Here is a 57022-nt window from a genome sequence, read left to right as displayed (position 1 = left end):
ATAACTGCTTTAAAAATGGCATGTTGCCTGTGATCTTGTCTGAACAGATTGTGGATCAGTTATTTAAGGAATGTGCTGAAACCGAAGGGTATCAGTTAACCATTGATCTGGATGCACAGGAAGTTCGTACACCATCAGGTCAGGCATTTAAATTTGAAGTTGATCCATTCCGTAAACATTGTTTATTGAATGGTCTGGATGATATCGGCTTAACCTTACAGGTTGCAGATGATATTCGTGCCTATGAAGCGAAAGCCAAACAGGCGCGTCCTTGGGTGTTTCAGGACATTCAGGCTTAAGTTGAGTGGACGAAATTACACTTCGTCTTGGACATTTTTAACATAGCCATAGCGCAGACATTGAACTCTTGTTAACATGCTAGCGACTAATTTTTTGCTTCCATGTTAACAAGGCATGAGGACTGGGCTTGAATAATGAGAAGAAGACTCGCTCGCAGTATTTTACTGTGTCTATGTGTTGGTACGACCTTAACCGCGTGTCAAAATGCACCGAACGTGGTCGATCAGGTTCGTATTGCACAGAACATGCTGGAAAGTAAGGCGGACAACACAACTTTATATTGTTCGGGCGTTGAGAATTGTGAGTTTGAACGAATCGGAGATATTGCCGTGATCGATGCAAAGACTCACCGGATCAGCCAGCAGGCGATGGGACGGGGGATTGTACGATTGCATGGTTCGGTATTCAGCCGAAAACAGCAGGTGTATTTAAGTGTACCTGCCAAGCAATATGAAGTGGTTATTCGTTTCTATCCTATTTCTCCAGATCGCGCAGAAACTTTCCATGTCATTCATGCGTTCAAACCGCATGTGCGCTATACCTTTAAAATGTATCGAGACAGAACACATCGCTCATCGGGCAGTTTACTCAACGTTTCTGTACCTGATCCGCTATGTGTAGATTTACAGCAAGAGCAACATACCATTCGCCGTTTCTGTCGACCTTTTGATGTCAGTACAGGTCTGGGCGAGTTTGTTGAGAAAAAGGTTTAATCGGCTCGCAGTGGCAACACTGCTTATATGAAAACTGGAAAAGTAGATGTCTAAACATATTTTAATTTTAGCGGGTGATGGCATTGGTCCTGAAATCGTAGCTGCAGCAGAACAGGTTTTAACCAAGGTCAATGATAAATTTAATCTAGGTTTGACATGGGAACATGGTTTACTGGGTGGCTCAGCCATTGATGCACATGGCGAGCCGTATCCGGCTGTGACCAGTGAACAGGCAAAACAAGCCGATGCCATTCTACTGGGAGCGGTGGGTGGACCTAAATGGGATACTATCGAGCGCTCAATCCGTCCTGAACGCGGTTTATTGAAAATCCGTAGTGAATTAAATTTATTCGCCAACCTGCGTCCAGCAATTTTGTATCCGCAATTGGCCGATGCTTCGAGTTTGAAGCCAGAAATTGTTGCAGGTCTGGATATTCTCATCGTTCGTGAATTAACTGGCGGGATTTATTTTGGTCAGCCGCGTGGTATTCGTGAACTGAAAAATGGTGAGAAACAGGGTTATAACACTGACGTTTACTCAGAAAGCGAAATCAAGCGTATTGCTAAGGTTGCTTTTGAACTGGCGGGATTACGCGGCGGCAAAGTATGTTCGGTCGATAAAGCCAACGTACTTGAAGTGACTGAGTTGTGGAAGCAAACGGTGACTGATTTACAGCAAGCCCACTATTCAAATATCCAGTTATCGCACATGTATGTGGATAATGCTGCGATGCAACTGGTGCGTGCACCAAAGCAATTTGATGTCATCGTCACCGGTAATTTGTTCGGCGATATTTTGTCTGACGAAGCAGCAATGCTGACGGGATCAATCGGCATGTTGCCTTCGGCTTCTCTAGATGAAAATGGCAAAGGCATGTATGAGCCGTGCCATGGCTCTGCACCTGATATCGCAGGACAGAACATTGCCAATCCATTGGCGACGGTACTGTCCGTTGCGATGATGTTGCGTTATACCTTCCGTGAAGAAGCTGCTGCTAAGGCAATTGAAGATGCCGTTGGTCAGGTGCTGGATCAAGGTTTACGTACTGCTGACATTATGTCTGAAGGCATGACCAAAGTGGGTACGGATGCGATGGGTGCAGCGGTTGTTTCAGCGCTGAACTAAGCGGTATTGAAAGTAAAAACGCAGCAATGGCTGCGTTTTTTTATTGTGGAAATTAGCAGGCCTTACCTTCATAACGGATAGCACGGGCGATTTGCTGCTGATCCAGCTCGAAAATAATATGACAATAGAAATTTACGTCATAAGATTGCTGACTGGTTGAGATCGATCCTAATCGTACCGAGCCACTGGTCGGTGAACTCGGATCTCCATAAGCCTGTGCAACGGGGACAGGGATATTGATGGGGCGCAGCACAGTAAACACTAGGCTCTCTTTGCTTCGCTGGGGTTGTTTTAAGGTCTGGAAGCCTAAACTTCGCAAGTTCAGGTTCTGCTGGATCTGGTCGGCGGATTGGCCCACATAGGGCTGTAAATAGTCTTGCAGTTGCACGGATCGCCATCCTGGGGTTGCACATCCTGATAAGCCCAGCATGAAAGCAGTCAGATAGAGTTTATAATTTGCCATGTTATTTTCCTGAATGATTCGGCATCCTTTCTGTTCTCATCATAGCGTGGATAAAGACAAAAATGTACAAACTTGTCTACTTTTGGGTAATATTAAACAGCGTCAAAATATGCTTAGATGGGCCCGAAAGTTAAAAGATGTGGAAAGTTTCATGCACAGGTTGATATTCGGATTGATAGGTAGTGTGATGGCGACACTAAGTTATGCGGATAATTGTGATAAAACACGTGATGGTTATGATGATGTTTTCTGTACCAATAAAGTCTATCTGAGTGCAGATACGGACTTAAATAAAAACTATCAGCTATTACGCAAATACCTGAATGAAACCCAACAAAAAATTTTGAAGAAATCCCAACTGGCATGGATCCGTTATCGCGATGTCGAGTGTAGTGAGGACCTGAAGAGCGTGGCGAATATTCAATGTCGTTTAAGCATGACCCAAGAGCGCAACAACTGGCTACAAGAGCGCCTGCGTGAATGTGAAGCAGGCGCATGTAAGACCACGCGTCTGAGTGAGTAAAAAAATCCCCGGATATAAAAAAAGCCACATCAAATGTGGCTTTTTTGCATTCACTAATCTGACTTAGCGTGCACGATAAGTGATACGACCCTTGGTTAAATCATAAGGTGTCATTTCAACTTTTACACTGTCACCTGTCAAAATACGAATATAGTGTTTACGCATTTTACCAGAAATGTGAGCAATAACTTCGTGACCGTTTTCTAAACGTACACGGAACATCGTATTAGGAAGCGTTTCGGTGACAACGCCTTCGAACTCAATGAGTTCCTCTTTATTGGCCATAGCCTACCTGATGATCAAATTGGGAAGGCGCAAATTATAGTCAATTTATTTAAAATTTACAAGATCAAGTCGCGGTAAGGCTGTCACATATTAACCGAAAGAAACTGTCGGACAATTTAGGATTTTTTTTAACAAAATAAGCAGAATATTGTTGTCAGTTTGGTCAATCAACGTTAATCTAAAATTGTTGTTCATTGTCATAATAACGTATCTACAGGGAAGGGCACTGCGTGGGTCAGCTAACAGATGCATCAGTTGTATTGCGCTTTGGTTATCAGGCAATTCGTAAAGCAGGATTACCAACCGAAGAGATTTTAACAAAAGCCGGCGTGGCGCTAAATCAGGTTGATACCAATGCGAGAACGCCCCTGAGTGCACAAAATGCCTTCTGGATTGCGGCACAGGACGTGAGTAAGGATCCGGATATCGGATTGCACCTAGGCGAGCATTTGCCTTTGTACCGTGGGCAGGTGATTGAACACCTTTTTATCAGTAGTGAAACTTTTGGTGAAGGATTAAAGCGTGCTTTGGCGTACCAGCGTCTGATTAGTGATGCCTTTGATGCCAAGCTGATTATTGAAGATGGCCGCTGCTATTTGACCAATGGCGAACAGTTCTGGCCAGATAATTTGGTCAATCGCCATTTTTCTGAATGTGCCATGTCTGGTATTTTACGTTTCTTTAAATTTATTACCGAAGGGCAGTTTGAGCCAATCTACATTGATTTTAATTTCAGTGAAGGTGCTGCTGATGATGAATATTTCAGGGTCTATGGTTGCCCGGTCAGCTTAGGACAAAAAGAAACACGTCTTTATTTTGATGCTGCCGTGCTGGACTATCCATTGTGGCAAGCTGAGCCAGAATTATTGCAATTGCATGAGCAACTGGCGATTGAAAAATTACAGGAACTGGCGCGATACGATCTGGTCGGTGAAGTGCGCCGTGCCATTGGCTCGACCTTGGAAAGTGGTGAAACGACACTGGAAACGGTTGCTGCACAATTGAATATCACGCCGCGTCGCTTAAGAACGCAATTGAGTGAAGCCAATACCAGCTTCCAGCAAATTCTTTCAGACTATCGCTGTCGTCTGGCGAAAAAACTTTTGGCGAATACCAGTGAAAGTGTGGAACGTATTGTGTATTTAACCGGTTTTTCTGAGCCAAGTACGTTCTATCGTGCGTTTAAGCGCTGGACCAATGAAACCCCTGTTGAATATCGTAAGCGTAAACAGCGTTAATTTCTTTAAAATGAAAAAAGCCTGATCAAATCGATCAGGCTTTTTTATTTATTCATGGATTTTGAATTAATCCGGTAAATTGAGCCACTGCGGGCCTAAAGGCATCTTCGGTAATTCAAACTCATCTGGATAATAGGCCTGAATAAAATAAAGACCATCGGAAGGGGCGGTAATTCCGGCAGCAGTACGGTCTTCTGCAGCAAACATGGTATCGATATGGTCGATGTCATACATGCCTTGACCGATTTCAAGCAGGCAGCCCATGATGTTGCGCACCATATGATGTAAAAAACCATCTGCCTGAATGTCGAGTACCAGATAGCGGCCATGCTCAAACAGGCGGCAATGCTTGACGTGACGTACCGGTTGATTCGACTGACAGGCTGCCGCACGGAAAGTTTCGAAATTATGCGTGCCTTCAAACTTGGATGCAGCCTTAATCATTTTCTGGACATCAAGCGTTTGATAGAGATGTGTGACTTGCTTGTACAGCAACGCCGGGCGAGTCGGGGCGTTATACACCACATAACGATAACGACGCGCCACCGCCTTAAAACGTGCATGGAAATTTTCATCCATGCATTTAATCCACTGAATCGAAATATCTTTGGGTAGTTGACTGTTGGCCCCACGAATCCAGCCTTGTTCCGGACGGATCGCGTCGGTATCAAAATGCGCCACCATATTGGTTGCATGCACACCGGCATCGGTACGGCCCGCGCCATGCAACACGATCGGTTGATTGGCAATACGACTCAGCACTTTTTCAATGGTTTCCTGTACAGTGACAACGCCAGCCTGTTGGGTTTGCCAACCACGGTATTGAGTACCGCAAAATTCAATACCTATTGCATAACGTTGCATGTTCTCACCTCAATATTAGTGTTGCTGCCAATGTTCGAACCATTGTTCGTGGGTCGGGTATTTTAAATACATTTGCAGGGCTTTTGCATATAAATCGGCATGGCTATGGCAATCATTGACCAAAACTTTGGCAGATTGAATCCATGAACTGACGGCATAACGCTGATCCAGCTGCCCGAAGGTAACCTGTGTACTAATAATCGGCAGACATTGCTGCTGATAAAGTGTTTCGAATAACCCAAGGATTTCATCATTGACGGCAATATTGCCTGTTCCGAAACCTTGTAAAACCAGAAAATTGGGTGGCGCAAGCGCAAGATTTTTTAACTGCGTGACCAGTTGTTCTTTGGCAATCGGCTGTAACATCAGATTGAGTATGTTCAGTTGCGCTGCTTTTTCGATATGGTCATTGTGGATCACAAAAGCATCGGCGGTGGTCTGACAATTTTGCTCTGCCTTGATCCCGACAAAAGCATCCAGCTCGGTGGTATGGGCTTTTAGCGTGGTTTGGGCATGGAAGATTTGTTGATGAAAGGCCAGATAAACACCGCTTGGTAGGCTCAGTACTTGCTCTAGAGCCAGGTATAAATTACCGATTGCATCGGTAAATTCACGGGTATCGTTGCCTTCAATATTCAGTAATGGATATTGACTGCCGGTAATAATGGCATGGCAAGAATGGCCTAAGAAGCGTGCCAGTGTGGCTGCCGCATAACTGAGCGTATCGGTTCCGTGAATAATCACGAAATGCTGGAAGCCGTTCAGTTGGAGTTGCTGGATTTGTTGGACCAGTTGCAGCCAGTCAGATGCTGTGCAGGCGCTGCTATCTTTAATACTGGGTGCAGCGAAGCATTCGACCTGTAAATGTGGTGGGATTACCTTGCCGAGTAGCGGTAAAAAGTCCTGTTCCGGCATTGGCATTAACGGTTCGCCAATACAGCCAAAAGTCCCACCCATATAGATTAAAGCGATTTTTTTCATCATAAAAAAAGCAGTCTTAGAGACTGCTTATATTAGACTGATCAAATTCAGGAAGCTATTTTATTCAGTAAAATTTCTGAACGTTGTTGTTGCTCTGCATTCAATGTTGACGTGTTTTTTAACAGTTCACGGGCAGATTGGTAGGCGCCCAGTTCAATATACTGTTCAGCCAGTTCCAGATTTAACTGTGCTTCATCCAGTTGTTGCAAATCCGGGAAGGATTGCATCAATGGATCATGACTTGCTGAAGCTTGAGCCGGTGCTGGCGTAAATTCAACTTTAGGCTCGACAACAGCTGCGGGTGCTACAGTGTCAAATGAAAATTCAGTCTTTTCAATCGGGGCTTTTTCTTCAACTTGCTCCTGCGACAGTTCAAAACTGAAATCAAGGCTTGGTGCTGTTTCTGTACTTTGCGGTTTAGCTTCGGACTGATTTGGAACAACTTCTAAATCCGCAAAGTTAAAGTCTAATTCAGGTTTAGTGTCTTCAACTTTGGCTTGTTCAGTCTGCGCTGGGGTGGAATCCAGATCAAAAGAAAACTCAAGCGGCTGCTGCTGTTTTGCTTCAGGTGTTTCAACAGGTGCAGGGGCGGGCTCAACCGTTTGCTTTTGTTCAAACGAAAAGTTGAAATCTAAGGGCTGTACTTCAGGCGCTGGTTCTACAGCTTTGGCTTCTTCTGCAGGCGCGTTATATTCAGATTGTAAATCATCAAAAGACTGGGCAGCTGGTGTTTGCACCAAAGCATCAAAATCAGCGCTATTGTTTTGAGCGACGGGTTCAACTGCTGTCGGTGTCTGATGAAAACTGGTCGCGTTAAATTCGATTGAATCGGGCTGTTTATTTTGTAGATATTCGCGATGTTTGATTTCAGCGGCTTGCACAATATCTTCAAGTTTCAGTGCATGCAGATGTTTGATCAGTTGATCAATTGCAAAATCATCTTTCTGTTTGAGATGAATCTCCAGTAAAAACAGATACAGCTCATGTTGAGAGTTATCTTGTTTTAAAGACTGATTGATTTGTGCCTCAGCAGCTTGAAAATTACCAATTTGAATATTTCTTTCAAGCTGTTGGCGCAGGCTTTCAGAAATTGCGGTGCTAACTTGAGGGGCAAGTTCCTGTTCTTCCCGAACGAGTGTTGTACGTGAAGCGGTTTTGGCGGCAGTTTTTTTCGGTGTTTTGGCTGTACCTTTCTTTGGTGCAGCATTGGCCTGATTACTTTCACGTTTTTTTAAAAAGATCGCGACCACCAGCACAATGACCAGTAGCACGATAATGATATTTGACATGATCTTTACCCCTTAAAGATAGCGCCGCTTTTATGCAAATTTATGAGAATCTTCTCGTTACCTAGCGTGTTGGCTTTTTAGTTTCCTGCTGCGCTTTCAACTGATCCTGTAATTCGGCAAGCCGGGCATTTAACAGCTGAATACGTTGTTCCTTTTGATGCAGTGCCAGTTCTAACTGGGTAACGTTTCTTTGTAATGTAACGGTTTTTTCTCGTGCTGTCATAACTTTTAATGACAAGTCTGCACTGGTTTTTTGTTGTAATGTGTCTTTTTTGGCACTTCCCGTACTTGAATCTTGATGACTTTCAGCAACTAAGGACATTTCTGCCTGCTGTAAGCGATATTTGGCTTTAGCCGCGGCAGGGCGCTGCGTTTGGGCTGCAATCTGATTGATATTTTTAGGCTGCTGAGTGGCAGTGGCGCTGACATTAAAATTCAAATGTGAGCCTTGTCTAAGCCGGTTTGCATTGCCGCCAATAAAGGCATGTTCATTCTGCGCCTTGATTTGATGCATCACCTGAGCAACAGGTTGTTGGGTCTGCCCCGCAATACGTTGTGCAATACTCCATAGCGATTCATTGCGTTGTACCACATGTTGTTGTGCAGTCTCCGTAGAGGGCATTGGCGTATTCTGCACAGGTGCTTTTTGCTTAACCGGTGTGGAACCTTCTTTGGCCTGATAGTGGGCCTTGGTTTTCTCTGCATCTTCAACCGACTTTAATGCCGTATTTTTGAACTCATTTTCCGGCTGAATAGTTGATGTTGCGACTGGAGAGCTTGGGGCTGTTTGAACATTGTCCTGTTTAAGAGCAGTCACTTCGGCTGCTTTCTCTAATTTCTCTGCTTTGGGCTCTATATTTGATGCTGTTTGCTGAAGTGGTGCTGCTACAGAGGGATCTGCATTGACAGGCGTGGCAACTGATATTACGGCTGCATTGTCCAGTTCAGAAGAAGATTGTTTTTTTAATGCAGGCGGTAAGGCAAAGGGTGCATTTAACAGGGTTTCCTGTTTAGCCCCGGGTTGTGCCGTACTGTCTGCAACATTGAAACGGGTACTTTCAGGCAGGTTTAAGGCTATATCTTTTTCGCTGACGATAAATTTGGGTGTCAGTGATTTTTCATTATTACTTTTTGCGCTGAGCGGTGGTGCTTTGACTGCCTGACGCATGGACTGGCGTATATGTTTTAAATGAGAAGCGCCGCCTTCCCGTATTTTGATAATAATGTTCAGTTCAGCATCGGTCATTGGGCGGGAAGAGGTGATGACAATGACACCTTCGCCCTGATTATTGCGGCGTGTAAAAAAGTTCAGATTTGAAGGCGGCTGATGTGCAGCGCCAATCATCAATAAGTCCTCTGGTGTCGCCAGACTGACATCAAATTTCGAGTTGAGATCGGCCTGATGAAAACTCATTTCCGCATACAGTAATTCACCTGGCGCAGACTGGATTTGCAATGGATCAAGTGTAATGGCATAAAGATGTTGCGAAGAAATTATGGTTAAAATGGCAATTTTTAATTTGTTATAAACAGTCATCTCGATCCATGAAAAAGTGATGTGATGGTCAGAAAAAAGTATACATTACCGTGATGTAAATGAATTGTAAATTCTTCATTTTTCATCAGCATAAAAAAGCCGATCAAATGTGATCGGCTTTTGATTTTCCGGGATTTTTGCTTAAGCGTTCTTGTATTCAACCAGGATACGAAGCATACGACGCAATGGCTCTGCAGCGCCCCAGAGTAACTGGTCACCAACCGTGAATGCACCGAGATATTCTTTACCCATATTCAGCTTGCGTAAACGGCCGACTGGCACAGTTAAAGTCCCTGTGACTGCAACTGGGGTAAGATCAGTCATGGACGCTTCACGAGTATTCGGAACCACTTTTGCCCATTGGCTCGAGTTGCGAATCATGTCTTCGATCTCGTCCAGTGCCACATCTTTTTTCAGTTTCAAGGTAATCGCTTGAGAGTGACAGCGCATCGCACCGATACGGACACAGTGCCCATCGATTGGAACAATTTGCTGGTTACCGAGGATCTTGTTGGTTTCAACCTGACCTTTCCATTCTTCTTTTGATTGACCACTTTCGAGCTGTTTGTCGATATATGGAATCAATGAACCTGCCAATGGCACGCCGAAGTTTGCTTTCGGAAAACCTTCGCCACGTTGCAAGTCAGCAATTTGACGATCAATATCCAGAATCGCAGATTTAGGATCATCCAGTAAGTCTTTGGTATTGTTATACAGATAGCCCATACCGGTGATCAGTTCACGCATGTTTTGCGCGCCTGCGCCCGATGCTGCCTGATAGGTCATTGAGGTTGCCCACTCCACCAGATTGTTCTGGAACAATGAACCCAAGCCCATTAACATCAGTGAAACCGTACAGTTACCGCCAACGAAAGTTTTAGTGCCGTTGACTAAACCATCTTTGATCACGTTCAAGTTCACTGGATCAAGAACGATGATTGCATCATCCGCCATACGTAAAGTAGAGGCTGCATCAATCCAGTAGCCATCCCAACCTTCAGCTTTGAGTTTCGGGAAAACTTCAGATGTGTAATCACCACCTTGACAGGTCAAAATGACATCCATTTGCTTCAGACTGTTAATGTCCGTTGCATCCATAAGTGCTGGGGCAGTCTTACCACCAAATGCAGGTGCTTCACCACCTGCATTACTGGTAGAGAAATAGAATGGCTCAATATGAGCAAAATCATTCTCTTCAACCATACGTTGCATCAGGACAGAACCAACCATCCCACGCCAACCGACCAGACCTACTTTCATGTCATTGTGCCTCGGTATGTAAAAAATTTTAAAGGGGTTTGAGTGTATCAAAAGCGTCCACAACTGCAAGCTTTAGCGAACTAAAACAGTCAGTTTATTGAGTGGAATATCTTGTTTATATTAGAGAGAAAATTGATAAAGCGACAGCTTTATTGTAAATCTATGCTATCCCTAAGAGAAAAATGAACATGATGTGGATTCAGATTTGCGCAGCAGTGGTGATATGGCTTTCCTTTTGGTCATTAATCCCGAGAGATGAATGGTGGATTCGGGGCGCGGATTTTCCCAGATTACAGATCTTGGCATTGGGGATCGTGACTGCCGGGGCAATGTTATTTGGTCTGTCGGACTGGACCTTGAGCACCGAGCTGTTTTTTCTTGGCTTAATGGCTGCGATTGCCTATCAGCTCAAAATGGTGCTGCCTTATACGCCGTTATGGAAAAAGCAGGTACAACAAGTCAAACAGGCGGACTTAAAGCCAGAACAACAAATTTCATTACTGGTCGCCAACGTACTGACTCCCAATCATCAATATCATCTTCTGCTGGAGCATATTGAGACATTAAAGCCTGATGTGGTGTTGACGCTTGAATCCAATGCTGCCTGGCAACAGGCACTTAGCCAGATTGAGCCAGACTATCCGTTTCGGGTCCCTGTACCGTTGGAAAATCTGTATGGCATGCATCTGTACAGTCGCTTGCCGTTAAAAGATACCGAAGTGAAGTTTATCTTAAGTGATGAAATTCCTTCGATTCATACCTGCCTGACCTTGAAGTCGGGGGTGCAGGTCAAATTATATTGTTTACATCCGAAGCCGCCGAGTCCTACTGAGGCCAAAGATTCGACTTTAAGGGATGCCGAGTTATTGCTTGTTGGTGATCAGATCAAAGATCTGGACCAGAGCTGTATTGTGATGGGTGATCTGAATGATGTGGCCTGGTCGCGAACAACGCGTTTGTTCCAGCGTATTAGCGGCTTGCTCGATCCACGGGTCGGACGCTATTTTATGAATACTTTCCATGCCAACTATCCTTTACTACGTTGGTCACTGGATCATATCTTTCATAGTACCGATTTTGGTTTAGTTAAAATGAAACGTTTATCGTATATCGGTTCAGATCATTTTCCAATTTATGTGGTGTTGCAAACAGGTCTTCGCTTTGAACAGCAACAACAATCACTGCAACAGACCGCCGAAGATGAACAGGAAGCCCAAGAGGCCATACAGGAAGGCATAGAGAAGGCCGAAGAAGAGGAAAAAGTCGTGATTGATCCATTGGCTCAACCGCATAAATAGCAATGCGATTGTGTTGAAACGATGCAATTACTTTTAATTTCAGCGCGTTGCTAAAACCTATGATTTTAAACTTTAGCTAATCAATGTACGTTATTTCGTACATGGATTTAAGTTTGTAACGAATAGCCCTACAGGTACAAAAGATTTATTCTAAATACATCAGCACAAGGACGCAGGAATGGATTTCCGATTAAGGATAAGCAGCGCTGAGATGGAACAGTCATCATGGATATGATGCATGCGATGGACGCAACCCAATAAAAATAACGTGAAAGCACAACCTCATTTGCCCGAGTTTTGCAGGATGCAAGGCTCGGGTTTTAATTTTCTAGGATGGATTATTTTGCTATTTCATCTATCTGTTTGAGTTGAGTGTTTCAATGAGGATGCTCATTCGTCACCCCAAATAAAGTGCTAATTTTATTTAAAATATGATAGGTGCTTAAAAAGAGCCGATTCATGTATATGGATCGGCTCCTTGTTGCTTAGTAGATTTTTTCGTAGCCTTCGGCTCTGGTTTTAAAACGGCGGTGGAACCACATCCATTGCGTCGGTGCGATACGTAATTGAGCTTCAATAATCTGATTGACCCGAATCGCATCACCCACTTCATCTTCGCTTGGCATATTGTCCACCATCGGTTCAATCAGTACTTTGTATTGTGGATTACGGACATCACCGTAGCGATAAAAATACAGCGGAATTGCCACCGCTTTTGAAATTTTGAGTAAACGGCGATGTGCCGTGACCGTTGCTGCGGGGACACCAAAGAAAGGGGCCATGACACCTTGTTTCAAACCGAAATCCTGATCCGGGCTATACCAGATGGCGCCACCGTCTTTAAGGCGACGGATCAAGCCGCGCATATCATCATGATCGATCTGGTGCTGATAAATGGTGGCACGGCAACGATAAATCAGCATATCCAGCATGGGATTGTTTTGCGGTCGATACACCACATCCGGCTCAAAATACTGGGCACAGATATAACCGCCGGCATCAAGCAAAGTACTGTGCGTCCCCAGTAACAGGATGCCTTTGCCTTGAGCCTTTGCTTCAGTGATATGTTCTAAACCTTCAATGCTATGACGACCCTTAAACCATTGCGGGCAGTACCAGGCATTTAGGGTTTCAAACACCCCCAGCATCATATCAACAAAAACCTGCTTGGCCTGAGCTTCGACTTCCGCAGGCGACCATTCTGGAAAACACAGTTCCAGATTTCGAAGGGTGGTTTTACGGCGCGACTTGAGTAGATGCCAGAATAAGCCTGCTAAGCCATGGGCCAAGCGCCACTGGATTGCCCACGGGAGAATGGCCAATAACATAAGGAAAAAAATGGCGATCCAGATTTTCCAATATTTGGGTAATAGAAATTCCCATTGAAATTCGCCAGGAATATAAGACTGCTTTTGACTCATAAACTTAGTAGAGTAAATAATGTTGAATTTTGGAGCAGTGTAACATGAAGTGCGCCTGAGAATATGCCCGCACGCTTTGGTTCGGCTGCTACTCGACGGAAAATGAATGAGAGTTTTTTGCTTGTTGTACTGCTGTAATACAATGAGCTCATACCTGACTTAATTAAGATTAAGCCCCATACAACAAAAAAAGGTGAAGGATGATGAATATTCAGGAAATATCACAAGGAAAGAAAGTCGATCCTCAGCAAATGATCGAGTTTTATGATCAGCTAGAGGAAATAGACTGTGCATTTATGTATGGTCGCTGGAAAGGATATGAGGTCATCACTGGGCATCCAATGAATGGTCTGTTAGCGCAGGCAAACTGGTATGGAAAATTATTGATAGATCAGGAAACGGTCTATCCCCTAGTGTTGCTGAATACCAAAAAAACAGCGTTATTTTTCATTGATCCCAAGTGGCTGCCTTTAAATCTGGATTTTAAATTTTTGAAAAAAAATGCCAAGTCTCTGGCCGGTGGCTTGAAACTTCTAAAAACCAAAGACAGTAAGGCCCGTTTAAGAATGACTGAGTTTCGAGGGAAAATATCGGCCACGATGATTTATGATGAAAAGCCGATACACGATGTGTTCCGAAAAATAGATGAAAATACCGTATTGGGCTGGATGGATCTGAAACAGCAGCCCCAGCCTTATTTCTTTATTCTGCAACGCGATGAGAACAGCTCGCTTGGTTTTGAGTGAGTTCATGTTCTATCAGAATTTACCTGTTGCGAATTGAAGCTTAGATCAAATTGTACCTACACTTTTAAATCTAAAAGATAAAGCACATGCTTTTATCGATAGGCCAATCATTATGTCGATCAGGAGATCAGGGTGAAAACGATAAACATTATCCAGGGAGATATTACTCAGATTGCCGTAGATGCGATTGTAAATGCAGCGAATACTTCATTGCTTGGCGGTGGTGGCGTGGATGGCGCAATTCACCGAAAAGGCGGCGCCGAAATTTTAGCGCAATGTCAAAAAATACGGGCAAAACAGGGTGGTTGTGCGGTTGGTGAAGCGGTTATGACCACTGCTGGAAATTTGCCTGCAAAATATGTCATTCATACCGTTGGACCCACTTGGGTCGATGGACAGCACGATGAAGTTTTATTATTGGAAAATGCGTATCGCAACAGCTTTAAGCTGGCTGAAAATTTGAAACTACAAAGTGTGGCATTTCCGAATATTTCTACAGGAATTTATCGTTTTCCTAAACAGCTGGCTGCTCAAATTGCGTTAAAAACAATTGCTGAGCAATTAAAACAGAGTCAGTTTATAACAGATGTCATTTTTGTCTGCTTTGATGATGAGAATTTTAATATTTATCAGTCATTAAAAGAGAATTTTAAGATATAACCTCCGATTTGATTTTAAATAGAGCATCTATCCCGAACAGATAGATGCTCACTGGTTATTTAATTGCCTTTGCTGAGATTTTCCAGCTCATCCCAACGTTCCAGCTTTTCTAGCAATAACTCGTCAATTTCTGCGAGACGCTGGCTGGCTTGAGTCGCTGCATTGGCATCACTGACAAACCATGAACCATCAGCCAGTTTCTCTGATAAGGTGGCTTGTTCAGTCTCCAATGCTTCAATTTCAGCAGGCAACTGTTCAAGCGCACGCTGATCTTTATAGCTGAGTTTTACTTTCTTCGGTGCAGTAGCGTTTGCAGCTGCAGCAGCCGCTTCAGCTTTGGCTTGTGCCTTTTTTACATCACTTTTCTGATCAACGACTTTCTGGTCTGGACGTTGTTCTAGATAGTCCTGATAGCCACCGATATATTCATCAATATTACCTTTGCCATCAAATACCCAGGTTGAGGTCACAACGTTATCCATAAAGGCACGGTCATGCGAGATCAGCAGCAAGGTGCCTTTGTATTCCGATAACATTTCTTCCAGCAGCTCAAGCGTCACCATATCCAGGTCATTGGTTGGCTCATCCATCACGATCAGGTTGGATGGCTTGAGTAACAATTTTGCGAGAAGAATACGGTTGCGTTCACCACCAGAAAGGGCTTTAACAGGGGTGCGGGCACGTTCTGGAGAGAACAGGAAGTCTTGTAAATAGCTATAGATATGACGGCGGTTACCATTGACATCGACAAAGTCTGAGCCTTCTGAAACGTTGGCCATCACGGTCTTTTCCAGATCGAGCGCATTACGTAACTGGTCGAAATAGGCAATTTCAAGCTGAGTACCGGTCTTGACTGAACCGCCATGCTCGATTTCACCCAGAATGGCTTTGATCAAGGTGGTTTTACCGACACCGTTGTCACCGACCAGACCGATGCGGTCGCCACGCAACACGATGGCAGAGAAATCTTTAATCAGGGCTTTGCTGTCGTAACTCACACTCAGGTTTTCAATTTCAAACACCAGTTTACCCGAGCGATTGGCTTCCTGGGTTGCCATGCTGACCTTGCCTTGTTGTGAACGACGTGCCTTAGACTGTTCACGTAAGTCTTTCAAGGCACGGACACGCCCTTCGTTACGGGTACGACGTGCTTTAATACCTTGACGAATCCAGGCCTCTTCTTCAGCTAACTTTTTATCAAATAAAGCATTCTGCTTTTCTTCTGCTTCCATTTGCTGCGCTTTAAGGTCGAGATAACGTGAGTAGTTCCCTTCGTAGCTCCGCAAAATACCACGATCCAGCTCGACAATACGGGTTGCAATACTGTCAACAAATGAACGGTCATGTGAGATAAATAGTAGGGTCAGATTATTCTGATCCAGTAAGAATTTTTCGAGCCATTCGATACTTTCGACATCGAGATGGTTAGTGGGTTCGTCCAGTAACAGAACATCGGGTTGAGTCAGTAAAGCGCGCGCCAACAGTACGCGACGTTTACGTCCGCCAGATAAATCTGCCAAGTCAGCATTCGGATCAAGTCCCATTTTACTGAGAATCGAGTTGACCTTGTTTTCTAAGGCCCAGCCATCGAGCTGATCGAGTTTGTGCTGCAGCATGCCCATACGGTCACAGGCTTCCATATCGCCCAGCACGCAGGCATCGCTGGCTTCATGATATTCTTTTAAGACATTGGCAGCTTCGCCAGCACCCTCGGCAACGATATCTGCAACTTTACCTGAGTCCATCGGGACGTCTTGGGCTAACATTGAAACAGTTAAACCGTTTTGAATGGAAACTTCGCCGTTATCCGGTAACAGGCTTCCCTCAATCAGTTTTAATAAAGTAGACTTACCTTCGCCATTACGACCAATTAAACAGACTCGTTCGCCACGTTCCAGGTTAAAGTTCGCGCCGTCGAGTAAGGCAGGTCCGCCAAATGCGAGATGGACATCCCTTAAAGTAATATAGGCCATAATGTTTCCTAAAAGTTCAGATGAGGTCTGAAATGACTAAACCACAAAATTTTGATGATCACGCGTCATTTTCCGCACCCATTGAAGATTTGCAAGTCCGAATTGCATTTTTAGATGATTTAGTTGAACAATTGAATCAACAACTGGCACTTCAGACCCAAGAAATAGCCGATCTAAAAAAACAGATGCAACTGTTATATCGTCGGGTTGAATCGTCGGATTTATCGGACGGGATTGCGCCTTTTGATCCGATGAGTGATAAACCGCCGCATTATTAAGCGATTTGCCATCATAAAATACCTGTTGAATAGAGATTCAAAACTCAGAGATGTATTTATTGTGTATTTCTGGCATTCATCATATTTTAAACTTTAGAAAAATAAGGTTAGATAACTGCGATCTCTTCAAGTTTGAATGATAAATCAAAGCCTTGAAAGTCGACTGTAAGGAAAGCTTGCCTTTTGGATTCAACTTATGTAACGCTAATAAAAGGACATTTTGGGCAACTTTATGAGTAATATTGGAATTTGGATCACAGTTGCGATTGTACTGTTTGTACTTGGCTCGATTTTTGGCTTACGTGTCAGTCCCCGAGAAAAAGCATTGGGCATGATGCGCGATCAGGCACGAAAAATGGGCTTGCATCCACGTTTAATCGCCGCACCAGAATGGACGAAAATTCCAATGGCATCAGAAAAGCGTGCCAGCATGGTGGCTTATTATAGTGTCCTGATTCCAGATGCCCGCCTGCCGCTTATGCGCGCAAGAGTGGTGGATGGCAAGCTTCAGGTCGTGCAAGGTGATCAGAAATTTAATGATTTAACCATTGCATTAACAGGAGTTTATGCTATTGATATGCAGGCAAACTGTGTTGGGCTATATTGGGATGAAGAAACTGACTTAAAAGCCACACAGCTTGAACAGATAAAAACTTATTTACATGAATTGGCTCAACGCTAATTTATTGATTGAACATAGGAAAAACGATTTATTATGGCGAAAACTCCACGCTCTGCTTCAGAAAGCACAGCAGCTTCCGCGTCTGCTGCAAAGAAACGTGCCTTAGTGATTGTGGAGTCGCCTGCAAAAGCGAAAACAATTAATAAATATTTAGGCTCACAGTTTGTGGTGAAGTCATCGGTCGGTCATGTCCGTGATTTACCGACAGGCGGCGGAGCGAAGTCTACTGAAAAGAAGCCGGCAACGCGTGTCAAGCTGACTGAACAGCAAAAAGCGGAAAAAGCCCAATCTGCACTGATTAACCGTATGGGTGTTGATCCGGAACATGACTGGATTGCACATTATGAAGTGCTGCCGGGCAAAGAACATGTGGTTGCCGAACTGAAAAAACTTGCCAAAGATGCCGATGCTATCTATCTCGCAACGGATTTGGATAGAGAAGGGGAAGCGATTGCCTGGCATTTAAGAGAAGTGATTGGTGGGGATGACAGTCGTTACCATCGTGTGGTCTTCAACGAGATTACCAAAAATGCCATTCAGGAAGCGTTTAAACAGCCAACACGCCTCGATTTAAACCGTGTTAATGCACAGCAGGCACGTCGTTTCCTTGACCGTGTGGTGGGCTTTATGGTGTCGCCATTACTGTGGGAAAAGATTGCCCGTGGCTTATCGGCAGGCCGTGTACAATCGGTTGCAGTCAAACTGGTGGTCGAGCGTGAACGTGAAATCCGTGCCTTTATCCCAGAAGAATACTGGCAGGTGTTTGCAGATACCTTGTCGAAGAAAGATGACATTCGTCTGGAAGCGGTGAAACAAGCAGGTAAGACGCTTAAACTCAAGAATAAAGCCGAAACCGATGCGTTATTGAGCGTATTAAAAGATGCCGAATATAAGGTGGCATTACGCGAAGATAAACCGACCAAGGTCAATCCAAGTGCACCGTATATCACTTCAACCTTACAACAGGCTGCGAGCACACGCTTGGGTTTCTCTGTAAAGAAAACCATGATGCTGGCGCAGCGTTTGTATGAAGGTGGTTTTATTACCTATATGCGTACTGACTCAACCTTCTTGAGTGATGACGCGGTGAATATGGTTCGTAATCATATTCAGCAAAATTTTGGTGAAAAATATGTGCCGGCCAAGCCAAACCGTTATGGCAATAAAGCTGGTGCGCAAGAAGCGCATGAAGCGATTCGTCCATCCGATGTCGGATTGACAGGTGACAAACTTGCAGGCGTTGAGCGTGATGCACAGCGTTTATATGATTTGATCTGGCGTCAATTTGTCGCTTGTCAAATGACTCCGGCAGAATATTTATCTTCGACTCTGACGGTTGAAGCGGCAAATGTTGAGTTAAAGGCCAAAGGCCGTACTTTAGTCTTTGATGGTTTTACCCGTGTGCGTGGTGCCAACAAATCAGACGATGATGTATTACTGCCAGCCGTAAAAGTAGGTGAAGTGCTCAAGTTAGAAAAGCTTGATCCAAGCCAGCACTTTACCAAACCACCTGCACGTTTTACCGAAGCATCTTTAGTTAAAGAACTTGAGAAAAAAGGCATTGGCCGTCCATCGACCTATGCTGCCATTATCTCAACTATTCAAGAACGTGGTTATGTGAAACTGGAAAACCGTCGTCTCTTTGCCGAGAAGATGGGTGAGATCGTAACGGATCGTCTGGATGAAAGTTTTAATAACCTGATGAACTACGCTTTCACCGCAGATTTAGAAGGTCAGCTTGACCGTGTAGCGACAGGTGAGCGTAACTGGAAAGAGCTATTAGACACCTTCTACGGTGACTTTAAAAAGCGTTTGACCAATGCACAGGGCGAAAGCGGCATGCGCCGTAACCAGCCGGTTGAAGTGCCAGATGTACCATGTCCTGAATGTGCGCGCCCAATGCAGGTACGTACCGGAACAACAGGCGTATTTCTGGGATGTTCAGGTTATAACCTGCCACCAAAAGAGCGTTGTAAGGGTACACTGAACCTAACACCAGTTGAGTCTTTAGCTGCATTATCGGATGATGATGGTGCTGAAACAGCCGATTTGATGTCGAAACATCGTTGTCCTAAATGCGGTACTGCAATGGACAGCTATGTGGTTGATGGGGGCCGTAAACTACATGTCTGTGGTAATAACCCGGATTGTGATGGTTACGAAGTTGAAGAGGGTGAATTTAAGATCAAGGGTTATGATGGCCCAACCATTCCATGTGATAAATGTGATGGTGAAATGCAGTTGAAAACTGGCCGTTTTGGTCCGTATTTTGCCTGCTCAAGCTGTGACAATACCCGTAAGGTCTTGAAGAGTGGTCAGCCAGCACCTCCACGTGTTGATCCGATCAAAATGGAACACTTGCGCTCAACTAAGCATGATGATTTCTTTGTATTGCGTGATGGCGCGGCTGGTTTATTCCTGGCTGCAAGTAAATTCCCGAAAATTCGTGAAACACGTGCCCCGAAAGTGGCGGAATTGCGAAGTGTTGCGGAACAGCTTGATCCGAAGTATCAATTCCTGCTGCAAGCGCCAGATGTTGATCCTGAAGGCAATCCAACCGTGGTGAAATTTAGTCGTAAGAACCAGTCACAATACGTAGGTTCTGAAACGGCAGAAGGCAAACAAACCAAGTGGAGTCTGGTGTTCCAAGACGGAAAATGGGTAGAAGGCTAAATATTCAGATTTAAAAAAATGCTAGCACTTGCTAGCATTTTTTATCGCATCAAGAAAAACAAGAAATATATTTTTATTGGGGAAATGATATGTGGAAAAATATTCGGATCGCGATTTTGCTGGTCGTGTTGCTGGTGGTCGCCGTGAATGCCTATCGTGATCAGAATCAGGACTGGAATCAACCGATTTATATTTTATTGCATCCGATTAATGCTGATGGTTTAGCGACCACACAACAGTATATTCAACAATTACAGCAAGATGACTTTGCTGAGGTGAAACAGTATTTAGAGAAAAATAGCCAGCAGTATCGCGGGCAAAGCAGCTATTTCATGATTCAGATTGGGCGGGAACTGCAACAAACACCACCAAAAATGGCTGAACAGCCGAGTATCTTGAACAATATCTTGTGGAGCCTGAAATTCAGATTCTATGCATGGAAACAGCATCAGTCTGTGGATGGCTCTCCGAGTTTGACCTTATATCTGAATTTCTACGATCCGAAGCAGAGCAGGGAATTGAAGCATTCAACTGCACTGGAGCGTGGACGAATCGGCTCGGTCAATTTATTTGCTTCACCCAAACAGGCTGCACAGAACAATGTGGTGTTGGTACATGAGTTACTGCATGGCTTCGGCGCGACAGATAAATATAATTTGAATAATGGCGAACCGATTTTCCCGATTGGCTATGCCCAAGCCGATCAGCAGCCTTTATATCCACAAACTGAAGCTGAAATTATGGGAGGAAGAATTCCCTTGTCCGAACATAAAAGTAAAATGCCCAATGACCTGAATGAAACAGTCATCAGTATTTTAACGGCCAGGGAAGTGGGTTGGGTCAAGTAAATTGTGGATAAGTCTAGACTTATCCATAACTTAAAATACAAGCATTAAAAACATCATATAAAACACAAGTTTTCTGACATTCCGTCATTAATTTTCAACATGCCTTATACAGAATCTGGCATCAAATAGGCTCAATATAGCCATATAACATTGATCATAAAAGAGTAAATAATGATGAAAACAGTGGGTAACGACCTGATTCGCAATCAGCTCCATGCTGATCGTAAATGGTATCTGCTATTAGGCGTGTTATTGGTTGTTTTTGGCTTGGTTCTTTTAGCAGCGCTACCATTCGCCACCTTGTCTGCCGTACTTTTATTTGGCGTCTTGATGATGCTGGGCGGTATATTACATTTTATTGCTGCATTTACCGCCTTTAAAGGTGGCACGCGCTGGTTGTGGGCCTTATTCGGTGTGCTGTACTTGATAGCGGGTTATTTTGCTTTTACCACACCGGTGATTACTGCCGTGGTGCTCACCAGTTTTCTGGCAATTGCCCTGATTATTGCAGGGATTATTCGCACGGTGAATGCATTTATCCTGAGGCCCGTTGCTGGTTGGGGCTGGGTGCTGTTTTCAGGCATATTAACTTTACTCACCGGGATTCTGATTCTCTCATCTCCTGATTCTCCATTCTGGGTGTTAGGGATGTTCCTTGCGATTGATATTTTATTCCAAGGCATTAACTATCTGACTTTTGCAGGAGCGATTAAACAGTTACCACATAGCTCAACCACCGTTTAATTCATTTTCTAAAGTTTTTGGGCATGCCTATCGCATGCTCTTTTTGTTTTGTAGCAAGAAACATTTGCATGGCTTTAGTCTGTTAAAATATCGGTTCGTTTTTAATTGACCGATTGTATGACGCTTGCCAAGCTAATTGATGAACTAAATCCGCAACAGAAACAGGCTGCCACTACGACTGCACAAAATTGTCTGGTTCTGGCAGGAGCGGGATGTGGTAAAACCAAAACAATTGTGGCGAGATCGGCATATTTAATTGATCAGGGCTTGCCTGCACAGCAGATCCAGATTCTGACCTTTACCCGTCGGGCTGCAAGTGAAATTGTCACCCGTGTCGAGCAGCATATGGGTGTACAGGCCAAAGGTTTGCGTGCATCCACCTTCCATACCTTTTGCATGTATTTGTTACGTCGTAATCCGCGCGCTTTTGGACTGACCCAGTTCAGCATTATTGATCGTGATGATCAGTTGCTGATGTTCCGTTTACTGCGCGGCAAGGATAAGGGCAATGTATTGCCAAAAGCGGCTGAATTATGTGATCTGTATTCATATGCCCGTAATACCAAGACCAAACTCTCTGACGCCTTATTAGAGCAGTTACCGCAAGCAGTGGAGTACAAGGCACAAATTGCAGAACTGATGCAAGCCTATGAGCAACGTAAGCAAGAACGCAACTTTCTTGATTATGATGACATCTTGTCGATTGTGGCGGTGCATTTGCAAAACTCAGCTGAATTGGTGCAATGGGTTACCGGCTTCTGTTCAGCACTACTGGTCGATGAAATGCAGGACACCAATCCGTTGCAATGGGCGTTATTGCAACCCTTAGTCGGCAAGGTCAAACTGTTTTGTGTCGGTGATGATGCACAATCGATTTATGGCTTTCGTGGGGCGGATTTTGAAAATATCCATCATTTTAAGGAACGTGTCCCTGATGCCCAAGTGCTGACGCTGGAAATGAATTATCGTTCCACGCAGGGGATACTGGATTTATCCAACTGGTTGCTGGCGCAAAGTCCGATTGAGTATGGCAAGCAGCTGCAAGCCTATCGCGGTAAAGGTTTAAAGCCTCAGTTGCATATCCTCAGTAATGAGTTTGAAGAAGCCAACTGGATTATTCAGGATTTAAATCGTCGGCATATGCAGGGCGCTGCATGGACAGAGCATATGGTGCTGTTGCGTTCGGGTTTTAGTGGGCGTTATCTGGAAGGGGCCTTGATTGCCGCCAATATTCCCTACCGTTTTATTGGTGGGGTGAAATTGCTGGAATCGGCGCATGTTAAAGATGTGCTGAGTCTACTCCGTGTTAGTGTCAATCCGCAGGATGATCTGGCATGGATGCGTTTCCTGACGCTCTGGGATGGTGTCGGTGATGTCGGTGCCAGTAAGCTGGCTCAGGAACTGATCCAGCTACCTGATATTGAGGCGCGTTGCCAGCGTTTAGAGCGCCATGGCAAAGTACCGCAACAGGCCATTCTGATCCTGATGCAGCTGGATGTGTTGCAGCAACATGTCGAAGCCTGCATTGGGCTGGCGCTGGATGCCTTGAATGAACAACTGGAAAATAACTATAAAACCAAAGACTGGACCCGCCGTGTCAAAGATTTTGATCTGGTCAAGCAACTGGCGCGTAAGCACAGTTCGCTTGGAGAGTTTCTGGAGGAATATGTACTCGATCCAATTTCGGTCTCGGAAATTGATAAAACCCCAGATCAGGACTTGGTGACGTTGATTACCATCCATTCGGCTAAAGGTGCCGAGCAAAAAGTCTGTTATGTACCGCATGTCTCTCCAACGCAGTATCCGCATGCGCGGGCACAGGGCGATTTTGACGATGTGGAAGAAGAGCGTCGGGTGTTGTATGTGGCCTTAACGCGTGCCGAAAATGAACTCATTTTGACGAAACAGAATTTAAATTTGTGGGCACATGATCAATATGATGAGCTCGGTCGCAAAATAGAAAGTTATTTTCTCAATGATTTACCTCAACATTTAGTCGATATCCAGATTCACCGAGATATTCCGCGTGCTTATGGGCAAGCCAGTCGCTCGCGTTCGACTGCAATCAATTTAGGTTTTGGGATCGATTTGGATTAAACTACCCAGATTCAATTTATTTTTGATTCACCGATTTGAGGGTGAATCATGTTTTAGGTTTTAGCATGAAAATTTTAGTTCGTAATTTAGATCGTAGCGTGACCGATGCAGAAGTGCTCGACTTGTTTAAAGCCTATGGCAAAGTCGAGTCTTGTGTGGTGGTTAAAGATGCTGAAACAGGAAAATCCAAAGGCTTTGGTTTTGTTGAAATGCCGAATCCACGTGAAGCGGTCAAAGCAGTGAAAGGTTTAAATACCTTGAAAGTAAAAAATTATGGCATCCGTGTGAAAATTGCGGAAGATCAAGCTTAATTCTGTATGTTAAAGCAATATACCGCTTTATCGGTTGTTGCTCCAAATGCCGGGCGAATTGTGCAAAGTCAGAAAACCTTGGGAGTTCGCTCATGGCATCCTGAGGCATTGCCTTTAAAAGATGTAGTAATTGTCGAGAATCAAAACTTTCTGTTGCAGGATGGTGATGAAGAAGCTGGATTGGCCGTTGCCTTAGTCGATATAGTAGCCGTCCATGCTTGGCGAGTGGATGAAGTTGAAGCTGCTTGCGCATCATATTGGGCTGAAGGCTATTTCGCTTGGACGATTGCAAATGTCCGTCCATTCGAACAACCCATTCAAGTCATGGCTAAGCGAAAACTTTATCTGCTCGAGCTGGGCATCGAGTCACTTGTCTTCTCCTTATTTACCCCATGTTTGTCCCCAACCCTGACAAGGGTTGATAAAATAGCCATAGATATTGGTGATTTCTTGTTGGTCGATTAAGCCATTATGATCCTGATCGAGTGCTTTAAAAATCTTTATGCGTTTACGGTCGAGCGGGAAAAATTGTTTTTGCCAGGAAACAGGTTGATCTTTTAGTTCAATCAGTTTTGTCCATTCATTGAGATCAATCATTTGGTCGTGATTGATATCATAATCTGCATACAGTTTTTCCCAATCCAGGCCCGCTGGTTCACAGCTATAACTCATTGAAATCGCCATACAGCATATTAAGCTCAGGATGGCTTGTTGAATATGACGCATGGTCAGGCTCAAAAGATATTGATTTTATCATTAAAGCATTTAATCTAAAGCTATCCAAGAGAAAGGGTTTTTAAGGAAAAATATTATGTCCCGTGTTGCTCGTTATCATGCAGATCGTACCAATCAGAAACTGTATTTCGCCCGTCTCGCATGTCAACAAGCTGAGCAAACAGAACATATTCAACAAGTACAAGCCTATCGCGAAGCAGCAGTTTTTCATTTGCATGGAGCAATATTGGCGTTTTTGCAGGAACTGGTTCGTTATTATCGCCTGAATGATTTACAGCCGACCTTTAAGTCAATTGAAGAACATATGGCAGATAAAGGGCAGGTCTCTCCAGAGATTCAGGTATTACAACAACTGGCTAAAGACGGTTTTGTGGCTGAATTGAAACGTGCCTATCGGATGTGTCAGTATGCACCCGAGCCCTCTGCACCAGAACCTGAAAATGAAACCTCTTCTAATTTGATTATCAAGGTGACGCAAAGCCCACAGGCATGGTTGCCCGATGCCAAAATCTTACGTGAATGGCATCGTGAATTAAGTCACTTAATTGATGGTTTTCGTAATGAAATGGTGGAGTTCTAAGTCGAAACTTTAAGACGACTTGAAATCTATTCCCTCAGCACTTATATAAATAAGACGTGAGAGCGCAAAGTGCCAAATACTTTGCCACCATGTTGAAACATGGAGAAAATTTATGTCAATGCAACAGTTAAAAGAATTATTTGGTAATCAGGAAGCAATTCTTGAATTGGTTCAACTCGAAGGTGGTGAGCTTGCTTTGCGCAATGCGGGTTCTGAAAATGAGCCTTTGGTCAAAATCCAGTTTAGCGATGAGGTGAAAGCCATCCTCGGAGACCAGACGCCAGCCGTCGCGCAACACATGATTCAGGCAGCCTTGTTCGGATTGCTGGAAAAGCAGATGAATCAGTGGCAGGCTGAAGTGCTGGACGAGCAACCTAGCCATTTCAGCTAATCCTGAAAAATAAAAAAGCGTACTCAAGGTACGCTTTTCGTTTAAAGCAGTTTGTTAATGTGCTTCGGTCTGATGCGCGAGTTCAATCTGATTGAGGATATGATGGCTCATATTCTTGGCCATTTCCTCTTTGGCATAGAATACTTCACCAATATTTTCCTCACGGATAATCACCGCTTCTTCTTTGCTTTCTGCACAGATCAGGACCTGAATTTCAGGATTAAGCTGTTTGGAAATATCCACGATACGATGAATATCCAGAATATCCATCGGTGAGATCACTAACAGGCGCGCATGCTGAATGTGTGCCTGAATCAAGACATTCGGTTCGGTGGCTTCACCGCTGACCGCTGCTCTGCCTTGGGCACGTAGTTTTTCAACAATTTCCCGATTTTCTTCAGCAATCACCACTTTGATATTTTGCTGCATCAGATTTTCACTAATACGACGACCCACCCCGCCATAGCCGATAATCACCACCTGATCGCGCAGGTAAGCCTGATCTACCTCATCCGGAAGCATCGCCAGTGGGTCACCACTACGTTCCAGTAAGCGTGCCAAATGCGAGCGCTCACGAATCCAGCGCTGTACGGGTTCGATCGCAGAGAACACAAATGAGTTCAGCGTAATTGAGAATAATGCGCCTGCAAGAATCAGATTTTGTGCATCCGGTGTCAGTAAACCGAGTGATAAGCCTAGTGTTGCCAGAATGAAAGAGAATTCTCCAATCTGGGCCAGACTTGCACCTACCGTTAAAGCAGTATTAATCGGGTAGCGGAAGAACAGTACCAGAGCCATTGCAGCCAAGGTCTTACCCACCATAATGATGGCCACCACCGCTAAAATCTTTAATGGGGCTTCGACCAAGATACTTGGATCGAATAACATACCCACGGAAACGAAAAATAGAATCGAGAAGATTTCACGGAGGGGCAGGGTTTCTTCTTCGGCACGATGGCTAAAGTCCGATTCTTTAACCACCATCCCGGCAAAGAATGCGCCCAATGCCATGGATACGCCAAATACCGCATATGAACCATAAGCAATCGATACTGCAGCCGCAACCACGGTGAGAGTAAATAGTTCACGGGAACCCAGACGTGCCACAAATTGCATGATCATCGGGACAAGACGTTTACCAATAATCAGCATGAAGGCAATAAAGCCCGTCACTTTAAGCAGGGTGATCCCGATTGTGACCCAGATGCTTTGTGAAGTATCGGTACCTGGAAGGGCTTGTCCGCCCAGCAATACCGCCGTTGCAGGCAGAAGTACCAGTGCTAACACCATCACTAGGTCTTCGACCAAAAGCCAGCCGACGGCAATTTTTCCATTCACCGAATCGAGCAGGCCACGATCTCCTAGCGCCTTGAGTAAAACCACGGTACTGGCACAGGACAAGCTTAAACCGAAGATCAATGCTGAACCGAAGCTCCAGCCCCAATACATGGACACCGCAACGCCGAGTAAGGTTGCCACGGCGATTTGTAAAATCGCACCCGGTAAGGCAATGCGGCGAACCTGTAATAAATCTTTGAGGGAGAAATGCATCCCCACACCGAACATCAGGAACATGACCCCGAGTTCGGCCAGCTGATTGGCCAGCTGGATATCACCCACAACACCGGGCGTATTTGGACTAATAATAATACCGGCAACAAGATAGCCGATTAAAGGGGGGAGACGTAGACGTGCTGCGATATAGCCAAAAATGAGGGCCATACCAAAACCGACAGCAAGTAATATAATTAAATCAACATCATGTGGCATCGGAGCTCCTTAATCGTTGCGGTTAAGGTAGAAATAAATGAGCATAAAACATGCCAAGAAAACAGCGAATAAATTGTAACAACTAAAATCGAATTTGTTGATGATAATTTTTTTAATTATCAAAAAAAATTATGTAAGAGATTTATTCATTTGTTTTTTTAGTTATACCGCGTTTTTCAGGCAAAAAAAACGACTTCAAAAGAAGCCGTTTTTTTAAAGAACTAAAATTATTTAATTTTAGCTTCTTTGAAGATGACGTGTTGACGGATTTTTGGATCAAATTTTTTGATTTCCATTTTTTCCGGCATAGTACGTTTGTTCTTAGTAGTGGTATAGAAATAACCTGTACCAGCTGTAGAAACGAGGCGAATCTTATCACGCATTGTTCAGACTCCTTAGATCTTTTGACCTTGAGCACGGAGATCAGCAACAACTTTCTCGATACCCAATTTATCAATAATACGCATACCTTTAGTGGTTAAACGAAGACGTACAAAACGCTTTTCGCTTTCTAACCAAAAACGGTGGTGGTGCAGGTTCGGCTCGAACCGGCGTTTGGTTTTGTTGTTTGCGTGCGACACGTTGTTACCAACGATAGGACGCTTGCCGGTAACTTGGCAAACCTTAGACATGGTGAACTCCATTGCTAGTTTATACAGCACAATTTCGTGCAACTAGCCATTCAAGTAAACGGATGAAATCATTCAAGGGGCGTTTTATACCAAAAATACGATTAAAAGACAAGCGAATTTGGTAAAAACAAGACATGATCTGGTGTGATAGATCATGCCTTAACCAGCTTAACGAAATAGTGTTTTTAAAAGCAGTTTGTGTGTCGCTTTATTATACGGTGGCAGAATGAATTTTAAACTGTAAAGTTTAGGGCTGACCGGATTCGACATCATTGAGCGTTCATGTGAGAAGCTAAAGAAACCTTCCTTGCCATGATATTTGCCCATGCCCGATGCGCCAATGCCGCCAAATGGCAAGTCATCTTGAGCCACGTGGGTCAGGGTCTGGTTGATTCCGAAGTGTCCTGAATGCGTGCGACCTGCGACATAATCGGCACGGGCACTATCTGTATCAAAATAATAGAAAGCCAGTGGGCGAGGGCGACTATTAATAAACTGTAGGGCTTCGTCAATATGCTCGTATTCCAGAATAGGAAGAATTGGACCAAAGATCTCGTTCTTCATAATCTCCATTTCTGTGGTCACACCGGTTAATAGGGTCGGTGCAATTTTACGAACCTCGGTCAGAGACTCATTCTTGGCATTGAGCTCAACAATATTGGCGCCTTGTTCACGGGCATCTTCCAGATAACCTTGCAGGCGGTTGTACTGCTTGTCATTGATAATAGAAGTATAGTCGTTATTATCACGCAAGCTTGGATACATGGTGGTGACAAAATCATTGTAATGCTTGGTGAACTCAGCCGTTTTGCCCTTAGGCAGGAACATATAATCAGGGGCAACACAGGTTTGGCCAGCATTCCAGAGTTTACCGACCGCAATCCGCTGTGCCACATCACGAATGTTCATGGCGGAATGCACCAGCGCAGGGGATTTGCCACCTAATTCTAAAATCACAGGTACCAGATTCTCCGCCGCCGCAGCCATGACAGTTTTCCCTACAGCGGTTGAACCGGTGAAAATCATTTTGTCAAAAGCCAGATGACTGAAAGCATCTGAAATAACCCCGCCACCATTTACCACAGCCACCAGTTCCTGCGGAAATGCTTCTGAAAGGGCATTTTCCAGTACATAACCAAAGTGTGAGGATGCACTCGAGATTTTGATCATGGCATGGTTACCCGCTGCCAAGGCGCAGATCAGTGGACCCAGTGAAAGGAGCAGAGGATAGTTCCATGGTGCAATAATGCCGATGACACCTAAAGGTTGATATTCTACCCAGCCTTTCGCTGGTTGGTGTAACATGCTGATATGGCGTTTGGACGGTTTCATCCATTCGGTTAGGTTCTTGCTGTAATATTTGATATGTTCCAGACAAGTCAGAACTTCGCCAATCTTGGTTTCCATCACGGCACGGTTGCCGTAATCCTGATTAATTGCGTTAGCAAATTGATCTTGATATTTTACCAAGATATTTTTAAGTCGGGCTAAGCGATCAAGACGTTCTTTGGCGCTTGGCACAGGATGGCGTTGGTAAGCTGCTTTTTGCTGCTCAAGCAAATCATGTAGCCGTTGTACATCAACATGAGGTGTCATAGCGGTTGTTTTTGTTTGACTGTTCATAGGAGTGGACCAAAAGAAAGCTTATTATTTTTTAATTTTTAGAGTAAATACTCTAAAGTGTCAAGTCGCTTTATAGGTTTGTTTTATAACCTATTGATAATGTTATAGATGGTTAAAATCAATGTCGCACGCTAAACCGAACAAAACAAAAGATCGAATTTTGCAAATCAGTTTGCAGTTGTTTAATGAGCGTGGAGAGCGTTCGGTCACCACCAATCACATTGCGGCTGAACTGGGGATTAGCCCCGGTAACCTGTATTATCATTTCCGTAACAAACAGGAAATTATCAAGGAACTGGCGCAGCAGTATCAGGCTGAAACCTTGGAAATGCTGGCTTTGCCGACTGATCGCCCATTGAATGCCAATGACAAGATCAGCTACTTTCAGGTGCTGAGTAATCAGTTGTGGGCCTATCGTTTTATTCACCGCGATGTGTATCATCTGGTGGAAAATAATGAAGACTTTAGAAAAATCTATCCGCGTTTTGCGGGGCAGGTGATGCAGCAGGGCCAAAAAATCTATCGTGCTTTCGTGGATGCCGGCCTGATGAAGATGACCGATTCGGAAATCGAAGCCTTGATTATTAACCTGTGGATTGTGCTGACCAACTGGACTAACTTCTTATATATGTCTGGTCATATCAGTGATAACAATCGCCTTGAAGAAAAATGGGTATGGCAGGCTTTGCGTCAGATGGTGTTTCTGGAAGGTCCGTATTTGATGGGGGAAAGCCGCCAGACTTATGAACAATTATTGAAATCATTGGGTCCATCCGACCTATTTGCCAGCTTATCTAATCTTAAAAATGACGACGAGTGAGCCTTAGCTATTTAGTCAGGGGCAAAAAAGGGTTAGAATGCCCGGCTTGATTTTAATTTGATTCGAATAAGTGATATTAACCAAATGAACACGACTACAGCCCACACAGCGCGATTACTGATTACTTGTGAAGACAAGCCGGGGATCGTGCAAGCCGTATCGAGCTTTTTGTATCATCAGGGAGCAAACATTACCGCACTTGATCAGTACGCAACAGAAGCTCAGGGCGGGCGTTACTTCATGCGTGTTGAATTTGAACTTGATAATTTGCCATCTCGTAAAGAAGCGCTTATGCAGACTTTTGCTGTAAATGTGGCTGAACGTTATGAAATGCAATGGAAAATGAATTTCGTTGGCGAGTTGAAAAAAGTCGGTATTCTGGTGTCGAAAGTTGACCATGCTTTACTAGAACTGTTATGGCGTCATGCGCGTGGTTCATTACCATGTGAAATTACCCAAGTGATTTCAAACCATCCAGATTTGCGTGAAGCGGTTGAAAACTTCGGTATTCCTTTCCATGTTGTCCCAGTAAATAAAGACAATAAAGCTGAAGCGTATGCTCAGATTGATGAAATGATGCAAGGTAACGATTTATTGGTGTTGGCGCGTTACATGCAGATTCTCAGCGAAGACTTTGTTGCGAAATGGGAAATGAAGATTATCAATATTCACCATTCATTCCTGCCTGCTTTCGTGGGTGCAAATCCATATAAGCAAGCCTATGAGAAAGGCGTGAAACTGATTGGTGCAACAGCACACTATGTGACGGCTGATCTCGATCAAGGCCCGATCATTGAGCAGGACGTTGAACGTGTGAGCCATGACTATAACGTTGAACAGCTGCGTGAGTTAGGTGAAGACGTTGAACGTAATGTCTTGGCACGTGCGGTGAAATGGCATTTAGAAGACCGTATTATTGTAGATGGCAATAAAACCGTAGTGTTCTAAGAAACGCTATCCTGCCGTTGTATAAAAAGAACATGCCGTCAGGCATGTTTTTTTATGCCTATTTTTCAAAGCTTAGCAAATATACAAGAAAAAATGGTTGCAAATGAAAACACTTCTCATTTATTATTACGGCACTTTCATTGTTCTATCCGATGAGTGAAATCGCTTTTTTGAAAGCCTCACCATCTATATAGGTACTTAGATTCTTATGAGTCAATCTCCTGCTACATTCAACACGCCACACCCGATGAAAAAGAAAATCATCACTGCCTTAGTTGCGGTTGTGATTGGACATGTAGGAGTTCTGTGGGCGGTTAGCCACATGAAAACGATGGAGCTTAAGCCCGTCGAGAAAGAGCCGTTAAAAGTACGTTTTTTAACAATTAAAGAAGATGTACCACCACCGCCACCTCCTCCTGCAAAAGTAGAGCCGATCAAGCCTAAAGTAGAGCCTAAACCTGTAGAGAAGAAGGTAGAGCCAAAACCTGTTGAAAAGCCAAAAGTTATTGCCCAGAAAGTACAGAAGGTAGAACCAAAGGTGATTCAACAAGATGATACGCAAGAGAAATTAAAGAAACAGCAAGAGTTGGAAAAGCAGAGATTAGAGCAGCTCCAGCGGGAACAAACGTTAAAAGAGCAACAGGCTCGTGAACAGGCGTTGAAAGAACAGCAAGCCCGTGAACAAGCGCTTAGAAATCAAAGAGCAGAAGAGGAGGCCCGAAAGAGTCAGCCTGCTGCGCCTGGTGAAGTGTCTTGGTCTAGAAAACCTGCGCCTGCTTATAAAGATTCGGATTTAGAGGGTAGTGAGCGGACAATTATTGTACATATTGAAGCTGAACCCTCAGGCAAAATTTTGAATGTAACGGTAAAAAAATCAACAGGATTACCGAAATTAGATGACATCGTACTCAAAGCAGTACGAAGAGCGAAATTTAAACCAACTAAAGATGGGCGAGCTATTAATGGGGATCTCCCATTAGAGCTGGTGAAGAGTTCCTCTTAGCCTTTTGTAGCAGATTAAATCAGGAGTTCGTATATGAACTTTTCAGTTTATTGGCAACATGCAGATGCAGTAAGTAAGACACTGTATTTCATCCTATTAGCAATGTCGATTGCAACGTGGACTATTTTCATTCTGCGCATTTTAGGAACACGCCAGTTAAAACAACAGGCTTATAATCAACTGGTGCAAGCTTTGGCTGCGCTAAAATCAAAGTTACAGCCTTTATCGTTTGAACAACGTAAAGCTGTCGCTGAACAAGCATTACTTCGCCAGATCTCTGCTGAGAAATCTCAAGCAGAAAAAGGAGTATCAGTGCTTGGAACAATCGCTTCATTGGCACCGTTTGTGGGTTTGTTCGGTACAGTATGGGGAATTTTCCATGCGCTTGTTGCGGTAGGTAAAAGCGGACAGGCTGGTTTGGCTCAGGTAGCAACACCGGTCGGTGAAGCCTTGATTATGACCGGTCTAGGCCTAGCCGTCGCGATTCCTGCAGTGATGGCGTATAACATCTGTGTACGTTTCAATCGTGGCCTGGCACATGATTTACAAGATCAGGCACATAGCCTGTTAATCGATACCATGTTGCAGCAAGAAACAGCGGCAAAAACAGAAACTAAAGCGACTCAACAAAGTTTAGTTGGAGGTCAAGCTTAAAATGGGCTTTCAATTGGGTGAAGACCACGACAGTGGCATGAATGAGATGAATCTCATTCCTCTGATCGACATTATGTTGGTATTGATGATTATCTTTTTAGTCACAGCAACGGTTGCTAACCCATCAATTCCATTAAGTTTACCAAAAACAACGGCTGAAATTGTTGATCCGCCACCAAAAGCAATCACTATTAGTATTAATGACAAAGGTGAAGTGGCTTGGGATGCACAAATCATTAGCCTGGATGAGCTAGAGAAGCGTTTCCAAGAAGCGGGTCAGGCACAGACAAAACCGACGGTGCAGTTACGTGCAGATAAAGAATCAAAATATGATACGGTTGCACAAGTCATGTCGCGTGCCAGTGAAGCCGGCTTAAGTGATATTGCGTTTGTAAGTGAAAACTAAAGTGTGATCGTAATAAAAAAGCAACTCGGTGAGTTGCTTTTTTTATGTCTATTCATCTTTAAGCAGGTCAAGATACTTAGCGCGGAGTTTAGACAGCTTAGGAGGAATACTGAAGTTGCAGTAACCTTGAGACGGGTTACGGGCAAAGAAGTTCTGGTGATATTCCTCAGCCGGGTAAAACGTCGGTACCGGACTGAGCTCAGTCACAATATTCAGCCCTTCATCTTCCAGACTTTGAATGACCTGTTCAGCTTGCTGCTTTTGCTCATTATCGAAGTAATAAATCACAGAGCGATATTGGGTGCCAATATCATTACCCTGACGGTTTAATGTGGTTGGATCATGAGTGGTAAAGAATACATTCAACAATTGGGTATAGCTGATCTGCTGTTCATCAAAATCAATCAGGATGACTTCGGCATGTTGTGTATTGCCCTGACAGACTTGCTCATAGCTTGGGTTTTGGGTAATCCCGCCGGCATAGCCACTTACCACTTTTTCCACACCTTTCAGTTGTAGAAATACGGCTTCTACACACCAAAAGCATCCACCACCTAACATTGCCTGTTGCATATAACTCCCCGATTTTTAATTTTAAGCATGCCACTAACTTAAACGAACTACCCAAAAAGTAAAAGCCCGTGTTTGAAACGAGCTTTTACTTTTTATAGTAATCGCGTTAAGGAAGCGGCTGGATGACTGTTACGAAGCTGACCAGTACTTTGCCTGATGCATCCATGAATTTAAGCTCATGGCCTTTCAGTTCATAGTTGGTGGTACTGGCCAAAGCATTTGCATATTGGCGAGAAAGGGCACTGTTGTCCTTGCCGATACATGCCATCATGGTTGAAGCAATTGGGCCTAGGCGTAAGATTGAACCTTGGCTTTCAAATGTCCCCTGAATCTGGTTACAGCCATCTGCACCAAAGAAACGCTTGCCTTGAGCATCGAACTGAATGGCTGGATGTTTGCCAGAAAGATCATTGCTTTTAATCTCCACACCATTGATATGGGTGGCGATCCAGTTACGGTTATAAAGACCGATGCTTTCTTTCTGAGAAGCGTTTGGTGAAGTCTGGAGAGATTCTGTGGCTGCACAACCCGTCATTGCTACGGCAATTGCCAAAGTACATGTTGTTAAAAAAGGCTTTAACATAAGATTTTAAATCCGAATCATTGTGTTTCTATAAGTGTTTATTAAAAGAAAACAACATGGAGTAGCGCAGGATATTCAGTATCCTTTTGTAAATGTTCAGATACTTTTAATGAAATTAGTGGAAAAATCACTCAACTTTCGGCAAGCCTGCGCGAATTACATCCGAAAAATACTCGCTACTTTTATTGGACTGCTGATCGTACTGTTCAGCACGTGGGTTGATATGTGCCAGACGATACCATTCATTGATGCTGTAATTCTGGTTAAGTGCTTTCAGGTCGTAAAGATAGTTGGGCAAATATCCTGAAGCCAGTAAGCGATAATCTTTCGGTAATTTTTGTGGGTTAATGGCCTGAACCATATCAAATACCAGCGTAGTGCAGTTACTGGTTAGGGTGTTGTACCATTTTGCTTCACCGCGGAGCTCATCAGCCTGCTTCAGATATTCAATAAACAGCGCTTTGCGCTCGGCTGCAGGCATTTTGACCGGAAATAAATACACCTGTTCATGACGAATATTACTGCGTGTATATACAATATCTTTTTCATCTGAAGCGACTAGGCTGAGTTCATATTTACGAAAAAAACCGCCAATCGCAGAAAAATCTTCGCCTTTCTCTTTGCGGATCTCAATCGAAAATACCAAAGGCTTTTGATCGGAAAAATCAAAGCTGACCAGCGTATGTGCTATCTGTGGCCCCATCCAGTAAGAAGTGATGACATTGATCCCGGTAATTTTGTTCAGATCAATGTTTCGGTCTTCCCAGCGAATGTCATACGTCCCGTCCGCATGCCAGTCAAAGTTACGGACCTTGTGCAAGCTAACCAGATCGCCTTGTTTGCTATAGCTGAGCTGTTCGGCAACTTCTGGATTCCAGTCACGGTCTTGTCTGGCTTCGATAGAGAAATACCAAAACAGTGAGCAGGCAAAGGCAACGCAATAAATAATGATATCGGTACGGCGGCTGATGAGATGACCACTGAAATAGACACCCAGCAGGCTCAGTGCAAACAGGCTCCAGAGTACAATTGTCACCCGGCTAAAGAAGGTACCGAGCGGTTGTTGAATCCAGAGCGCAAGACAAAGCCAGACACTGGAAAGAACCACGCATAAGGTGAACAGACCGTGTAAAAGCCCGATCCCTAAGGCAATAAAAAACTCACGTGATCCTATGTTATGCATGGCAACTGCGATCCATTATTATTTTTGGTAGGTCGCAAACTCGAAAGCCACACCAGATTTTTCATCTGTATGGTGTTCTGAGTTTACTTTGTGAAAATCCTCAGAGAGTTCTGGATAATGTGCATCGCCTTGAACATCAAGTTCCACATGGGTTAACTCTAGGCGATCAGCAATACTAAGGGTTTGAGTAAAAATCTCTCCACCCCCAATAATAAATAAAGAGGCTTTTTCAGCGTGTTGTGCATCTGTAAGTGCGCCGTTTAATGCCTCTTCGATGCTGTGTGCAACTTTAACCCCTTCAAACTGCCAAGACGGATCACGGGTAATCACCCAGTTGACACGATTGGGAAGAGCACGGCCCATAGATTCAAGGGTTTTGCGACCCATGATCACCACACCACCTTGTGTGATGGCCTTGAAGTGCTTGAGATCAGCCGAGATATGCCACGGCAAAGCATTGCCTTTGCCGATACAGCGATTTTTATCCATCGCAACTACGTGAACAACTTCAGTGCCTTGCCATGCCATTTTATATTCTCTCTAATCTTTTAAACTGCAACGGGTGCTTTAATTGCTGGATGTGACTCATAGCCAACAATTTCAATATCTTCAAATTTAAAATCAAAAATATCGGTAATTTCCGGATTTAACTTTAATTCACAGAGTGGCAATGGTTCGCGAGAAAGCTGTAATTGGGCCTGCTCAAAATGGTTGGCATATAAATGTGTGTCACCACCTGTCCAGACAAAATCACCCACCCCTAAACCGCACACTTGCGCAATCATATGGGTCAGTAAGGCATAGCTGGCAATATTAAAGGGTACGCCTAAGAATACATCGGCACTGCGTTGGTACAGCTGGCAGGATAATTTGTTATCTTGGACAAAAAACTGGAACAGGGTATGACAAGGCGGCAAAGCAACTTTACCTGCTTCATTCGGGTTCCAGCCAGACACGATCAAACGACGTGAGTTTGGATTGGTCTTGATTTCATTCACCAACCATTTGATCTGGTCAAAACCATCTTGCTGATAGTTGCCATCTGCATTTTGGGTTGCGCCAAAGTTACGCCATTGGTGACCATAAACAGGGCCAAGTTCGCCTTCTGGACGGCCAAAGCGCGCCGTTTGCTCAGCCGTTGCCCATTCATCCCAGATCGTGACTTTGTTGTCTTTTAGGTATTGAACATTGGTATCGCCTTTGAGGAACCAGAGCAGCTCGATCACAATGGAACGGAAATGTACTTTTTTAGTGGTCAGTAATGGAAAACCTTGAGAAAGATCAAAGCGCATCTGATGACCGAATACTGAACGTGTTCCTGTTCCTGTACGGTCACCTTTGTCGCCGCCATTATCGAGGATATGTTGTAAAAGGTCTAAATATGTACGCATCGTCATTCCTATCGCAGATTTTGCTCGGGCTCATCTTAGCAGAATTTAGGTAATAAATAAGGGGGCAGTTAAGCGTCATTAACTGTCGTGGTACAGACTTTGTTCTCTATTTTAATTTAGCTGCTTGTTTTATATTAAGTTCTATAAATAACGACAGAGACAATCAACAAAATGAATCTTCAAGCTGAGCATTTACCGCATACTTTACATCCATACCTAGAAAAAATTTCAGCCACTATTCTGCCAACAGTTACGATGCAACTCACAACTTGTGATGACTTAAGCTTATGGCAAAGTAAGATTGGGGGAGAGCCATATTTACCTTTGGATACCGCGTATCCAGTCGATTCTAATGGCAATCCGTTGGCCTTGTTGGCGCAGTTTAATTTTGCTGAAATTCCAAGTTTACCCAATTTTCCAGACCAGGGAATTTTGCAGTTTTATATTGCAGCCGATGATTTGTATGGAATGAATTTCGATGATCAACAGCAGCAATCGGGCTTTAAGGTCTTATATTTTGATCAGGTGATTGCAGATCCATCGCAATTAAAACAGGATTTTTCCGAGCTTGAGTTCAATGAAGACACTTATTTACCATTTACGGGACAATATTCGATTGAATTTAACCTCACTTCTCAGCCCATTAGCCTCGGCGATTTTGCCTTTGCACCGAAGATCTTAGGGGTTGAAGAGCTTTACGATTTTGAAGATCGATTCGAAGGTGGCGATTTCGAAGATGATTTTATCGAACCTTATGATGAAGTTGCTTCCGCAAGTGGACATCGTTTAGGTGGTTATCCTTATTTTACCCAAACTGATCCACGTCATTATAACGACAAGGTGCAAGATTATATTTTACTTTTCCAGCTGGATACCGATGATGCCGAAAACGAAATTATGTGGGGCGATTCAGGTGTGGGGAATTTCTTTATCCATCCGGAAGATTTAAAGAATAAAGACTTTTCTAAAGTGCTATACAATTGGGATTGTTGTTAAATAAAAAAAGCGGATGAATTGTCATCCGCTTTTTTCTCGTTTTGGAATCTTATTCAGTCACAAAAGTCACTTTGCCGTCTGCTAAAGATTTAACACGAGCTAAGGACTCAACGCGGTAGCCTTTTTCAAGCAATACGTCGCGACCCGGCTGGAATGATTTTTCAATCACAATACCAACGCCAACCACTTCAGCATTTGCTTGGTGGATCAAGTCGATGAGACCTAAAGCAGCCTGACCATTGGCAAGGAAGTCATCAATCACTAGCGCTTTGTCGCTTGAGCTGATGTGCTTGTTCGAAATCGCAATGGTGCTTTCAGTTTGTTTGGTAAACGAGAACACTTTAGAACGGTAAAGGTCGTCTTTGAGTGTTAATGACTGGTATTTACGGGCGAAAATAACAGGAACGCCAAGTTCTAAACCTGCCATGATTGCAGGTGCAATACCTGAAGCTTCGATGGTAATAATTTTAGTAATACCTGCATCTTTAAAGCGAGCGGCAAACTCTTTACCAATCAGCTGCATTAACACAGGATCGATTTGGTGGTTTAAGAAAGCATCAACTTTCAACACCTGATCAGATAGAACGATACCTTCATTTAAGATTTTCTGTTCTAAAGCGTACACGGGAGAATCCTCTAAACGGATGCTTGTTCAAGCAAAGGCATATTTTAAAAAGCATCAAAAAAAATGCAAGCCAAAATTGACCAGTTGCTTAGTTTGTTTTACCCGAATAACCGGTTAATAACAGTCCGTAAGACGATTTTCCATCATTATGTGCCATTTTTACTGGCAGATAGTCAAGTTTTGGTGCTAACCAGAACACGGTATTACGTTCAGGTTTATCATGCTGCATGACCACTTTAATGGCATCGAATGTTCCATAAGGGGTCTTGATACTTTCAGTACCCTGTTTGACAAAACGACGTTCATCCAAAGCTTTGGCATCTGCAATCAAGTATTTGCTTTTCAGAGCATTATTTTTCAAATCTTCACGGATTTGCAATTCGGCATTGAGCTCATCCAGCGCGCCCGCCTGCCATGCAAATGAACGGCTCTGGTCATCCTTTTTGGTATTCACCACTTTACTGCTTGGGTTGAAATTAATATTCATTGTATTGTTGTGAATCAGGATCTTACTGCTACGGCTGAAATTTTGTGAGGTAATTTTGTTATTGGCAAAATTAAACTGGCTGGTTTCAGAGGCAGACGCAATCGCACCAGCTTTGGCATTGAACTTATAGGTCCAGTTATTGCCTTGTTGGGAAAGGGTACGTGTTGCAGAACCCAGATTTTTATTGTTGTAGCTAAACTGATAGCTAGCCTGGAAAGGTGCCATCGCCAATGCATGACTAGATAAGCTTGCACTTAAAATGGCCGCAGAGGTAATACCCGCTACTTTCAAAAATTTCTTTGTCATAACATTCTATCCTCTGAGTGATCTGGATAAGTTAATCACTCATTTCAAACTACGATTGAACACTATTATGCTGCTAGATTGTGAAGAAAAGATCAGGCTTTTTACTAAGCGCTTGTTAATTTTTCGTATAAATCATGAAGTTGTGTATAGGCGTGGTATGGGTTATGGTGCAACATACCACCGAATAATCAATTTGTTACTGCTTAGGGTCTTTTTGCTGAATCGGGGTGACTTCAGTATCTTCCAGCCCATCTTCATCAAAGTCGTCATCGTTTGATGGCGACAGAATTGCAGCCAGATTAACATTGCCCCAGACGATTAACTCTGCTGGACGAACCCGGGCTCGGTTTACATGCACTTTGCTCAGCGTTTCGATAATACTGGCTTTCTTGCCAAGCCAGCGATTCAGGTCCAGATAAAGCAATTCATCCTTGACTTTGACGATATCAAAATGTTCCAGGATTTTACCTAGAGGATCTTCTTCACGAAATTTCTGGTAATACCAGATGGCAATATAAAAGCCCCATTTCTGAAAAATATTCTTGAATTTTGCTTCAATGACCTGAGTATTGCTGATCTGTTCAAACACCATCAGTTGTACGTTTTGATTCATTTCCATCTGAATCAATTTCAAGTCGACCGAGAGCGTGGTATGCAAGCCTTTTACATCTAGCGTGGTATATAAGCGTAACCAGCCATCATATAAATCGGCATGTAGGTCTTGCATCATGTCGACATTTTCTGTGACATAACGCTCCATGGTGGCATTCACAAAAACTTGTGAAAGCGAAAATTCTCTTTCTTCTTCGATGAATTCTTCTGCTTTTTGGTAAACTTTACGTAGACGTTTAAAAACGGACGAGATTAGCGTTTGCATAAAAGTTGTTCCAGAAAGTGAATTGATAGGTCATGCAATACCACGATCTTTGTATTAACTAAAAATAAAAATAAATTTCTAACTTGCAGTGTAGCAAAATTAATTGCTACATTTTCATAAAATGATGTTATGGAAACACTGTAACTATAAGTGGATCACATTTTTGTAAACTTTTGAATATTGTTTGGGTTTTTATACGGTTATCACCGTTGGGGATGAGGCATTTTTTGCCGCTTGAATCGCATGTGGAATAAAATAAATTTTCGTTCAGCGCTGTCTGGTTATTGGTGGCAAGATCCGCTTTTTGTAGGGGCGGTTGCTTTGGCGATGCTGCTGCATGGTACTGTGCTGGCTATTCATTTTACCATGCCATCGCCTGCAGATACCTCAACCAAAGAAATTGCAGTCACTGTGCGTCCCAGTGCGGATAAAGTCAAAGAGGCGGATTTTCTGGCCCAGGCGGATCAACAGGGTTCGGGTGATTTCCGTCAAGCGCATCGTATGGCCAGTGATATGCCAGCGCCCATGCAGGCTGATGCGACAACAGGCGAGTCTACACTAGAAAGTCTGGAAAAAGTTCAGCAGAAACGTGAGCTCAAGTTTGAAGAAAAAGTATTAATGACAGTTTTAAGCTGGCAAAAACAGGCAGAACAAAGCGAACGTAAAAAGACTTTGGATGAGTTACAAAGCCAGTTTCAGGCCAAGGCCGCGATGGTAGCGAGCTTGGAAGCACAATATTTACAACGGCAGCAAAATTTTAGCCGCAAACAACGCATTAAAACGGTTGATGGCATTCAAGCCAAACAAGATGCATCCGCTGCCTATCTGGATAAGTTCCGTCAAAAAGTCGAATTGTATGGCAACCGTTATTATCCGGATGAGGCAAAGCAGCAACGTTTAGCCGGAGAAGTGCGTTTAATGGTGATTCTGAATGCGGAGGGCGGGATTCGGGCGATTCGTTTAATCGAAAGTTCGGGGCATTCCATTTTGGATGAAGCTGCTAAAGCGTCAGTGCGCCGTGGTGCACCATTTGGAGCATTTGATGCAGCGATGAAAAAGGATATTTCGGAGTTGCGAATTATACGGACTTGGCGTTTTGACCCCGTCGATGCAGAGTTTGAAGTGCATTGAAGTCAGGTATATTTTCTGATTGGAATTTATGATGATTAAAAACCAAATTAAATATATATAAAAATCAAATGATTATATTTTTTAGTGAATTTTTTATAATTTAAATTAATTAAAAACAATAGTTTAAATTTATTTATCAATTATTGAATTGATAATAAAAACAATTATCATTTGCAGTGTCTTTTTGTTAAATCTCCTTTTTGAAAATGAATGCATCCTTCTTTAAATTTTCGGGGGGAAGGATATGCATGTTTTCAAATGCACTTCCCTTTATAAGGACATATTTCATGCACCAAGATCCGACTTTGAGCCTGTTTAAAGCGCACCCGCTTGTATTGGCGATGGCAACAATTATTTTTCCATCATTGGCTTTTGCAGAAAGTAAACCATCTAATGACACTGCACAGTTGCCAACGATTACAGTCAAAGCTGAACAAAGTGATCGGGCAAAGACCGAAGGAACTGGAAGTTACACAGCTAAAAGTACCAATACTGCGACTAAATTTGATTTGTCTTTGAGAGATACTCCTCAAGCTGTGAAAGTTTATACACGTGAATATTTGGATGACCGAAATATTGATTCTTTTCAAGATTTCATGAGTAATGTCACGGGAGTAACTGTTTCTCGTACAGATGAGCGTCAAAGTTATTTTGCCCGTGGCTTTCAGGTGGATTATCACCTGATCGATGGCATGCCAAGTACATCATCACTTGCAGAAGGTGATTTGGATTTGGGAATCTATGATCGCGTTGAAGTCGTCAAAGGAGCCAATGGCTTAAACTCGGGCGCAGGTAACCCTTCGATGGGAATAAATATGGTACGTAAACGTGCCAATGCCAAAGAATTCACAGGTAATGTGAATGCATCTGTTGGGTCATGGAATCGCTATACTAGTTCTGCGGATCTTTCGAATGCATTAAATGCAGATGGTTCTTTACGTGGGCGAGTTTATATAAAGCACTCAGATGAAGACTCCTTTATGGATTTCTTCTCAAGAGAACGTAATATTGTTTATGGTGCAATTGACTATGATGTTACGGATAAAACAAATTTATCCTTTGCAGCGACCTACCAAGAATTAAATCGTGATGGAATACGTTGGGGAGGCTTACCTGCTTTTTATAATGATGGGACGCGGACCAAATTTGATCGCTCTCTAACAGTGAGTTCAGACTGGACGTACTGGAATGTTAATACAACAGCAGTTTTTGCTGGCTTAAAACAGAATCTTTTTAATGATGTAAATTTAAATATTGCCTATTCCTTTCAGCGAAATGATAAAGAAACCGCCTTACTTTATATTGATGGCAAGGTCGATAAGGCAACTAATAAAAGTCTAGGTTCTGTTTCAGTGTATTCGTCAGATGCTCGTAATGATGAAAATAACATTGATATGTATATATCAGCACCTTTCACCATTGCAGATCGTAAGCAAGAAATTATATTGGGTGGTTCATGGAATAAAAGTGAATTGGTCAATAGTCGTTATGGAACCATTCAAGGAAAGGACAAAGGAACAAATGATCTGGATATTGATAAATGGAAACAACTCGATTTTTCCGATATGAATACCAAGTTGCTTACTCCTATTACCAATCCACAGAAATTGCCAGGTAATACAACGACTCAAACAGGTGTTTATATTGCAGGTAAATTCCAAGTGCTTGATCCATTAAAAGTGGTGGCAGGAGCAAGACTGTCGAACTGGGAATATGAGTCTGAAGATGGTAAGGGGAATCGTGAATTCAAAGATCAAGTCACGCCTTATGTAGGGCTTGTCTATGATTTTGCTCAAGATCATTCTTTCTATGCAAGTTATACCGATATTTTTAAACCGCAAAATCGTCGTGATGTAAATGCGAATTACATTGATCCGATTATTGGTCGAAATTATGACACAGGTATAAAAAGTGAATGGTTTGGTGGCCGCCTAAATACTGCGCTTTCTATATTCAGAATTGAACAAAGTAATTTTGCTGAGGAGCTCTCAGGCGTAACCGTTATTGGTGTTAAACCTGATGAAAAAGCATATAGAGCTGTTGATGGGGTTGTTAGTAAAGGGGTTGAGCTTGAAATTGATGGTGAAATAAACCAGAACTGGGGCGTGAATTTTGGTATCGCAAACTTTGAAGCCAAAGATGCTAAAGATCAGAAAGTAGCAGTCAATAGTGCTCGTACCACATCAAATTTATTTGTTAAATATAAAGCGGAACAATGGAATGCAGGCTTTGGTGTAAATTATAGAGGAAAAACTTATACGGGAACTGGTGCCAGTTTGATTGAGCAAGATGAGGTTTTCTTGCTGAGTGCAATGTTGGGTTATAAAGTTGATCAAAATATCAGTGTGCAACTTAACTTAGATAATTTATTAGACAAAGAATATTATGATGGTATTGGTGCAAATAGTATGAACTATGGAGCGCCACGGAATGCAACATTGACTTTCCGCTACCAATTCTAAAATTGAATCAATAAAAAAACGGCTAGATTCAGCCGTTTTTATGCGGTTTGTGGATAAGTTTGTCTTTATTCACAATTCCTTTTGACTGGAATAGGCTCGTTCAATCTTACAGATTTCAACGCTAAAGTCCTGATACCATTTTTGTTGACCCAAGCGCTGGGCTACTTGATGTTCTGCATCTTGTTGCCAACGTTGAATATCTTCAAGGCTATGCCAATAAGACAGGGCAATTTCAAAACCATTTTCACTGCATGCTTCAAACTTGGCACAGTTAAACTGGCTCAAGGCTTTATGTCTGAGCATTTGGGCCATGTCTGAATACGTTGCATCAAGTTGTTTGATCGTGGCTTTAAAAATAACGATATACATAGGACCTTGGATTAGCTTTCATCGGCTTGGTAAGGATTGGCGATTCCCAGTTTTTTCAGAATCTCGATTTCCAAAGCTTCCATCTCTTCAGCTTCAGCTTCGCTAGTCTCATGGTCATAACCGAGTAAATGTAAAACGCCATGGACCAGTAAATGATTGAAATGATCATTTGGTGTTTTTTGCTGTTCAGCGGCTTCTTGTAAAACCACAGGAATACAAATCACCAAATCCCCTAAAGGCTCTGCATCGAGTAAGCTGAGCATTTCCTCTGGGATGTCACAGGGGAAAGACAGCACATTGGTCGGTTTGTCTTTTTCACGATATTGTAGGTTGAGTTCATGGCTTTCTGCGATGTCGACACAGGCAATTCCGATTTCGCAATTGACATCGAAACCGACATGACGCAGTGCAGTTTCGATATTTTTTTTGATTTGCCCACGTTTGAGTGGCAATTCAGCAGCTTGAAAGTCTTGTTGAAGACTTAAATTGATTTTCAAAATAGATCCTTAGATATAAATTAGATCTACGAACTTAGATTGAGTCTAAGAAATGTAGATAAAGATCATAGTGGAATCTTGCCACATTCTCATCCATTTGCTGGATAAGCCTTCGGCGCGACCTACTTTTGTTTTGGCAAAAGTAGGCAAAACCTGATTTTACATTTATTGTAACGTTAGATCCGCATCCTTCATTCACAGCATAGCTGTTCATCTTGCGCTCAGACAAAGCATAGCTTTGTTTATCTTCGCTCAGGTTGCGAATGACAGCTCCCAGTATCGAATTAGATTAATATTATTTAATGCTGGGCATCAGCTTTCTCATCATTTTCTGCAATCAGTGCTTCTTGTTTGGCTTTGCGTTCGGCGCGGGCTTCTGCTGACAAGCGTTGCTGCTCATTATCCCAGCCTTCGTAAGCTTCAACAATTTTTTGTACCAATTGATGGCGCACGACATCACGTGAGTGGAAACGGGTGATATGAATTTCATGCACATTTTCCAGTACCCGTAAGGCTTGTGCCAAACCGGATTGCTGGCCGCGTGGCAAGTCAACCTGAGTCACGTCACCGGTGATCACGGCACGAGAGCCAAAACCTAAACGGGTCAAAAACATCTTCATCTGTTCAGGGGTGGTGTTTTGCGCTTCATCCAAAATCACGAAAGAGTGATTCAGGGTGCGTCCACGCATGTAAGCGAGCGGAGCAACTTCAATCACCTGACGTTCAATCAGTTTGGCTACTTTTTCAAAACCCAGCATTTCATACAGGGCATCGTAAAGCGGGCGCAAGTAAGGATCGATTTTCTGGGTCAGATCGCCGGGTAAGAAACCCAGCTTTTCACCTGCTTCAACCGCTGGACGAACCAGCAAAATGCGCTGAATCTCATTGCGTTCCAGCATATCAACCGCAGCAGCAACCGCCAGATAGGTCTTACCTGTCCCGGCAGGGCCGATACCGAATGAAATATCACTTTGTAAAATGCGTTGTACGTAACGTTTTTGATTGGCACCACGTGGGTTGATTCGCCCTTTGCGGGTCTGCAACCAAACACTGTCAAGGCCCGTATGTTCCTGTTCTGAATCATCCATGAGTTCACGGTCGGTCTGTGAACCCTGGATCATCAAATGAATGACATCGGCACTGATTTGTGAGGAAATTTCTGATTCTTGATAGAGCCGTTGCAATAGTGCTTCGGCTCTTTCGACCGCTTCTATATCACCATCGAGATAAAAGGCATCGCCACGGTGAGTAATTTTGACATCTAAACGTTGTTCGATTTGTTTTAAATGCCCGTTATACGCACCGAGCATGCTTTTTAAGCGTTCCAATTGAATCTCAGGGAACGTTACTGTACGTCGAATCGCTGCAGTCAAGATAAACCCTTTTTGTTGCTTTGTAGGAATAACCCTTACATTACGCCACGTCAGGTTCAAGATTCAAGAGTTCTCCGTAAACTAAATTTAAAGTTTTGATTTCAGTGATCTCGATCTCTGCGAAACGACCAACCCATGCGGCATCACCGATAAAGGTGACTAAACGTGTATTGTCTGCGGTACCGATTAAAACATTCGGGTCTTTATCCGATATTTTTTCAATCAGCACGCGTTCAATTTTACCGAGCATGGCATCAGTTTTATCGATACTCGATTTCTTAATCACTTCCTGAACTTGTGCAAGTCGATCTTTTTTCACTTGCTCGGGTGTGCTATCCGGTAAGTCCGATGCAGGGGTGCCCGGACGTTTTGAATAAACAAAACTGTAAGAATGATCGAAATCTAAATCTTTAATAAATTGCAAGGTTTCAGCAAAGTGTTCATCTGTTTCACCCGGGAAACCGATAATGAAGTCACTGGATAAATGCATATCTGGACGTACTTTGCGTAGCTTGGCAATTTTATCAATGTACACATCGATGGTGTGGTTACGTTTCATGGCTTGCAGTACATCGTTCGAACCACTTTGTACTGGCAAATGTAAATGCGACACCATTTGCGGTAAATCACGGTAGCACTGAATCAGATCATCTGAAAATTCAAGCGGGTGAGAGGTGGTATAGCGTAGACGACCGATTCCTGGAATCTCTGCAACCAAGCGCAATAATTCCGGGAAGCTACAGATGCCACCTTCGAAGGTTTCACCACGATAACCATTCACGTTTTGGCCTAGTAAGCTGATTTCACGAACCCCTTTTTCAGCTAAACCGGCAATTTCAGCCAGCACGTCATCCAGTGGACGTGAAACTTCTTCACCACGGGTATAAGGAACCACACAGAAAGAACAGTATTTAGAACAGCCTTCCATGATAGAGACAAATGCCTTAAAGCCTTCGACGCGTGGTTCAGGCAGGAAGTCGAACTTTTCGATATCCGGGAAAGAAATATCCACCAGTTTGATTTTTTCTTTCTTTGGCTTTTCTACTTGCTCGTTATGCTGATCCAGCATTTGTGGCAAACGGTGCAAGGTTTGCGGGCCAAAGACCATGTCGACATAGGGTGCGCGTTTTTGAATGTTGTCGCCTTCTTGAGAAGCAACACAACCACCAACACCAATCACCAGATCAGGATTTTTTTCTTTAAGTTTGCGCCAGCGGCCTAAACCACTGAAGACCTTTTCTTGGGCTTTTTCACGAATCGAACAGGTATTCATCAGCAGAATATCTGCATCATTCGGATTGTCAGTGAGCACATAACCGTGCGAATCACCTAACAAATCTGCCATACGATGACTGTCATACTCATTCATCTGACACCCTTGAGTTTCAATATATAACTTCTTAATTGAAACATCAGCGGTGTGCATGGGCTGGGTAACAGTGTTTTCTGAGGCAGCTTTTACAGCACTGGGAATGAATGTTTGAACCGTCATGCAGGCTCCTAAACAAGGTGGATTTAAATAAACCGCGGATTATAGCAGTATTTTTGCTTGTGCGCAGAGAATAAAAAACTGACAAAAATGGACAGTTTGTGAATAAAATTGTGTGAATTTTAATGAATATGAATCAGTAATTTACATAACACAACAATAGTGAGAAGCTAGACTTATTACACTATGTAAGCAGGCAAAATTGGGCATAGATATTGATGAAGATGAAAAAGCAGTGTGATTTAATAACAACAGGAAGACGTAAATCGAATAATAAGAACAGTTTCCGTCGTTTTATTGCCATGAGTGGAATGATTGCCTGCTCATCGGTCTATGCTTTGGACGAACAATTCAATGATGCCTTGCGTGCTGCCAATTCGGGTAACACGGCTTTACTCGATCAATATCAATATTCAATGCAGAATGATGCATTGGGTTATTATCCGGAATATTGGAAACTGAATACCAATCTCGGTTTTCAGCCAGCGACGTCCATTATCAGTTTTGCTCAGCGTTACCCGCAATCCGCAATGGCTGAAAAACTCGCGGCCGATTATGTCGAAGAAAAAGTCAAACAGGCCAGCTTCGCCGATGCCAAGCCCGTACTGAGTTATGTCACCAATCCTGATCAGGAAGAAAGTTGTGCGGTGGCACAAGTGCGTGCCAAGACGGGCGATAGTCTGGTTTTTGCCGAATATAAAGACATCTGGCTGACCACCAGTACTCAACCTGAATCGTGTAATGGCTTGGGACGTTTAATGCTGTCTAGCCCGTTAATGAGTACTCAAGATCGTCAGCAACGTTTGTGGGGACAATTGCGCGCAGGTCAATCTGGCCCAGCAATTGCGACAGCTCAAACTATGGGCTTGAATCTTTCACTGGCTCAGTTTAACCAGATTCAGGCCAATCCATTGGGTTATTTATGGAGTGCGCCTAAGTCCAATGATGCCGATTATGCCTATCTGATTTTTGCCTTAGGCCGTGTTGCCGATAGTGACTTAACCAATGCGCTAGGCAATGTGCAGCGTGTGGTTCAGGATGTGCCTCAACCTGTACAGAAATATCTTTACCGCACCATTGGCTATGTCGGTGGTACCACTGTGATGAAAAACGGTTTTAATCGTGAAGTACTGAACGCGTTTGATCAGAGTTATGGTTATCCATTTAGCCCGGAAGAAGCTGAAATCTACGCGCGTCAAGCGATTCGTTTCGGGGCCTGGGAAAGTCTGATTCGTGCCATTGATGCGATGTCGGTAACCCAAAAACAGGAAGATCGCTGGCAGTACTGGTTAGCACGTGCCTCTGAGCAACGTTCCGATGGTGGTTCCAAGCAGGCGGCTCAGCAGATTTATCGTAAACTGGCACAAGGTGGCGACGATTATCATAATTTGTTAGCCAAAGACCGTATCGGCGAACGCTATAACCATCAGCCTTATAACGAACAGCCGAGCGCTCAAGATACTCAGCGTCTGAACCAGAATATTCATTTTCGCCGTGCCTTTGCGTTAAGAAATATCAATGCACCTGCAAACTATACCAACCGTGAATGGAACTGGGCTGTACGACAGGCTTATTTGCAACATGATGATGGTTTGTTGCTTGCTGCAGCAAAACGTGCGCATGACATGGGCTGGTATGATCGTGCCATTTATGCGGCTGACCGGACCACTTCTCGTCATAACGATACCTATCGTTATGCAACACCGCACCGCAGCAATGTCACCAGTCATAGTTACAATGCTGGTATTGATCCCGCTTGGGCATATGGTTTAATGCGCCAGGAAAGTCGTTTTGTGACCTCTGCACGTTCCAATGTCGGGGCAGGCGGTCTCATGCAGATTATGCCAAACACGGCAAAACTGATTGCACGCCAAATGGGTGAAACCTATAACCCTGCGGCATTAAGTGAAATGAATACCAATATTCGTTACGGTACCTATTACCTTTCAATGATCCAGAGTCAATTGAGTGGCAGTTCGGTACTGGCAACGGCAGGCTATAACGCTGGTCCGAATCGTGCCCGTCGTTGGCAGCCGGATAATCAGACCATGGCCGCAGATCAGTACACCGAAACCATTCCATTACTGGAAACACGTGACTATGTGAAACATGTCATGACCAATGCCACGCACTATGGTGTGGTACTGGGACAAGGCGCACAGTCGTTAGAAAAACGCATGAGTACCATACCTGTGCGCAATAGTCCTTAAACACACGAAGATGTTTAATTGAGATAATGAAGTTTTTGCATTTGATGAAAGCCGTCGACTTATTAAAAGGGCAGTGGATGAAAGCGATACAGGCATTGATCTGTTATCTGGCCTTATCATTCGCTGCACCGTTATATGCAGCTGATAAACAGGATGTTGCCGGTTATGTCATGCATGTACAAATGACGCCTGCTGCCTGCGCATTTGATTCATCAAGACAAAAACAACGTAAATGTCTGGAAGGCTATTCGCTGACCATTGCAAGTTTGCTGCCTGAAGTGCCATTAAACCGGGATTGCTCGACCAAGACTTCTGCGAGATTGTCACCGTTACAAGCGAAAGTGGTTGCACGGGTTATGCCGGATGAAAATGCTCGGATACAACTGTGGCAGGATGTGGGTGGCTGTATGCCGATGAATGCCAGCCAATACTTTAGAACCATTATTAATTTCGCTGAACGCCTGAAAATACCGGCTGACTTGACCAGTCCAAATACCATTGAAGTACAAAAAGAAAGCCTGAGACAGCAATTTACCAAGCTCAATCCATCGTTGCCGCCAAATGGCATCCGCTTCACCTGCCAATCTTCAAAATTTAATTCGGTTTTGACGGAAATTCGGGTTTGTTATCAGAAAAATGGTCAGTATAAACAATGTGCTAGCCATATTGTGACGGGCTGCCCAAGTGAGTTTACGATTAAAGGCAGTTATTAGGCTTTTACCTAGTTTGATTTGTATTTTCTATTAGACTTTCGTTGAAATTCATTCTCTTTTACATGCATATGCATTCGCTTTAGAGTACAATCTTTGCCGTTTATGATAATTCGGTTGAATAACAATAACGTTCAATCGTGCTAACGCATCTCATTGGAGAATATCACATGAAGCAACCCGTTCGTGTTGCCGTTACAGGCGCTGCTGGTCAAATTGGTTATAGCTTATTATTCCGTATCGCAAGCGGCGAAATGTTAGGTAAAGATCAACCAGTCATTTTACAATTGCTTGAAGTTCCTTTTGAGAAAGCTCAACAAGCGCTTAAAGGCGTGATGATGGAACTTGATGACTGTGCTTTCCCGTTATTGGCAGGCATGATCGGGACTGATGATCCTAAAGTTGCATTTAAAGATGCTGATTACGCGTTATTAGTTGGTTCACGTCCACGTGGTCCAGGTATGGAACGTGCTGACTTATTAAAAGTAAATGGCGAAATCTTCATTGGCCAAGGCCAAGCATTGAACGAAGTTGCAAGCCGTGACGTTAAAGTATTGGTTGTGGGTAACCCTGCGAACACCAATGCTTACATCGCAATGAAATCTGCTCCAGATCTTCCTGCTAAAAACTTCACAGCAATGTTGCGTCTTGACCACAACCGTGCGTTGACTCAACTTGCTCAAAAAGCAGGTGTTGCAGTTTCTGACATCGAAAACATGACTGTTTGGGGTAACCACTCTCCAACCATGTATGCTGACTACCGTTTTGCAACTGCAAATGGCGTAAGCTTAAAAGACAAAATCAACGATGCGGCTTGGAATAAAGATGTGTTCCTTCCAACTGTTGGTAAACGTGGTGCTGCGATTATCGAAGCGCGTGGTTTGTCTTCAGCTGCTTCAGCTGCGAATGCTGCAATTGATCATATGCGTGACTGGGCGTTGGGTACTAACGGCAAATGGGTCACTATGGGTATTCCATCTGATGGTTCTTATGGTATTCCTGAAGGCGTAATGTTCGGTTTCCCTGTAACCACTGAAAACGGTGAATACAAAATCGTTCAAGGTTTAGAAATCGACGAATTCAGCCGTGAGCGTATCAACTTCACGCTGAACGAGCTTGAAGAAGAACGTGCAGCGATTGCTGACATGGTTAAATAATTTATCAAACTGATAAATTGAAAAAAGCACTCTCTATAGAGTGCTTTTTTTATACATGAATCACAAAAAACAACAAGAAAATATAGACATACCTAAGCATATTCGCTGAGTTTGCTGATAAATTATTTTGATCGGAAGCACTTATGGAGAATAACAATGTTTGAACAACAACCCACACTGGAACTTTTATTTGAGCAACTTGGGCTTGGGGCAGATGATGCTGCAATTGAAAGTTTTGTGAAAACGCATCAGCTCGGTGCTGACCAGAAATTGCATGAAGCCGAGTTCTGGAGTGCGGGGCAGCGAGATTTTTTAAAAAGTCACTGGGATAAAGATGATGACTGGGCCATTGTAATTGATGAACTGAATCAGCAGTTGCATGTAGACAGTACCAAGTCATGATTCGATAAAAATAAAGCTCACATTAGTGAGCTTTATTGCGTAATAGGGTACTAAACCAGTCTTCTTTACGGACTTCAACAAAAGCGGGGTGAAGCTGTAGTAATTCCAGATCATGTTCTAGGCAAGAGACATACTTTTTCAACCAGTGTCGTGTTAAGGCCTGTTCTTGCTTAACGGCAGATGCATAAGCCAAAAAGAAATAAATATCCAGATGCTCATGATGTGCCAGTGGTTTCAAAATCTGCTGAGTAATGAGGGCAAAACGTTGCTCTTTGGTCAACTCGAAATAAATCATATAAGCTTTGGCTAAAGACAACGACAGGTTGAGATACAGGCTTAAGGGCATTTCCTCATATTCAATTCGTGCCTGTTCAAGCAATACGATTGCTTCTTGCAAGAAATGCAACTGTTCCTGACGTACATGACTCAGTACAACCAGCTGTAAACGCAGGTCTGTACGCTCTAAAGCAAGTTCAGGACTATTGTTCTCTAAAAAGAGTTGGTCAGTTTCACCAATGCGTGCAATGACTTGTTTAGTTTCGTTCGACATGTATTGATCCAGAATCGTCAGTTATGCCTAGGTATATAAGGCTGTTTTTAGCAATTTAAAGGGCTTAGCCCTGATTCCAGATTGAGCTTCCACTACGTAACCATGCAGTAATCGACAGGCGCTGTTGTTTTGAGCGTAGGACCTCATGTAATAAATCGCTCTGGAAAATCGCCAGACGATTAGGCGAGGGCTGGATAATATGCCATTGACCATTTTTATCCTGCAAACGTAATTGACCGCCCCAATCCTCTTGCCAGCTTTCATGCACATAGAATACGGTGGAAATCATCCGGTCATTTTTTTGTTGCGGATTGTCACGATGCAAAGCATAAAATTCACCGGCGTTATAGCAGGCAAAATGTGCTTCTACTTCTTTGATGCCGAGATAAAAGGCCTGATTTAAGGCTTGTGAGAACTCTTCTAAAGCTTTGAGATGCTGTTGGGCAATTGGTAACTGACCATCAATCCACAGGATATGGTCACTCCGGATATGGCTGACCACACCGTTTTGTACTCCCGCTGCTCTGAATTCCGCAAGATGAGAGGTGCATTCATGAACAAGCGACTGTACATATTCATGTGAATAGACATCATCAATCACGGCAAAGCCAAATTCATTTAAATCATCCAGAATTTGCTCTAAATTCCATGATTCAGCAAGAGAGGTTGGTTGCATGGCACTCCAGTTTAGGATGGGTTGGATTAAAGTGCGATTTTAGACGATCACATCAACGCTAAAGAATACTTTTTTCTTTCATGTTAAACTACCTGCTGAATTGAGGAATAAATTGTCAACATGAATTACCGTCACCATTTCCATGCGGGTAACTTTGCCGATGTTATGAAGCATGTACTTTTGCTTCAACTGCTTGCTCGCTTAAATACGAAAGATAAACCTTATCGATATATTGATACCCATGGTGGTGCCGGTAAATATGATTTATCGACTTCTGAAGCACAAAAATCAGGTGAATTCTTAACGGGTATCCATCGTTTGGTCAAACTTGACGATTCGATTAAACGAAATGCACCGGAAGGTGTAAAACAATATCTTAAAATTGTTGAAGATATGCGTGCAGCTTCGGGTAAAGGTGCTTATCCAGGATCACCTTGGTTTGCGCTTGAAGGCATGCGTGAAACAGATAAAGCGACTGTGTTTGAAATGCAGCGTGACGTGTTTCAGCAATTATATTTTAATATTCGCGATAAACGTGCTGGCCTGCATGAGCGTGATTTTTATGAAGGTCTGATGGGAGTCATTCCACCAAAAGAAAAGCGTGGATTGGTCATGATTGACCCACCTTACGAAATCGAGCGTAAAGATTTCCCGCAGCTGGTTGAATTACTGCAAACCGCTCATAAAAAATGGCCAACAGGGGTATTCGCTGTTTGGTATCCAATCAAAGATCGCGCGATGATCGACCGTTTTGAAAAGAAAATGTTGAAAACCGGTATTCGCCGTCAATTGATTTGTGAAATTTGTGTATGGCCAGATGACACACCAGTCGGTTTGAATGGTTGTGGTTTGTTAGTGATTAATCCACCTTGGAAATTCTCGGAAGATGCGGATCAGGCATTACAATGGTTATTTCCACATTTGCGTATGAGTGAAAATGGTGGACATGCTGCAGTGCGTTGGTTGGTGGGTGAATAACCCATCAACGTCCAAATATTCTTGAGGAATTGAAAATAATGACAAATTCTCTTAAACCTGATTCTGATTTAAATAAAGATGCCCATTCTTTTGATGGCATCACTTTTGAAGTAGAAGAAGAAGAGCATACGCACGAAGGACAAAAAGTGAAACGTCGTGGCATTTATTTGTGGCCGAATTTAATTACAACGGCTGCACTTCTTTCTGGTTTCTACTCAATTATTGCCAGTATGAATGGCAATTTTAACCAGGCAATCTATGCCATCTTCTTGGCTGCATTACTTGATGGCCTAGATGGTCGCGTGGCACGTGCAATTGGTGCGCAAAGTGCATTTGGTGAACAATACGACTCACTTTCTGACTTATTGGCTTTTGGTGTGGCACCTGCAATCTTGATGTATAGCTGGAGCTTGCATGACCTTGGGCGTATTGGTTTAGCCTGTTGCTTTATCTATACCGCTTGTGCAGCTTTCCGTCTAGCGCGTTTCAATGTACAGATTGGTGTAGTGGATAAGCGCTATTTTATCGGAATTGCCAGTCCGCTTGCCGCCGTTACCGTGATTTCATTAGTATGGGTTGGTCGTGATTTCCCGTTTATCTTTGATTTACGAGATATTGTGATTCAGGTGATTAATTCGGTGGTCATGGTCGCAGTCGGTTTACTGATGATTTCGAACATCAAATACTATTCATTTAAACAAATGGATCGTAAACGTGTACCTTTTGTCGTGATGTTGCCTGTGGTCTTGATTTTTGCTGCAATCACGTACAACATTCCTGTAGGGATCTTGATTGTATGTATTCTCTATGTGCTTTCAGGCTTTGTAACGACTTTGTTTGCTAAAAAGAATGATGAAAAAATAACAACCTAAAATTCAGGAGGTTCAGTATGCCAATATTGATGAGTAATAATCAATTAAAGCAGCTGAACCTCAATAAGTCAGATGCTTTAACTTTTCACCCGCCTAAGGGTTTATTTAAAATTGTTTATCAGGCCCTGATCCTGCCGAATTTACCTGAGCCATTTCATTATTTCAATTTTATTAGCCTGATTGGGCAACCCCGTATTCCGATTTGCTATAACGCCAGTGCCATTACCACGACGGCTATTGATACAGCTACTGTTCTGGTCAGTAGCAGTGCATCCACGGTGGGGCATCTGAAAAGTTATAGTGCAAAAGAACAATGCCAGTTAGAAGTAGATCGCTATCAGTTTCTTGATGTCGATCATATTCAGGCCGATTTTCCTCATTATTATTTTAAACGGAAAGATGAAGAACTCAGTTGTCAGCTTAAGGTGAAGATCTGCACGGATATTGAAAATCACTCGGCTTTGCAATGGGGGGTGGCAGATTACTGGTATGTCTCTTGCCAATGTGAGGGTGAAATTGTTTATAAAAAACAAAAATATCAAATCGAAGCGCGAGGTGTCTTAAAACATGCCCGGGCGATTTATTTTCCTTTTATCGCTTTTCATTTTTTCACCTATCAAATTATTCAGATTCATCCTGATTTGCAAATCATCATGTCTGAACTCAGAAACCAATGGAATAATATTGTCTTTTCACGGATAGAAATACAAACAAAAGAGACCAATGTTGTCTATGAACATCAAGTTGTTCTGGATATCACACGCGTTTATCCGAAAGTCAAAACACCGAATGGACGTGAAATGTATTTGCCACGAGAGTTTATTTGGCAGTACCAAGAAAAAGATGAAGTGATTTTCCAGTTGCAGGCCAAAAGTCGGGGAGACTATAAGTTTGGTCTTGCTGCAGGATATGTAGGCAGCTTTCATTACCAGCTATTATGGAAAAATAAAAATTATGAAGGTACCGGATACTGTGAATATATCGATTGCAGACCATTACATTGGCAGGAAAAAAATAAAACCGAGCAAATAATCGACCAAATTCCGCATTTTCAGCCTTATTTGTGTAAAAAATAGACGCTTAGTTGAATTATTTAAATAAAAATTGAAAAGGGTGTTGCATCCGATCTGAAATGCTGTAGAATGCACATCCATCGGCGGTGATGCAGATAAAAACTTGTTGAGAAACAAGGATTTGGCTAAAATGGTTAGATTCTTGGGTTGGTTGATAAGTTTGCTAAATATCTAAATTAC

General features: G+C 43.2%; 60 protein-coding genes and 1 pseudogene (1 of these 61 cut by a window edge). 33 read left to right on the top strand and 28 right to left on the bottom strand.

What is annotated here, in order from left to right:
• From leuD to leuB, 3 genes are all read left to right on the top strand, one after another.
• Nucleotides 1-299, top strand: partial view of a 3-isopropylmalate dehydratase small subunit gene (gene leuD, locus MSG93_RS10200; protein ID WP_324621749.1) — the 3' portion only. Its footprint begins 352 nt before the window's first position; only the last 299 of its 651 coding nucleotides appear in the window; its start codon lies beyond the left edge, outside the window; it ends in the stop codon at nucleotides 297-299.
• 135 nt (nucleotides 300-434) lie between these two features.
• A complete protein-coding gene (locus MSG93_RS10195; protein ID WP_005226601.1) occupies nucleotides 435-1013 on the top strand; it encodes a hypothetical protein in 579 nt (192 codons plus the stop codon).
• Between the two features lie 46 nt (nucleotides 1014-1059).
• On the top strand, nucleotides 1060-2139 hold the full coding sequence (leuB, locus tag MSG93_RS10190; RefSeq protein ID WP_324621746.1) for a 3-isopropylmalate dehydrogenase: 1080 nt from the start codon (nucleotides 1060-1062) through the stop codon (nucleotides 2137-2139).
• Between the two features lie 52 nt (nucleotides 2140-2191).
• On the opposite strand, the gene MSG93_RS10185 is transcribed toward leuB, so the two are convergent.
• Nucleotides 2192-2602 carry a hypothetical protein gene (locus tag MSG93_RS10185; protein WP_005280678.1) on the bottom strand — a complete coding sequence of 137 codons (411 nt, stop codon included), beginning with the start codon at nucleotides 2600-2602 and terminating at the stop codon, nucleotides 2192-2194.
• 151 nt (nucleotides 2603-2753) lie between these two features.
• On the opposite strand from MSG93_RS10185, the gene MSG93_RS10180 reads away from it, so the two are divergent.
• Nucleotides 2754-3125: a lysozyme inhibitor LprI family protein gene (locus tag MSG93_RS10180; protein WP_032876205.1), complete on the top strand. Its 372-nt coding sequence runs from the start codon at nucleotides 2754-2756 to the stop codon at nucleotides 3123-3125.
• Between the two features lie 63 nt (nucleotides 3126-3188).
• Here the strand turns inward: MSG93_RS10180 and infA are convergent, their stop codons facing one another.
• Nucleotides 3189-3410: a translation initiation factor IF-1 gene (gene infA, locus MSG93_RS10175; protein ID WP_001284370.1), complete on the bottom strand. Its 222-nt coding sequence runs from the start codon at nucleotides 3408-3410 to the stop codon at nucleotides 3189-3191.
• 230 nt (nucleotides 3411-3640) lie between these two features.
• Here infA and MSG93_RS10170 point away from each other — a divergent pair, with 230 nt between their 5' ends.
• On the top strand, nucleotides 3641-4648 hold the full coding sequence (locus MSG93_RS10170) for an AraC family transcriptional regulator (protein ID WP_005226611.1): 1008 nt from the start codon (nucleotides 3641-3643) through the stop codon (nucleotides 4646-4648).
• A gap of 66 nt (nucleotides 4649-4714) precedes the next feature.
• Here MSG93_RS10170 and truA read toward each other — a convergent pair whose 3' ends face one another.
• The 5 genes from truA to asd all read right to left on the bottom strand — a co-directional run bounded on the left by truA (nucleotide 4715) and on the right by asd (nucleotide 10579).
• On the bottom strand, nucleotides 4715-5512 hold the full coding sequence (gene truA, locus MSG93_RS10165) for a tRNA pseudouridine(38-40) synthase TruA (RefSeq protein WP_324621626.1): 798 nt from the start codon (nucleotides 5510-5512) through the stop codon (nucleotides 4715-4717).
• 15 nt (nucleotides 5513-5527) lie between these two features.
• Nucleotides 5528-6496: an asparaginase domain-containing protein gene (locus MSG93_RS10160; protein ID WP_324621625.1), complete on the bottom strand. Its 969-nt coding sequence runs from the start codon at nucleotides 6494-6496 to the stop codon at nucleotides 5528-5530.
• 44 nt (nucleotides 6497-6540) lie between these two features.
• Nucleotides 6541-7782 carry a FimV domain-containing protein gene (locus MSG93_RS10155; protein ID WP_324621624.1) on the bottom strand — a complete coding sequence of 414 codons (1242 nt, stop codon included), beginning with the start codon at nucleotides 7780-7782 and terminating at the stop codon, nucleotides 6541-6543.
• Between the two features lie 61 nt (nucleotides 7783-7843).
• Entirely contained in the window at nucleotides 7844-9319 is a 1476-nt protein-coding gene (locus MSG93_RS10150; protein ID WP_324621623.1) for a FimV domain-containing protein, read from the bottom strand.
• Between the two features lie 141 nt (nucleotides 9320-9460).
• Nucleotides 9461-10579, bottom strand: coding sequence for an aspartate-semialdehyde dehydrogenase (gene asd / locus MSG93_RS10145; RefSeq protein WP_005226618.1), 1119 nt, complete (start codon nucleotides 10577-10579; stop codon nucleotides 9461-9463).
• A gap of 188 nt (nucleotides 10580-10767) precedes the next feature.
• On the opposite strand from asd, the gene MSG93_RS10140 reads away from it, so the two are divergent.
• Nucleotides 10768-11877 carry an endonuclease/exonuclease/phosphatase family protein gene (locus MSG93_RS10140; RefSeq protein WP_324621622.1) on the top strand — a complete coding sequence of 370 codons (1110 nt, stop codon included), beginning with the start codon at nucleotides 10768-10770 and terminating at the stop codon, nucleotides 11875-11877.
• Nucleotides 11878-12362: 485 nt separating this feature from the next.
• On the opposite strand, the gene MSG93_RS10135 is transcribed toward MSG93_RS10140, so the two are convergent.
• Nucleotides 12363-13298, bottom strand: a complete 936-nt coding sequence (locus MSG93_RS10135) for a lauroyl acyltransferase (RefSeq protein ID WP_032876155.1) — start codon at nucleotides 13296-13298, stop codon at nucleotides 12363-12365.
• Between the two features lie 203 nt (nucleotides 13299-13501).
• On the opposite strand from MSG93_RS10135, the gene MSG93_RS10130 reads away from it, so the two are divergent.
• Both MSG93_RS10130 and MSG93_RS10125 read left to right on the top strand, forming a co-directional pair.
• Entirely contained in the window at nucleotides 13502-14044 is a 543-nt protein-coding gene (locus MSG93_RS10130; RefSeq protein ID WP_324621940.1) for a DUF4334 domain-containing protein, read from the top strand.
• 132 nt (nucleotides 14045-14176) lie between these two features.
• Entirely contained in the window at nucleotides 14177-14704 is a 528-nt protein-coding gene (locus MSG93_RS10125; RefSeq protein WP_324621619.1) for an O-acetyl-ADP-ribose deacetylase, read from the top strand.
• Between the two features lie 59 nt (nucleotides 14705-14763).
• On the opposite strand, the gene MSG93_RS10120 is transcribed toward MSG93_RS10125, so the two are convergent.
• On the bottom strand, nucleotides 14764-16677 hold the full coding sequence (locus MSG93_RS10120; RefSeq protein WP_005226652.1) for an ATP-binding cassette domain-containing protein: 1914 nt from the start codon (nucleotides 16675-16677) through the stop codon (nucleotides 14764-14766).
• A 32-nt stretch (nucleotides 16678-16709) separates the two neighbouring features.
• Between MSG93_RS10120 and MSG93_RS10115 the strand changes: the two genes are divergently transcribed.
• The 8 genes and pseudogenes from MSG93_RS10115 to MSG93_RS10080 all read left to right on the top strand — a co-directional run.
• On the top strand, nucleotides 16710-16955 hold the full coding sequence (locus MSG93_RS10115; RefSeq protein WP_005280646.1) for a SlyX family protein: 246 nt from the start codon (nucleotides 16710-16712) through the stop codon (nucleotides 16953-16955).
• Between the two features lie 232 nt (nucleotides 16956-17187).
• A complete protein-coding gene (locus tag MSG93_RS10110) occupies nucleotides 17188-17637 on the top strand; it encodes a hypothetical protein (RefSeq protein WP_005280642.1) in 450 nt (149 codons plus the stop codon).
• A 33-nt stretch (nucleotides 17638-17670) separates the two neighbouring features.
• A complete protein-coding gene (gene topA, locus MSG93_RS10105; protein WP_324621617.1) occupies nucleotides 17671-20310 on the top strand; it encodes a type I DNA topoisomerase in 2640 nt (879 codons plus the stop codon).
• Nucleotides 20311-20399: 89 nt separating this feature from the next.
• Nucleotides 20400-21158 (top strand): hypothetical protein, encoded by a 759-nt coding sequence (locus MSG93_RS10100; protein WP_324621616.1) that lies wholly within the window; start codon nucleotides 20400-20402, stop codon nucleotides 21156-21158.
• 171 nt (nucleotides 21159-21329) lie between these two features.
• Entirely contained in the window at nucleotides 21330-21902 is a 573-nt protein-coding gene (locus MSG93_RS10095) for an HdeD family acid-resistance protein (protein WP_324621615.1), read from the top strand.
• 117 nt (nucleotides 21903-22019) lie between these two features.
• Nucleotides 22020-23999 (top strand): ATP-dependent helicase, encoded by a 1980-nt coding sequence (locus MSG93_RS10090; RefSeq protein ID WP_324621613.1) that lies wholly within the window; start codon nucleotides 22020-22022, stop codon nucleotides 23997-23999.
• Between the two features lie 65 nt (nucleotides 24000-24064).
• Nucleotides 24065-24310, top strand: a complete 246-nt coding sequence (locus tag MSG93_RS10085; RefSeq protein WP_005226657.1) for an RNA recognition motif domain-containing protein — start codon at nucleotides 24065-24067, stop codon at nucleotides 24308-24310.
• Nucleotides 24311-24316: 6 nt separating this feature from the next.
• Nucleotides 24317-24673, top strand: a pseudogene (locus MSG93_RS10080) (ASCH domain-containing protein); the annotation flags it as partial.
• An 18-nt stretch (nucleotides 24674-24691) separates the two neighbouring features.
• On the opposite strand, the gene MSG93_RS10075 reads toward MSG93_RS10080, so the two are convergent.
• A complete protein-coding gene (locus MSG93_RS10075; RefSeq protein ID WP_324621610.1) occupies nucleotides 24692-25036 on the bottom strand; it encodes an EF-hand domain-containing protein in 345 nt (114 codons plus the stop codon).
• Nucleotides 25037-25121: 85 nt separating this feature from the next.
• Here MSG93_RS10075 and MSG93_RS10070 point away from each other — a divergent pair, with 85 nt between their 5' ends.
• A complete protein-coding gene (locus tag MSG93_RS10070; RefSeq protein ID WP_324621609.1) occupies nucleotides 25122-25625 on the top strand; it encodes a DUF6586 family protein in 504 nt (167 codons plus the stop codon).
• 112 nt (nucleotides 25626-25737) lie between these two features.
• Nucleotides 25738-26016 (top strand): hypothetical protein, encoded by a 279-nt coding sequence (locus MSG93_RS10065; RefSeq protein ID WP_005226660.1) that lies wholly within the window; start codon nucleotides 25738-25740, stop codon nucleotides 26014-26016.
• Between the two features lie 54 nt (nucleotides 26017-26070).
• Here the strand turns inward: MSG93_RS10065 and MSG93_RS10060 are convergent, their stop codons facing one another.
• The 4 genes from MSG93_RS10060 to MSG93_RS10045 all read right to left on the bottom strand — a co-directional run bounded on the left by MSG93_RS10060 (nucleotide 26071) and on the right by MSG93_RS10045 (nucleotide 30041).
• Nucleotides 26071-27786 carry a cation:proton antiporter gene (locus MSG93_RS10060; RefSeq protein WP_005226661.1) on the bottom strand — a complete coding sequence of 572 codons (1716 nt, stop codon included), beginning with the start codon at nucleotides 27784-27786 and terminating at the stop codon, nucleotides 26071-26073.
• A 227-nt stretch (nucleotides 27787-28013) separates the two neighbouring features.
• On the bottom strand, nucleotides 28014-28169 hold the full coding sequence (rpmG, locus tag MSG93_RS10055) for a 50S ribosomal protein L33 (protein ID WP_003654787.1): 156 nt from the start codon (nucleotides 28167-28169) through the stop codon (nucleotides 28014-28016).
• 12 nt (nucleotides 28170-28181) lie between these two features.
• Nucleotides 28182-28418: a 50S ribosomal protein L28 gene (gene rpmB / locus MSG93_RS10050; RefSeq protein WP_004649871.1), complete on the bottom strand. Its 237-nt coding sequence runs from the start codon at nucleotides 28416-28418 to the stop codon at nucleotides 28182-28184.
• 168 nt (nucleotides 28419-28586) lie between these two features.
• Entirely contained in the window at nucleotides 28587-30041 is a 1455-nt protein-coding gene (locus MSG93_RS10045; RefSeq protein WP_199974072.1) for a coniferyl aldehyde dehydrogenase, read from the bottom strand.
• A gap of 121 nt (nucleotides 30042-30162) precedes the next feature.
• On the opposite strand from MSG93_RS10045, the gene MSG93_RS10040 reads away from it, so the two are divergent.
• The 5 genes from MSG93_RS10040 (at nucleotide 30163) to MSG93_RS10020 (ending at nucleotide 33872) form a co-directional block, all read left to right on the top strand.
• Nucleotides 30163-30861 (top strand): TetR/AcrR family transcriptional regulator, encoded by a 699-nt coding sequence (locus MSG93_RS10040; protein ID WP_004655980.1) that lies wholly within the window; start codon nucleotides 30163-30165, stop codon nucleotides 30859-30861.
• 84 nt (nucleotides 30862-30945) lie between these two features.
• Nucleotides 30946-31809, top strand: coding sequence for a formyltetrahydrofolate deformylase (purU, locus tag MSG93_RS10035; protein ID WP_005226672.1), 864 nt, complete (start codon nucleotides 30946-30948; stop codon nucleotides 31807-31809).
• Between the two features lie 208 nt (nucleotides 31810-32017).
• Complete coding sequence (locus tag MSG93_RS10030; RefSeq protein WP_324621603.1) at nucleotides 32018-32812, top strand: TonB family protein; 795 nt, start codon at nucleotides 32018-32020, stop codon at nucleotides 32810-32812.
• Between the two features lie 33 nt (nucleotides 32813-32845).
• Nucleotides 32846-33466, top strand: coding sequence for a MotA/TolQ/ExbB proton channel family protein (locus MSG93_RS10025; RefSeq protein ID WP_004774288.1), 621 nt, complete (start codon nucleotides 32846-32848; stop codon nucleotides 33464-33466).
• Nucleotide 33467: 1 nt separating this feature from the next.
• Nucleotides 33468-33872: an ExbD/TolR family protein gene (locus MSG93_RS10020; RefSeq protein WP_005226674.1), complete on the top strand. Its 405-nt coding sequence runs from the start codon at nucleotides 33468-33470 to the stop codon at nucleotides 33870-33872.
• Nucleotides 33873-33920: 48 nt separating this feature from the next.
• Here MSG93_RS10020 and msrA read toward each other — a convergent pair whose 3' ends face one another.
• The 5 genes from msrA to thyA form a co-directional block, all read right to left on the bottom strand.
• Entirely contained in the window at nucleotides 33921-34445 is a 525-nt protein-coding gene (gene msrA, locus MSG93_RS10015) for a peptide-methionine (S)-S-oxide reductase MsrA (RefSeq protein WP_005226675.1), read from the bottom strand.
• 106 nt (nucleotides 34446-34551) lie between these two features.
• A complete protein-coding gene (locus tag MSG93_RS10010; RefSeq protein WP_005280608.1) occupies nucleotides 34552-35028 on the bottom strand; it encodes an META domain-containing protein in 477 nt (158 codons plus the stop codon).
• 127 nt (nucleotides 35029-35155) lie between these two features.
• Nucleotides 35156-36211 carry a DUF4105 domain-containing protein gene (locus MSG93_RS10005; RefSeq protein ID WP_032870757.1) on the bottom strand — a complete coding sequence of 352 codons (1056 nt, stop codon included), beginning with the start codon at nucleotides 36209-36211 and terminating at the stop codon, nucleotides 35156-35158.
• A gap of 18 nt (nucleotides 36212-36229) precedes the next feature.
• Complete coding sequence (locus tag MSG93_RS10000) at nucleotides 36230-36739, bottom strand: dihydrofolate reductase (RefSeq protein ID WP_324621598.1); 510 nt, start codon at nucleotides 36737-36739, stop codon at nucleotides 36230-36232.
• Nucleotides 36740-36759: 20 nt separating this feature from the next.
• The gene (thyA, locus tag MSG93_RS09995) at nucleotides 36760-37602 is read right to left on the bottom strand and encodes a thymidylate synthase (RefSeq protein ID WP_324621597.1); all 843 of its coding nucleotides are present in this window, start codon (nucleotides 37600-37602) and stop codon (nucleotides 36760-36762) included.
• Between the two features lie 171 nt (nucleotides 37603-37773).
• Here thyA and MSG93_RS09990 point away from each other — a divergent pair, with 171 nt between their 5' ends.
• The gene (locus tag MSG93_RS09990; protein ID WP_324621595.1) at nucleotides 37774-38598 is read left to right on the top strand and encodes a YwqG family protein; all 825 of its coding nucleotides are present in this window, start codon (nucleotides 37774-37776) and stop codon (nucleotides 38596-38598) included.
• A 49-nt stretch (nucleotides 38599-38647) separates the two neighbouring features.
• Here MSG93_RS09990 and MSG93_RS09985 read toward each other — a convergent pair whose 3' ends face one another.
• The 3 genes from MSG93_RS09985 to MSG93_RS09975 form a co-directional block, all read right to left on the bottom strand.
• Nucleotides 38648-39223: a xanthine phosphoribosyltransferase gene (locus MSG93_RS09985; protein ID WP_005226682.1), complete on the bottom strand. Its 576-nt coding sequence runs from the start codon at nucleotides 39221-39223 to the stop codon at nucleotides 38648-38650.
• Between the two features lie 88 nt (nucleotides 39224-39311).
• Nucleotides 39312-40016, bottom strand: coding sequence for a DUF3108 domain-containing protein (locus MSG93_RS09980; RefSeq protein WP_032870764.1), 705 nt, complete (start codon nucleotides 40014-40016; stop codon nucleotides 39312-39314).
• 196 nt (nucleotides 40017-40212) lie between these two features.
• Nucleotides 40213-40893 carry a hypothetical protein gene (locus MSG93_RS09975; RefSeq protein ID WP_005280587.1) on the bottom strand — a complete coding sequence of 227 codons (681 nt, stop codon included), beginning with the start codon at nucleotides 40891-40893 and terminating at the stop codon, nucleotides 40213-40215.
• Between the two features lie 243 nt (nucleotides 40894-41136).
• On the opposite strand from MSG93_RS09975, the gene MSG93_RS09970 reads away from it, so the two are divergent.
• Together MSG93_RS09970 and MSG93_RS09965 are read left to right on the top strand one after the other, a co-directional pair.
• Nucleotides 41137-42024 (top strand): TonB family protein, encoded by an 888-nt coding sequence (locus tag MSG93_RS09970; RefSeq protein ID WP_324621594.1) that lies wholly within the window; start codon nucleotides 41137-41139, stop codon nucleotides 42022-42024.
• A 287-nt stretch (nucleotides 42025-42311) separates the two neighbouring features.
• The gene (locus MSG93_RS09965; protein ID WP_005280581.1) at nucleotides 42312-44486 is read left to right on the top strand and encodes a TonB-dependent siderophore receptor; all 2175 of its coding nucleotides are present in this window, start codon (nucleotides 42312-42314) and stop codon (nucleotides 44484-44486) included.
• A gap of 69 nt (nucleotides 44487-44555) precedes the next feature.
• Here MSG93_RS09965 and MSG93_RS09960 read toward each other — a convergent pair whose 3' ends face one another.
• The 4 genes from MSG93_RS09960 to miaB all read right to left on the bottom strand — a co-directional run bounded on the left by MSG93_RS09960 (nucleotide 44556) and on the right by miaB (nucleotide 48217).
• On the bottom strand, nucleotides 44556-44855 hold the full coding sequence (locus MSG93_RS09960; RefSeq protein WP_005226696.1) for an antibiotic biosynthesis monooxygenase family protein: 300 nt from the start codon (nucleotides 44853-44855) through the stop codon (nucleotides 44556-44558).
• An 11-nt stretch (nucleotides 44856-44866) separates the two neighbouring features.
• The gene (gene ybeY / locus MSG93_RS09955) at nucleotides 44867-45352 is read right to left on the bottom strand and encodes an rRNA maturation RNase YbeY (RefSeq protein WP_324621593.1); all 486 of its coding nucleotides are present in this window, start codon (nucleotides 45350-45352) and stop codon (nucleotides 44867-44869) included.
• 299 nt (nucleotides 45353-45651) lie between these two features.
• A complete protein-coding gene (locus MSG93_RS09950) occupies nucleotides 45652-46725 on the bottom strand; it encodes a PhoH family protein (RefSeq protein WP_032870775.1) in 1074 nt (357 codons plus the stop codon).
• A gap of 40 nt (nucleotides 46726-46765) precedes the next feature.
• Nucleotides 46766-48217, bottom strand: a complete 1452-nt coding sequence (gene miaB, locus MSG93_RS09945) for a tRNA (N6-isopentenyl adenosine(37)-C2)-methylthiotransferase MiaB (protein WP_324621592.1) — start codon at nucleotides 48215-48217, stop codon at nucleotides 46766-46768.
• Between the two features lie 299 nt (nucleotides 48218-48516).
• Here miaB and MSG93_RS09940 point away from each other — a divergent pair, with 299 nt between their 5' ends.
• The 4 genes from MSG93_RS09940 to MSG93_RS09925 all read left to right on the top strand — a co-directional run bounded on the left by MSG93_RS09940 (nucleotide 48517) and on the right by MSG93_RS09925 (nucleotide 52693).
• Nucleotides 48517-50424, top strand: a complete 1908-nt coding sequence (locus tag MSG93_RS09940; RefSeq protein WP_171062213.1) for a lytic transglycosylase domain-containing protein — start codon at nucleotides 48517-48519, stop codon at nucleotides 50422-50424.
• 44 nt (nucleotides 50425-50468) lie between these two features.
• Nucleotides 50469-51137: a hypothetical protein gene (locus MSG93_RS09935; RefSeq protein WP_005226706.1), complete on the top strand. Its 669-nt coding sequence runs from the start codon at nucleotides 50469-50471 to the stop codon at nucleotides 51135-51137.
• A 167-nt stretch (nucleotides 51138-51304) separates the two neighbouring features.
• Nucleotides 51305-52291 carry a malate dehydrogenase gene (locus MSG93_RS09930; protein WP_005226708.1) on the top strand — a complete coding sequence of 329 codons (987 nt, stop codon included), beginning with the start codon at nucleotides 51305-51307 and terminating at the stop codon, nucleotides 52289-52291.
• 156 nt (nucleotides 52292-52447) lie between these two features.
• Nucleotides 52448-52693, top strand: coding sequence for a DUF2789 family protein (locus tag MSG93_RS09925; protein WP_005280568.1), 246 nt, complete (start codon nucleotides 52448-52450; stop codon nucleotides 52691-52693).
• A 22-nt stretch (nucleotides 52694-52715) separates the two neighbouring features.
• Here the strand turns inward: MSG93_RS09925 and MSG93_RS09920 are convergent, their stop codons facing one another.
• Together MSG93_RS09920 and MSG93_RS09915 are read right to left on the bottom strand one after the other, a co-directional pair.
• The gene (locus tag MSG93_RS09920) at nucleotides 52716-53243 is read right to left on the bottom strand and encodes a hypothetical protein (protein ID WP_324621591.1); all 528 of its coding nucleotides are present in this window, start codon (nucleotides 53241-53243) and stop codon (nucleotides 52716-52718) included.
• Between the two features lie 64 nt (nucleotides 53244-53307).
• A complete protein-coding gene (locus MSG93_RS09915) occupies nucleotides 53308-53919 on the bottom strand; it encodes a 2OG-Fe(II) oxygenase (RefSeq protein ID WP_324621589.1) in 612 nt (203 codons plus the stop codon).
• A gap of 120 nt (nucleotides 53920-54039) precedes the next feature.
• Between MSG93_RS09915 and MSG93_RS09910 the strand changes: the two genes are divergently transcribed.
• Genes MSG93_RS09910 through MSG93_RS09900 form a run of 3 tightly spaced genes read left to right on the top strand, consistent with a single transcriptional unit; the run spans nucleotide 54040 to nucleotide 56845 of the window.
• Entirely contained in the window at nucleotides 54040-54897 is an 858-nt protein-coding gene (locus MSG93_RS09910; protein ID WP_005280560.1) for a 23S rRNA (adenine(2030)-N(6))-methyltransferase RlmJ, read from the top strand.
• A gap of 38 nt (nucleotides 54898-54935) precedes the next feature.
• Nucleotides 54936-55769: a CDP-diacylglycerol--serine O-phosphatidyltransferase gene (gene pssA, locus MSG93_RS09905; protein ID WP_005226718.1), complete on the top strand. Its 834-nt coding sequence runs from the start codon at nucleotides 54936-54938 to the stop codon at nucleotides 55767-55769.
• Nucleotides 55770-55786: 17 nt separating this feature from the next.
• Entirely contained in the window at nucleotides 55787-56845 is a 1059-nt protein-coding gene (locus MSG93_RS09900; RefSeq protein WP_324621588.1) for a DUF6670 family protein, read from the top strand.
• Nucleotides 56846-57022 lie beyond the last annotated feature (177 nt).

It is taken from the genome of Acinetobacter sp. IK40 (assembly GCF_035615075.1).
Taxonomy (GTDB): domain Bacteria; phylum Pseudomonadota; class Gammaproteobacteria; order Pseudomonadales; family Moraxellaceae; genus Acinetobacter; species Acinetobacter courvalinii.
Note: the sequence above shows the minus strand (reverse complement) of the source record. Positions and strands in the feature narration are given on the sequence as shown.

Coding starts and splice junctions, on each gene's coding strand:
- MSG93_RS10195 (WP_005226601.1), top strand. CDS start 435: ATGAGAAGAAGACTCGCTCGCAGTATTTTACTGTGTCTATGTGTTGGT.
- leuB (WP_324621746.1), top strand. CDS start 1,060: ATGTCTAAACATATTTTAATTTTAGCGGGTGATGGCATTGGTCCTGAA.
- MSG93_RS10185 (WP_005280678.1), bottom strand. CDS start 2,602: ATGGCAAATTATAAACTCTATCTGACTGCTTTCATGCTGGGCTTATCA.
- MSG93_RS10180 (WP_032876205.1), top strand. CDS start 2,754: ATGCACAGGTTGATATTCGGATTGATAGGTAGTGTGATGGCGACACTA.
- infA (WP_001284370.1), bottom strand. CDS start 3,410: ATGGCCAATAAAGAGGAACTCATTGAGTTCGAAGGCGTTGTCACCGAA.
- truA (WP_324621626.1), bottom strand. CDS start 5,512: ATGCAACGTTATGCAATAGGTATTGAATTTTGCGGTACTCAATACCGT.
- MSG93_RS10160 (WP_324621625.1), bottom strand. CDS start 6,496: ATGATGAAAAAAATCGCTTTAATCTATATGGGTGGGACTTTTGGCTGT.
- MSG93_RS10155 (WP_324621624.1), bottom strand. CDS start 7,782: ATGTCAAATATCATTATCGTGCTACTGGTCATTGTGCTGGTGGTCGCG.
- MSG93_RS10150 (WP_324621623.1), bottom strand. CDS start 9,319: ATGACTGTTTATAACAAATTAAAAATTGCCATTTTAACCATAATTTCT.
- asd (WP_005226618.1), bottom strand. CDS start 10,579: ATGAAAGTAGGTCTGGTCGGTTGGCGTGGGATGGTTGGTTCTGTCCTG.
- MSG93_RS10140 (WP_324621622.1), top strand. CDS start 10,768: ATGATGTGGATTCAGATTTGCGCAGCAGTGGTGATATGGCTTTCCTTT.
- MSG93_RS10135 (WP_032876155.1), bottom strand. CDS start 13,298: ATGAGTCAAAAGCAGTCTTATATTCCTGGCGAATTTCAATGGGAATTT.
- MSG93_RS10130 (WP_324621940.1), top strand. CDS start 13,502: ATGAATATTCAGGAAATATCACAAGGAAAGAAAGTCGATCCTCAGCAA.
- MSG93_RS10120 (WP_005226652.1), bottom strand. CDS start 16,677: ATGGCCTATATTACTTTAAGGGATGTCCATCTCGCATTTGGCGGACCT.
- MSG93_RS10115 (WP_005280646.1), top strand. CDS start 16,710: ATGACTAAACCACAAAATTTTGATGATCACGCGTCATTTTCCGCACCC.
- MSG93_RS10110 (WP_005280642.1), top strand. CDS start 17,188: ATGAGTAATATTGGAATTTGGATCACAGTTGCGATTGTACTGTTTGTA.
- topA (WP_324621617.1), top strand. CDS start 17,671: ATGGCGAAAACTCCACGCTCTGCTTCAGAAAGCACAGCAGCTTCCGCG.
- MSG93_RS10100 (WP_324621616.1), top strand. CDS start 20,400: ATGTGGAAAAATATTCGGATCGCGATTTTGCTGGTCGTGTTGCTGGTG.
- MSG93_RS10095 (WP_324621615.1), top strand. CDS start 21,330: ATGATGAAAACAGTGGGTAACGACCTGATTCGCAATCAGCTCCATGCT.
- MSG93_RS10090 (WP_324621613.1), top strand. CDS start 22,020: ATGACGCTTGCCAAGCTAATTGATGAACTAAATCCGCAACAGAAACAG.
- MSG93_RS10085 (WP_005226657.1), top strand. CDS start 24,065: ATGAAAATTTTAGTTCGTAATTTAGATCGTAGCGTGACCGATGCAGAA.
- MSG93_RS10075 (WP_324621610.1), bottom strand. CDS start 25,036: ATGCGTCATATTCAACAAGCCATCCTGAGCTTAATATGCTGTATGGCG.
- MSG93_RS10070 (WP_324621609.1), top strand. CDS start 25,122: ATGTCCCGTGTTGCTCGTTATCATGCAGATCGTACCAATCAGAAACTG.
- MSG93_RS10065 (WP_005226660.1), top strand. CDS start 25,738: ATGTCAATGCAACAGTTAAAAGAATTATTTGGTAATCAGGAAGCAATT.
- MSG93_RS10060 (WP_005226661.1), bottom strand. CDS start 27,786: ATGCCACATGATGTTGATTTAATTATATTACTTGCTGTCGGTTTTGGT.
- rpmG (WP_003654787.1), bottom strand. CDS start 28,169: ATGCGTGATAAGATTCGCCTCGTTTCTACAGCTGGTACAGGTTATTTC.
- rpmB (WP_004649871.1), bottom strand. CDS start 28,418: ATGTCTAAGGTTTGCCAAGTTACCGGCAAGCGTCCTATCGTTGGTAAC.
- MSG93_RS10045 (WP_199974072.1), bottom strand. CDS start 30,041: ATGAACAGTCAAACAAAAACAACCGCTATGACACCTCATGTTGATGTA.
- MSG93_RS10040 (WP_004655980.1), top strand. CDS start 30,163: ATGTCGCACGCTAAACCGAACAAAACAAAAGATCGAATTTTGCAAATC.
- purU (WP_005226672.1), top strand. CDS start 30,946: ATGAACACGACTACAGCCCACACAGCGCGATTACTGATTACTTGTGAA.
- MSG93_RS10030 (WP_324621603.1), top strand. CDS start 32,018: ATGAGTCAATCTCCTGCTACATTCAACACGCCACACCCGATGAAAAAG.
- MSG93_RS10025 (WP_004774288.1), top strand. CDS start 32,846: ATGAACTTTTCAGTTTATTGGCAACATGCAGATGCAGTAAGTAAGACA.
- MSG93_RS10020 (WP_005226674.1), top strand. CDS start 33,468: ATGGGCTTTCAATTGGGTGAAGACCACGACAGTGGCATGAATGAGATG.
- msrA (WP_005226675.1), bottom strand. CDS start 34,445: ATGCAACAGGCAATGTTAGGTGGTGGATGCTTTTGGTGTGTAGAAGCC.
- MSG93_RS10010 (WP_005280608.1), bottom strand. CDS start 35,028: ATGTTAAAGCCTTTTTTAACAACATGTACTTTGGCAATTGCCGTAGCA.
- MSG93_RS10005 (WP_032870757.1), bottom strand. CDS start 36,211: ATGCATAACATAGGATCACGTGAGTTTTTTATTGCCTTAGGGATCGGG.
- MSG93_RS10000 (WP_324621598.1), bottom strand. CDS start 36,739: ATGGCATGGCAAGGCACTGAAGTTGTTCACGTAGTTGCGATGGATAAA.
- thyA (WP_324621597.1), bottom strand. CDS start 37,602: ATGCGTACATATTTAGACCTTTTACAACATATCCTCGATAATGGCGGC.
- MSG93_RS09990 (WP_324621595.1), top strand. CDS start 37,774: ATGAATCTTCAAGCTGAGCATTTACCGCATACTTTACATCCATACCTA.
- MSG93_RS09980 (WP_032870764.1), bottom strand. CDS start 40,016: ATGACAAAGAAATTTTTGAAAGTAGCGGGTATTACCTCTGCGGCCATT.
- MSG93_RS09975 (WP_005280587.1), bottom strand. CDS start 40,893: ATGCAAACGCTAATCTCGTCCGTTTTTAAACGTCTACGTAAAGTTTAC.
- MSG93_RS09970 (WP_324621594.1), top strand. CDS start 41,137: ATGTGGAATAAAATAAATTTTCGTTCAGCGCTGTCTGGTTATTGGTGG.
- MSG93_RS09965 (WP_005280581.1), top strand. CDS start 42,312: ATGCACCAAGATCCGACTTTGAGCCTGTTTAAAGCGCACCCGCTTGTA.
- MSG93_RS09960 (WP_005226696.1), bottom strand. CDS start 44,855: ATGTATATCGTTATTTTTAAAGCCACGATCAAACAACTTGATGCAACG.
- miaB (WP_324621592.1), bottom strand. CDS start 48,217: ATGACGGTTCAAACATTCATTCCCAGTGCTGTAAAAGCTGCCTCAGAA.
- MSG93_RS09940 (WP_171062213.1), top strand. CDS start 48,517: ATGAGTGGAATGATTGCCTGCTCATCGGTCTATGCTTTGGACGAACAA.
- MSG93_RS09935 (WP_005226706.1), top strand. CDS start 50,469: ATGAAAGCCGTCGACTTATTAAAAGGGCAGTGGATGAAAGCGATACAG.
- MSG93_RS09930 (WP_005226708.1), top strand. CDS start 51,305: ATGAAGCAACCCGTTCGTGTTGCCGTTACAGGCGCTGCTGGTCAAATT.
- MSG93_RS09925 (WP_005280568.1), top strand. CDS start 52,448: ATGTTTGAACAACAACCCACACTGGAACTTTTATTTGAGCAACTTGGG.
- MSG93_RS09920 (WP_324621591.1), bottom strand. CDS start 53,243: ATGTCGAACGAAACTAAACAAGTCATTGCACGCATTGGTGAAACTGAC.
- MSG93_RS09915 (WP_324621589.1), bottom strand. CDS start 53,919: ATGCAACCAACCTCTCTTGCTGAATCATGGAATTTAGAGCAAATTCTG.
- MSG93_RS09910 (WP_005280560.1), top strand. CDS start 54,040: ATGAATTACCGTCACCATTTCCATGCGGGTAACTTTGCCGATGTTATG.
- pssA (WP_005226718.1), top strand. CDS start 54,936: ATGACAAATTCTCTTAAACCTGATTCTGATTTAAATAAAGATGCCCAT.
- MSG93_RS09900 (WP_324621588.1), top strand. CDS start 55,787: ATGCCAATATTGATGAGTAATAATCAATTAAAGCAGCTGAACCTCAAT.